The 47,246-nt window shown below is 42.5% G+C and carries 46 protein-coding genes, 1 other RNA gene and 2 pseudogenes; 23 read left to right on the top strand and 26 right to left on the bottom strand.

Features of this window, described 5'->3' with window-relative positions; genetic code table 11:
• Positions 1-115 (top strand): annotated as a pseudogene (locus E2K74_RS12195) (IS5/IS1182 family transposase); the annotation flags it as partial.
• A 107-nt stretch (positions 116-222) separates the two neighbouring features.
• Positions 223-319: signal recognition particle sRNA small type (gene ffs, locus E2K74_RS12190), an RNA gene on the top strand.
• A 238-nt stretch (positions 320-557) separates the two neighbouring features.
• Here ffs and E2K74_RS12185 read toward each other — a convergent pair.
• The 4 genes from E2K74_RS12185 to E2K74_RS12170 form a co-directional block, all read right to left on the bottom strand.
• Entirely contained in the window at positions 558-1,172 is a 615-nt protein-coding gene (locus E2K74_RS12185; RefSeq protein WP_151207897.1) for a regulatory protein RecX, read from the bottom strand.
• Between the two features lie 90 nt (positions 1,173-1,262).
• Positions 1,263-2,303: a recombinase RecA gene (recA, locus tag E2K74_RS12180; protein WP_151203792.1), complete on the bottom strand. Its 1,041-nt coding sequence runs from the start codon at positions 2,301-2,303 to the stop codon at positions 1,263-1,265.
• A gap of 145 nt (positions 2,304-2,448) precedes the next feature.
• Complete coding sequence (locus tag E2K74_RS12175) at positions 2,449-2,889, bottom strand: RNA-binding S4 domain-containing protein (RefSeq protein WP_151203790.1); 441 nt, start codon at positions 2,887-2,889, stop codon at positions 2,449-2,451.
• A complete protein-coding gene (locus E2K74_RS12170) occupies positions 2,882-3,568 on the bottom strand; it encodes an HAD-IA family hydrolase (protein ID WP_151207895.1) in 687 nt (228 codons plus the stop codon). Before E2K74_RS12170 ends, E2K74_RS12175 begins: the two co-directional genes overlap by 8 nt.
• A 13-nt stretch (positions 3,569-3,581) precedes the next feature.
• Here E2K74_RS12170 and E2K74_RS12165 point away from each other — a divergent pair, with 13 nt between their 5' ends.
• From E2K74_RS12165 to E2K74_RS12155, 3 genes are all read left to right on the top strand, one after another.
• Complete coding sequence (locus E2K74_RS12165) at positions 3,582-4,433, top strand: 3'(2'),5'-bisphosphate nucleotidase CysQ (RefSeq protein ID WP_151207893.1); 852 nt, start codon at positions 3,582-3,584, stop codon at positions 4,431-4,433.
• A gap of 60 nt (positions 4,434-4,493) precedes the next feature.
• On the top strand, positions 4,494-5,231 hold the full coding sequence (locus tag E2K74_RS12160; protein ID WP_151207891.1) for a histidine phosphatase family protein: 738 nt from the start codon (positions 4,494-4,496) through the stop codon (positions 5,229-5,231).
• A gap of 371 nt (positions 5,232-5,602) precedes the next feature.
• Positions 5,603-8,335: a M66 family metalloprotease gene (locus E2K74_RS12155; RefSeq protein ID WP_151207889.1), complete on the top strand. Its 2,733-nt coding sequence runs from the start codon at positions 5,603-5,605 to the stop codon at positions 8,333-8,335.
• Between the two features lie 499 nt (positions 8,336-8,834).
• Here E2K74_RS12155 and rpsT read toward each other — a convergent pair whose 3' ends face one another.
• The gene (gene rpsT, locus E2K74_RS12150; protein WP_151203782.1) at positions 8,835-9,104 is read right to left on the bottom strand and encodes a 30S ribosomal protein S20; all 270 of its coding nucleotides are present in this window, start codon (positions 9,102-9,104) and stop codon (positions 8,835-8,837) included.
• A 214-nt stretch (positions 9,105-9,318) separates the two neighbouring features.
• Between rpsT and E2K74_RS12145 the strand changes: the two genes are divergently transcribed.
• From E2K74_RS12145 to E2K74_RS12135, 3 genes are all read left to right on the top strand, one after another.
• Positions 9,319-9,990 (top strand): nucleoside-diphosphate sugar epimerase, encoded by a 672-nt coding sequence (locus E2K74_RS12145; protein ID WP_151207887.1) that lies wholly within the window; start codon positions 9,319-9,321, stop codon positions 9,988-9,990.
• 5 nt (positions 9,991-9,995) lie between these two features.
• Positions 9,996-10,505: a ribonuclease E activity regulator RraA gene (rraA, locus tag E2K74_RS12140; protein WP_151207885.1), complete on the top strand. Its 510-nt coding sequence runs from the start codon at positions 9,996-9,998 to the stop codon at positions 10,503-10,505.
• Positions 10,506-10,621: 116 nt separating this feature from the next.
• Positions 10,622-11,407, top strand: coding sequence for a glutathione S-transferase N-terminal domain-containing protein (locus E2K74_RS12135; protein ID WP_151207883.1), 786 nt, complete (start codon positions 10,622-10,624; stop codon positions 11,405-11,407).
• A 328-nt stretch (positions 11,408-11,735) separates the two neighbouring features.
• Here E2K74_RS12135 and E2K74_RS12130 read toward each other — a convergent pair whose 3' ends face one another.
• From E2K74_RS12130 to E2K74_RS12115, 4 genes are all read right to left on the bottom strand, one after another.
• A complete protein-coding gene (locus tag E2K74_RS12130) occupies positions 11,736-12,905 on the bottom strand; it encodes a cupin domain-containing protein (RefSeq protein ID WP_151207881.1) in 1,170 nt (389 codons plus the stop codon).
• 77 nt (positions 12,906-12,982) lie between these two features.
• On the bottom strand, positions 12,983-14,059 hold the full coding sequence (locus E2K74_RS12125) for an exodeoxyribonuclease VII large subunit (protein WP_151207879.1): 1,077 nt from the start codon (positions 14,057-14,059) through the stop codon (positions 12,983-12,985).
• Positions 14,060-14,136: 77 nt separating this feature from the next.
• Positions 14,137-14,730, bottom strand: coding sequence for a Maf family protein (locus E2K74_RS12120; RefSeq protein WP_151203771.1), 594 nt, complete (start codon positions 14,728-14,730; stop codon positions 14,137-14,139).
• A complete protein-coding gene (locus E2K74_RS12115; RefSeq protein WP_151203769.1) occupies positions 14,730-15,113 on the bottom strand; it encodes a DUF2237 family protein in 384 nt (127 codons plus the stop codon). The genes E2K74_RS12120 and E2K74_RS12115 overlap by 1 nt, the downstream gene beginning before the upstream one ends.
• A gap of 139 nt (positions 15,114-15,252) precedes the next feature.
• Between E2K74_RS12115 and E2K74_RS12110 the strand changes: the two genes are divergently transcribed.
• The 4 genes from E2K74_RS12110 to E2K74_RS12095 all read left to right on the top strand — a co-directional run bounded on the left by E2K74_RS12110 (position 15,253) and on the right by E2K74_RS12095 (position 18,971).
• The gene (locus tag E2K74_RS12110; RefSeq protein WP_151207877.1) at positions 15,253-16,440 is read left to right on the top strand and encodes a phosphoglycerate kinase; all 1,188 of its coding nucleotides are present in this window, start codon (positions 15,253-15,255) and stop codon (positions 16,438-16,440) included.
• Positions 16,441-16,591: 151 nt separating this feature from the next.
• Positions 16,592-16,873, top strand: a complete 282-nt coding sequence (locus E2K74_RS12105) for a hypothetical protein (protein ID WP_151207875.1) — start codon at positions 16,592-16,594, stop codon at positions 16,871-16,873.
• A 120-nt stretch (positions 16,874-16,993) separates the two neighbouring features.
• Positions 16,994-18,031: a class II fructose-bisphosphate aldolase gene (gene fba, locus E2K74_RS12100; protein ID WP_151203763.1), complete on the top strand. Its 1,038-nt coding sequence runs from the start codon at positions 16,994-16,996 to the stop codon at positions 18,029-18,031.
• Between the two features lie 85 nt (positions 18,032-18,116).
• The gene (locus E2K74_RS12095) at positions 18,117-18,971 is read left to right on the top strand and encodes a DMT family transporter (RefSeq protein ID WP_151207873.1); all 855 of its coding nucleotides are present in this window, start codon (positions 18,117-18,119) and stop codon (positions 18,969-18,971) included.
• On the opposite strand, the gene E2K74_RS12090 is transcribed toward E2K74_RS12095, so the two are convergent.
• Positions 18,934-19,161, bottom strand: coding sequence for a hypothetical protein (locus E2K74_RS12090; RefSeq protein WP_149494638.1), 228 nt, complete (start codon positions 19,159-19,161; stop codon positions 18,934-18,936). The two genes, E2K74_RS12095 and E2K74_RS12090, sit on opposite strands and share 38 nt — an antisense overlap.
• 102 nt (positions 19,162-19,263) lie before the next feature.
• Positions 19,264-19,917, bottom strand: coding sequence for an oxygen-insensitive NAD(P)H nitroreductase (gene nfsB, locus E2K74_RS12085; RefSeq protein WP_151203935.1), 654 nt, complete (start codon positions 19,915-19,917; stop codon positions 19,264-19,266).
• 663 nt (positions 19,918-20,580) lie between these two features.
• On the opposite strand from nfsB, the gene E2K74_RS12080 reads away from it, so the two are divergent.
• Entirely contained in the window at positions 20,581-20,799 is a 219-nt protein-coding gene (locus tag E2K74_RS12080; protein ID WP_151207871.1) for a transposase, read from the top strand.
• A gap of 33 nt (positions 20,800-20,832) precedes the next feature.
• Here E2K74_RS12080 and E2K74_RS12075 read toward each other — a convergent pair whose 3' ends face one another.
• Together E2K74_RS12075 and E2K74_RS12070 are read right to left on the bottom strand one after the other, a co-directional pair.
• Positions 20,833-21,552, bottom strand: coding sequence for a UDP-2,3-diacylglucosamine diphosphatase (locus tag E2K74_RS12075; RefSeq protein ID WP_151207868.1), 720 nt, complete (start codon positions 21,550-21,552; stop codon positions 20,833-20,835).
• A gap of 112 nt (positions 21,553-21,664) precedes the next feature.
• Positions 21,665-22,174, bottom strand: a complete 510-nt coding sequence (locus E2K74_RS12070) for a peptidylprolyl isomerase (RefSeq protein WP_151203938.1) — start codon at positions 22,172-22,174, stop codon at positions 21,665-21,667.
• A gap of 433 nt (positions 22,175-22,607) precedes the next feature.
• On the opposite strand from E2K74_RS12070, the gene E2K74_RS12065 reads away from it, so the two are divergent.
• The gene (locus tag E2K74_RS12065) at positions 22,608-24,332 is read left to right on the top strand and encodes a glutamine--tRNA ligase/YqeY domain fusion protein (protein ID WP_151207867.1); all 1,725 of its coding nucleotides are present in this window, start codon (positions 22,608-22,610) and stop codon (positions 24,330-24,332) included.
• Positions 24,333-24,398: 66 nt separating this feature from the next.
• A complete protein-coding gene (locus E2K74_RS12060) occupies positions 24,399-25,310 on the top strand; it encodes a bestrophin family protein (RefSeq protein WP_151207866.1) in 912 nt (303 codons plus the stop codon).
• Positions 25,311-25,448: 138 nt separating this feature from the next.
• Here E2K74_RS12060 and E2K74_RS12055 read toward each other — a convergent pair whose 3' ends face one another.
• From E2K74_RS12055 to E2K74_RS14900, 4 genes and pseudogenes are all read right to left on the bottom strand, one after another.
• Positions 25,449-26,009, bottom strand: coding sequence for a lecithin retinol acyltransferase family protein (locus E2K74_RS12055; RefSeq protein WP_151207865.1), 561 nt, complete (start codon positions 26,007-26,009; stop codon positions 25,449-25,451).
• Positions 26,010-27,205: 1,196 nt separating this feature from the next.
• Entirely contained in the window at positions 27,206-27,430 is a 225-nt protein-coding gene (locus tag E2K74_RS12045; RefSeq protein WP_151203942.1) for a hypothetical protein, read from the bottom strand.
• Between the two features lie 241 nt (positions 27,431-27,671).
• Positions 27,672-28,754: a tRNA (uridine(54)-C5)-methyltransferase TrmA gene (gene trmA / locus E2K74_RS12040; RefSeq protein ID WP_151207864.1), complete on the bottom strand. Its 1,083-nt coding sequence runs from the start codon at positions 28,752-28,754 to the stop codon at positions 27,672-27,674.
• 356 nt (positions 28,755-29,110) lie between these two features.
• Positions 29,111-29,275, bottom strand: a pseudogene (locus tag E2K74_RS14900) (sodium:proline symporter); the annotation flags it as partial.
• A 485-nt stretch (positions 29,276-29,760) separates the two neighbouring features.
• On the opposite strand from E2K74_RS14900, the gene aspA reads away from it, so the two are divergent.
• The 5 genes from aspA (at position 29,761) to E2K74_RS12015 (ending at position 37,460) form a co-directional block, all read left to right on the top strand.
• A complete protein-coding gene (gene aspA, locus E2K74_RS12035; RefSeq protein WP_151207863.1) occupies positions 29,761-31,212 on the top strand; it encodes an aspartate ammonia-lyase in 1,452 nt (483 codons plus the stop codon).
• 124 nt (positions 31,213-31,336) lie between these two features.
• Positions 31,337-31,696, top strand: a complete 360-nt coding sequence (locus E2K74_RS12030; RefSeq protein WP_151207861.1) for a hypothetical protein — start codon at positions 31,337-31,339, stop codon at positions 31,694-31,696.
• A gap of 124 nt (positions 31,697-31,820) precedes the next feature.
• Entirely contained in the window at positions 31,821-35,285 is a 3,465-nt protein-coding gene (gene mfd / locus E2K74_RS12025) for a transcription-repair coupling factor (RefSeq protein WP_151207859.1), read from the top strand.
• Between the two features lie 222 nt (positions 35,286-35,507).
• Positions 35,508-35,942 carry an HIT domain-containing protein gene (locus E2K74_RS12020; RefSeq protein WP_151203947.1) on the top strand — a complete coding sequence of 145 codons (435 nt, stop codon included), beginning with the start codon at positions 35,508-35,510 and terminating at the stop codon, positions 35,940-35,942.
• Positions 35,943-35,996: 54 nt separating this feature from the next.
• The gene (locus E2K74_RS12015) at positions 35,997-37,460 is read left to right on the top strand and encodes an adenylate/guanylate cyclase domain-containing protein (RefSeq protein ID WP_151207857.1); all 1,464 of its coding nucleotides are present in this window, start codon (positions 35,997-35,999) and stop codon (positions 37,458-37,460) included.
• A 298-nt stretch (positions 37,461-37,758) separates the two neighbouring features.
• On the opposite strand, the gene fdx is transcribed toward E2K74_RS12015, so the two are convergent.
• The 8 genes from fdx to E2K74_RS11975 all read right to left on the bottom strand — a co-directional run bounded on the left by fdx (position 37,759) and on the right by E2K74_RS11975 (position 43,931).
• Positions 37,759-38,097 (bottom strand): ISC system 2Fe-2S type ferredoxin, encoded by a 339-nt coding sequence (fdx, locus tag E2K74_RS12010; protein ID WP_151203949.1) that lies wholly within the window; start codon positions 38,095-38,097, stop codon positions 37,759-37,761.
• Positions 38,098-38,112: 15 nt separating this feature from the next.
• Positions 38,113-39,972, bottom strand: a complete 1,860-nt coding sequence (hscA, locus tag E2K74_RS12005; RefSeq protein ID WP_151203950.1) for a Fe-S protein assembly chaperone HscA — start codon at positions 39,970-39,972, stop codon at positions 38,113-38,115.
• A 39-nt stretch (positions 39,973-40,011) separates the two neighbouring features.
• Positions 40,012-40,524 carry a Fe-S protein assembly co-chaperone HscB gene (hscB, locus tag E2K74_RS12000; RefSeq protein ID WP_151207854.1) on the bottom strand — a complete coding sequence of 171 codons (513 nt, stop codon included), beginning with the start codon at positions 40,522-40,524 and terminating at the stop codon, positions 40,012-40,014.
• Positions 40,525-40,627: 103 nt separating this feature from the next.
• The gene (iscA, locus tag E2K74_RS11995) at positions 40,628-40,948 is read right to left on the bottom strand and encodes an iron-sulfur cluster assembly protein IscA (RefSeq protein WP_151207853.1); all 321 of its coding nucleotides are present in this window, start codon (positions 40,946-40,948) and stop codon (positions 40,628-40,630) included.
• 35 nt (positions 40,949-40,983) lie between these two features.
• On the bottom strand, positions 40,984-41,370 hold the full coding sequence (gene iscU / locus E2K74_RS11990; RefSeq protein ID WP_151203953.1) for a Fe-S cluster assembly scaffold IscU: 387 nt from the start codon (positions 41,368-41,370) through the stop codon (positions 40,984-40,986).
• A gap of 105 nt (positions 41,371-41,475) precedes the next feature.
• The gene (locus E2K74_RS11985; protein ID WP_151207851.1) at positions 41,476-42,693 is read right to left on the bottom strand and encodes an IscS subfamily cysteine desulfurase; all 1,218 of its coding nucleotides are present in this window, start codon (positions 42,691-42,693) and stop codon (positions 41,476-41,478) included.
• 1 nt (position 42,694) lies between these two features.
• Positions 42,695-43,168 carry an Rrf2 family transcriptional regulator gene (locus E2K74_RS11980; RefSeq protein ID WP_151203955.1) on the bottom strand — a complete coding sequence of 158 codons (474 nt, stop codon included), beginning with the start codon at positions 43,166-43,168 and terminating at the stop codon, positions 42,695-42,697.
• A gap of 112 nt (positions 43,169-43,280) precedes the next feature.
• Positions 43,281-43,931, bottom strand: a complete 651-nt coding sequence (locus E2K74_RS11975; RefSeq protein ID WP_151207849.1) for a hypothetical protein — start codon at positions 43,929-43,931, stop codon at positions 43,281-43,283.
• A 205-nt stretch (positions 43,932-44,136) separates the two neighbouring features.
• Here E2K74_RS11975 and E2K74_RS11970 point away from each other — a divergent pair, with 205 nt between their 5' ends.
• The 3 genes from E2K74_RS11970 to E2K74_RS11960 all read left to right on the top strand — a co-directional run bounded on the left by E2K74_RS11970 (position 44,137) and on the right by E2K74_RS11960 (position 47,040).
• Positions 44,137-44,616: a phasin family protein gene (locus E2K74_RS11970; protein WP_151207847.1), complete on the top strand. Its 480-nt coding sequence runs from the start codon at positions 44,137-44,139 to the stop codon at positions 44,614-44,616.
• Positions 44,617-44,773: 157 nt separating this feature from the next.
• A complete protein-coding gene (locus E2K74_RS11965; protein ID WP_004786051.1) occupies positions 44,774-45,046 on the top strand; it encodes an HU family DNA-binding protein in 273 nt (90 codons plus the stop codon).
• Positions 45,047-45,174: 128 nt separating this feature from the next.
• A complete protein-coding gene (locus E2K74_RS11960; RefSeq protein ID WP_151207845.1) occupies positions 45,175-47,040 on the top strand; it encodes a SurA N-terminal domain-containing protein in 1,866 nt (621 codons plus the stop codon).
• Between the two features lie 110 nt (positions 47,041-47,150).
• On the opposite strand, the gene E2K74_RS11955 is transcribed toward E2K74_RS11960, so the two are convergent.
• A partial coding sequence (locus tag E2K74_RS11955) for a transposase domain-containing protein (protein WP_143242124.1) occupies positions 47,151-47,246 on the bottom strand: 96 nt, incomplete at its 5' end.

Genomic DNA, 47,246 nt, shown 5'->3' with positions numbered 1-47,246 from the left:
ATTTGCGAGATTAAAACATTTCCGTGCTATTGCTACCCGATTTGATAAGCTTGCACGAAATTATCAGTCTATGATTTACATTGCTTGCATGTTTATTTGGTGTAAAGCCAAATGAGGACACGCCCTAAAGTAATCAAACGGATAGCTTGTGAGCTAATTTTAAATACAAGTACTTGCAACTTCCTTAAAAATCTTTATACTCTGTTCCTGCAATGGTAGCCCTGCCGGTTACTTCGCAATTGCACTCTATGAACCCCGCCAGGACCGGAAGGTAGCAACGGTAATAGAACTGTGATGTGCCGAAGCTTTGCTGGTAGGGTTGCCACCATATATTTAATTATAAAAATTATACATATTCGCAATCTCATTTATCCGATTAGATTTAAGCTCTTCTATGTAAAACCTACCTATCGCATTTTTTATTTAATTTTATTGCTCTATCAACACCTCAGTGTTTCGTCTGAAAGATGTATCATCATTGAATGAGTAGAAATTAGTAGGACTAAAGTTAAGAACTGGAAAGCTGAGTAAATCAATATATTGAAGAAAGAATAGGGTTAGTCTTCAGGCTTGCGGCTAATGGCTTTTATGATCGCATCCATTTCAAAACCACGATACATCAGAAAGCGGATCTGTTTAGCCTTAAGTTTGGGGTCTTTGCTGACTTCTGGCCCATATTTTTTAAGTTTAAGCTCATAAGCCTGTTGTACCCAGTCAGTTTCCTTGAGCTCTTCGGAAATCAAAGTAGTATCAATTTTCTTGCTTTTAAGCTTCATTTTAATTTGATTGGGGCCTTTGCCTTTGCGCTTTTGACTTGATAGCATGATTTCAGCGACACGCTGGTCGCTCTGGTAATTTTCTTTTGCAAGCTCATCGACCAAAGCGATGACCTCATTACGATCTTCTGCATAAAGCGCCAGTTTTTCGATCAGCTCAGCTTTGGAATATTCCTTGCGGGTTAAGACGGCAAAGGCATAAGAACGCAGACGAGAGCCGCTAAGGCCTGGTTTTTTCTCTTGCTTATCCGGCTGTCCAAATAAACTGTCTTCCGGATCAAATTCTGGCAAAACTTGAGACGGAACAGTTGAGGTGTGTACTGAATCTTCAGTATCACCAAACTGCTGCTTAATCGCTTCATAGTCCAAGAGCTTACTGAATTTTGCGTCCGACATGCTGATCTCGAATAAAGTAAACCAGTCCATCATAACAAAACGCCCCGTAGGGCGCTCTGGATGGTGTTTAAAGACTAAACAAATAATAGATTAGGCATCTAAAAGATCTGCTTCTTCTTTATCATCTTCTTCAGTGATTACGGCTTTGGTAAGCAGTTGCTCCCGAATCAGCTTTTCAATGGTTTTAGCCATTTCTTTATGTTCTTCCAGGTAGCGAATCGTGTTGTTCTTACCTTGACCAATCTTGTCGCCTTGATATGAATACCATGCACCGGCTTTTTGTACGATTTCTTGCTGTACGGCAAGGTCGATCAGTTCACCTAGATGGTTTACGCCTTTACCATACAGAATCTGGAACAGGGCTTCTTTGAACGGAGGCGCCATTTTGTTTTTCACAACTTTGACTTTGGTTTCAGAACCAATAATCTCGTCACCTTCTTTGACCTGACCGATACGACGAATATCCAGACGTACAGAAGCATAGAACTTCAGTGCGTTACCACCAGTCGTGGTTTCCGGGCTACCAAACATCACACCAATTTTCATACGGATCTGGTTAATGAAAATGACCATACAGTTTGAACGTTTGGCATTACCGGTAATTTTACGCAGTGCCTGGCTCATCAAACGTGCTTGCAGGCCCATGTGTGAGTCGCCCATTTCGCCTTCAATTTCGGCGCGAGGGGTTAGGGCAGCCACGGAGTCGACAACGATCATGTCAATTGCGCCAGAGCGTACCAGCATATCTGCAATCTCAAGTGCCTGTTCACCATGATCGGGTTGAGAGACCAATAGGTTATCAATATCTACACCAAGTTTACGGGCGTATTGAGGATCAAGCGCGTGCTCGGCATCGATAAATGCACATGTGCCGCCTGCTTTTTGACACTCAGCAATCGCTTGCAGGGTCATCGTGGTCTTACCTGAAGATTCAGGACCATAAATCTCGATAATACGGCCTTTCGGTAAACCACCAATACCGAGTGCAATATCAAGCGTTAATGAACCTGTAGATACAGCTTCAACTGCCTGCACGGTATTGTCACCAAGACGCATCACTGTGTTTTTACCAAACTGTTTTTCAATTTGGCTTAAGGCAGCATTAAGCGCCTTATTTTTATTCTCATCCATCTTATAACCTCAATACGATGTCACAAACTTAGTACTCAAGTGGATGTCTTAAATTAGAGCTTCGTTCCACAAGTGTATGGTGACAGAAAATGCCTTGCTATTCTATCAATGTCAGGTGTGTTGCGACACATTCTGACGCTTATATTTAATCATCATTATATGACCACTGCTGGTCAAAGTTCTGACTATTTTCATTTCTGAATTTACTGATGTCCCGACGGTCTTTTTTGCTCGGCCGATGATCGGGACGGGCTAGATTATGCAACTTTCTTTGTGATGCAATCAATTCCCGGCGTGCAATACTGACTTCAGTTTCTTCATAAAGTTTCTGTGCAACTGGCGCAGGACCGCGTACATCGGAAAGTTCTTTCACGACTACCGTTTTCTTGTCGATGCCTTGCTGAATCGTCAACTCCATTCCGACACGGACTTCGCGTGATACTTTAACCCGTTCGCCATTATGGTGGACTTTGCCTCCCTCAATAGCATTTTTGGCAATTGAACGGGTTTTAAAAAAACGTGCCGCCCACAGCCATTTGTCTATACGCATGCCTACCGCATCTTCAGGTAAAGACGATTTACGCATATTGCTTGCTTACCTCAGTCTGATTTAAATGGGTGATCAGTTCTGTTAATTGGTGCAGCATCGGATAATTGCAAGTCTCGCGTGCAACTTTGCCAGACGAGGGTTGCTGGATGCTAAACAGGTTCTGAATCCCGTAAGCACGGGCACCATTCAGGACTTTTTCGGTATCATCAATAAAATAAACCTGCTCTGGATTAAAAGGATGCAGGGCATTTAAACCTTGCCAGAATTCTACAAACTCTTTGGCATGTCCTATGCTTTCCGAGCTGACAATCACATCAAAATAATCTTTTAAATTCATTTGTTCGAGTTTAAACGCCAGACTGGCACAGTCGGCATTCGTGGTCAGCCAGATCGGATAATCGTTACTTTTCAGATAGTCGAGCAATTCAAGGCAATAAGGACGCAAAGCCACTTTATGTTTATATTCTATTTGCATGGCCAGGACGTCGACTCCAACTTTAGCCGTCCAGAAGCTTGAAGAGTACCAGTTTAGGGTATGATTGTGTTGTTGATAGAAGGCATACAGGGTAGCGCGGCTTTGTTCCAGGCTACAGCCATGTGTTTCAGCATAACGTACTGGTAATAATTCGTTCCAGATGAAATCATCATAGGCAAGATCAAGCAAGGTACCGTCCATATCAAAAAAAACGGCCGGTTTTTCTGAGCAATTCGACATATTAAGGTTTTCTATGTTTAAAACGACAATAACACCACAAGATCCCATGATTTTGCAGCTTGTGCCCATCTTGACACAGGCTTGTGAAATTTTGCGAGAAGAATATCAGCTTTATTGCTCGGGTGCTGCATTTGATATTGTCAAGAAAAGTGATGATTCTCCGGTGACACAAGCAGATTTTCGGGTGAATAAATATCTGACTCAAGCCTTGGCAGATATATCGGAGTTACCGTTATTGTCGGAAGAAGGTCATCAGGATCAGCGTCATGGATGGTCGGAATTCTGGTTGCTTGATCCTTTAGATGGAACCAAAGAGTTTTTGCACCAGCGGCCTGAATTTACCATTAACTTGAGTCTGGTGAGGGGGGGCTTAACTACCTTCGCCATATTGGCTGTTCCGGCTCAGCAGCTGATTTATTTCTGCCCCGAGCACGGCATGCCGTTGAAATATGATATTCACCATAATGTATGGTTCAGCTATGAAGCGGCGACGGATCATCAGGCTGTATATATTGGTTTGAGTCAGAGTAGCCAGCAGAAGCCGAAATATGTTGAATATCTGCAAAGCTTGGCTAAATTCACTTCATATAGCGAGTTTAAGGCAGGCAGTGCTTACAAGTTCTGTATGATGCTGGAAGATCAGGTGGATATTTATCCCCGATTTCACCCAACTGCTGAATGGGATACCAGTGCTGGCCAGTGCATGATCGAACGAATCGGTGGTGGCCTGATCGACCTGGAAGGGCGGCCATTCATTTATAACCAGCGTGAGACCTTGCTGAATGGCGGATTTATTGCTTATAAGAATCACAAGATGAAAATGCTTGCCTTAAAGGCATTGAGCGATATGCAGTCCAAGCATTGAGCAAAATCCTGAGCATGTTATAGTGAAGGATAATCCTTCACAAATGGAACTGGTCAAGACGTGTCCCTAAAGCTGCTTCCACCTAGCATGTTAAGTGCTATAGATTTATTACCTGATGGACAGACCCCGGTCACCTTGTTCACACGTCACTCGATCCGTGAAAATGTCCAGGGCCAAGGGCTGGCAGGCTATGATCTACAGTTGACTGAGCAGGGAAGAGAACTGGCACAGGAATGGGGGGCTTATCTGGCCGATCAGACAGATCGTATTATCCAGCATTGCATTTCCAGTCCGATCCAGCGCTGTATTGATACTGCCGCCTTAATGATTGAAGGCGCGGATGGAGTTACAGCTGAGCCGAATACTCATCGGATTGAAATTATTGAGCAAGGGCTGCTGGTCGAGCCGGGAAGCTTTGTATTGGATATTCAGCAAGCCGGCCCTTATTTTGCTAAACAGGGAGCGCTGGGTTTTATTAACAGCTTCGTCAATAATGCTTTGCCGGGAATGAAACATCCGATTCGTGGCGTAGTGGATGTATTGGAGTTAATTTATAACACTCATCCACAAAATAAGTATGCTGTGAGCCTTGCTGTGAGCCACGATACTATTCTGGCAGCCATGATTGCAGTGATGTCCGGTCGGCAGGAAGTAAGTCGCGAGGACTGGCCGGAAATGATGGAAGGGCTGTTTGTGTGGTTTGAGGGAGATGTATTTTTGGAGTCTAAGCTGAAATGGATCTGGCGTGGTAAGGTTTCAGAATTAAATATTCAGGATTTTAAAAACTTAAATCTCTAACTTTTTATTCTTTCTACGTTTTTCGTATTTTAAAAAGCTTGATACATGATGTTATCGGGCTTTTTGTATTTTGCTGTCTGGATTCCAGGCGATCAAAGTTTCCATTATTAAAAAATCTGGTTCGGTAACAGCGTAACTTAAAAACGCAATACTTTTAATCCGCTCACTGTCTGATAATAAAAAATGTTCCATGACACATTTTACTCATTTGGCTCCATCAATTTTCATTCATATTTTTTGTTTATCAGACAATAACCGATTGCAAATGAAGCTGCGTATAAATATGATTGTATCTTATATAAGTTGTTGATTTTATTTATTAAAATAAGTCTACCTTTTGGGGTTTTTTGTGCTTTTAGTGGGGGTTTAATATGAAAAATGTGATCAGGTGTTCACATAGTTATTTAAGTGTATGTGTATTATCGCTCATGTTGGTCGCATGTGGGGGCGGGGAAAATGATCAGAATGCAGATCAGGGAGGAAACCAGAATCCGAATGAACTTTATCCAGAACCGACTGTAGATGCGAGCTATGCCAATACATTGGGTTTTTATGATTATGATGCGGAATCCAAAACTCGAACGATACGTCATGATCTAAAGGGTGAGTTTCAAGCGATGGTGCAGTTTGGTCAGCAGCATGTTGTTGATCCGAATGGGAATGAAGCCAAACAGATGCCAAGATTAACCAGTGAAAAAGAAGCTTTGCTACTGGTTACGCCTGTGGCTGAAATGCAGGATATTACTTCACTTCAAGTTGATATTTATCAAGGTAATCAGCTGCTGCGTACTGTAAAGCTGGCAGATCCGACCAGAATTCCTGCATCAGATCAGAAAGGACAAGGTACCCGTCCATCTTTACAATATAGTAAGCGTGCCTGGTCAGTCCGATTAAACTGGAATGAAGTTAAGCCTGGTCTGAAATTACGTTTCAGTGACTCGAAAAACCGTAGCGGTGAACTCGCTGAAGAAGCGATTGATTTTGCTGCGCCAGGAGAACTGGTACTCAACAATATCCGTATCGGAATGTTAACCGATGCACCTGTTTCTGGTGGTCATAAAATGCTGCTAGAGCCGGAAAAATCGGGTACGGATTATTTTCAGACGATTCCTGCGGCACACATGACCGTGGCCAAATATGATGACATTAGTCTGGATAAAGTCATGATTGCGTCAGGTGTCATTTATGATAAGAATACGGGCAGTGCAGGAAGTGGGGATGTTTACAGTGGGGATATGCGTGAGAATGTCGGGAAATCTACATTTAGTGTAGGAATTAATCTGGCTAACTGGGGCATTACCAGTGCTTCAATGGCCAGTCAGGCACAGCCTCAGTTGACGCAAAGTGTCGTGGCCCATCACTCGCGGGGTAAATATACCAATGGTGAAAGTAGCCATGGCCTGAGTGGTGGGAATGGCATGCTGACTTTATATGATTCTATAGGAAATGAATTCAGTCATGAGATTGGACATCACTATGGTTTGGGGCATTATCCTGGGCGTGTGCAAATTGATCAGGATACGGTCAATGACTTTTTAACTGCCCATCATGCAGATAGCGGATGGGGATATATAAGCTATCGTAACAAGATGCGTGGTAATTTGAGCTGGAGCTCGTCAAGTTTGCGTGATGGTTCAAATGGTATTCCAAACTTTTTAAATCTGTTCCGCTATGGTACAGACTCTATGGCGGGAGGCTATCCGGACAGCACCATATCCAACTATACCCATTATACGGGCTATAGCACCTATTTAAGAATTCAGCCACATTTTGACCGTGCAGTCTGGGATGAAACATCACCGACAGGTTATAAGACCTGGAATAAACAAACCAGGACAATGGAGGCTTATCAACCTCAGATTCCTGCCAAGATGAACGCCGTCTGGTTTAATCGTCCAGATGGTTATTACTTAAAGCCACGTTTGTTCGGTGTGCCGGTATTTACGATTTTAGGGGGGTATGACCCGGTAAATCAGGTGGGCTTGCTTTACCCGGAAGCACGCGGGAACTGGGGAAATGTCTTTAATCTTCCAGAAGCAGATCTATCATCTGAAAATGCAGCCTGCTGGTTAAAGGTCCACTATCTATCGCATACAAAAACTGTAGCGCTGGCGCCTTCTCGTTTAGGCTCCAATGCAAATAAATTGCATGTGAATCTGGCTATCTCCGATCAGCCGAAAACGGTAGATTTATATTGCAAAAATGCGGGTGAAGAAGCCAAGCAGCTGTCACACCTTGAGATTAAAACTTATCCTGACGCCATTAAGCCAGCCGTTAAGATTGGTCGTCAGGCCGGCTATAGTGCGCTGCGGGCAATAGAACTGCCTGCCCTAGAGGAAGCCTTGGAAGCTCAGGCAGCCAGTACGGTCATCAATTTAAATGCACAGCAGCAGCTGATTGCTGACTCCTATACCGATCATATGGATAAACTGAGTCCTCTGGCCCGACAGCAGTTGATACGTTATCAGCACCAGCAGAATATTGTTCCGCGCTTTGATCGCTGGATTGCAGCTTATCAGCAAGATTTCTCTGCTGGAAAAGCACAGGCCATAACTTCATTTGAAAAACTCATGGTTAGGTTGGGGCTGAACAATGACAATATTCTTGCTGGGGCAATGCCAATTAAAAATAATGGCAAGAACTGTCTGAAAACTGAAACACTGACGGATGGTTCGCTTAATCTTTATATTAGTGGACCGAGTGCCTGTACGGGAGATTTAACAGAGCAATGGATGTTTGATGTATCGGGCCGAATTCACTCTGCGAAAGATCCGGGTCAGTGTGTCACCAGTACTGGCAGCTATGCAAAAGTGATTCTGGCGGTATGTGACGCTAATAATAGCAATCAAATCTGGACCATGAAGCCAGAGAACTCTACGATTATTCAAGCAGGGCAGTGTTTCGATCTTGGAAATGGTTATTTAACCAATAACCGGACTAACCTGTTACGCTATGCTTGTAATAATACCGCTGCCCAGGTATGGAGTACGCTAACACCAAGTTCCAGTTTGATTTTGGCGACAGCCAAGCCATTTAGCCTGGATTTATATGCAAAATATTTGCAGAATAAAGCCGCCTCTTTAGAACCGCCAGTAACCCACTAAGTTTTCGCTAGATTAAGAAAAAACAAGCTCTTTAAGGGCTTGTTTTTTTGATAACTTTTATTTAGGAAGTATAGTTACCAGTTAGAAACTAGCAGCGGGGTTGAAGCTGATTTATTTTGATTTCTGGCTCTTAAGTTTTAAATGATTGGATGAGTCATTTTTTGATTTTGTAAGAGTTGAGAGGAACAATCAATATTAATCTACATCATCACTTCAAGAGTGAAGATACTGAGTACAGTCAGTCGGATCATATCCAACTCACCTTGCTGCTTATGTATAAAAAAATAGAAAAAACGCGACACTACAGGGCAGCAAAAATATTTTCATAAAATTTAACAGTACTTTTATTTTGAATGAAGAAATAAGTGCTCGGCGATGTAAAATTAAACTATTCCAGGTTAAAAACTCGTTTTATTATTGTGTTTTTTTTAAGAGCTAATTGAGCTTAATTGAATTTTAGATACAAAAAAAGCCCTAATGGGCTTTTTTTGTATCGCGATTAGTTAGCAGCCAAAGCTTTAACTTGCGCATTTAAACGGCTCTTATGACGAGCTGCTTTATTTTTATGGATGATACCTTTATCAGCCATACGGTCGATTACTGGAACAGCTTTTTTGTAAGCTTCAGAAGCAACCGCATAGTCGCCAGCAGCAATAGCAGCTACTGTGCGTTTAAGATAGGTACGAACCATAGAACGCAAGCTTGCGTTGTGTTTGCGTGCTTTAACGTTTTGACGAGCACGTTTTTTAGCTTGAGCAGAGTTTGCCACTCGTGCACTCCTTGAAATAGATTGGTCTGGGCGGGCTGAAACTCAACTGAAAACCAACATCAGAAGAACTATCACCAGCCCGTAAACAAGTGCCATATTTTGATTAAACTAAGCACCGAAGTCAAGTCTTGACATGCTTTGGCAACATTTTAGATGCAGAAAAACTCTAAAGAAAACGTTAGATTAGTATTCCACTGAGGAGATCGTATAAAAAATGACTAAATCAATAACTCATCCTATGGTGATTGGCGCCAGTGGACTGGTCGGAAAACAACTCATACAGGACCTGCAAGTTGAGCCAAGTTGCGAGCAGATTACTGCTGTAGTCAGGCATTATCAGACAGACTGGGACAGCTTCAATAAAGTGCGCCAGCTGGTACTTGAAGACTTTCTGATGCTAAATGATCAGGATGTAAGCGGGCATACTCACGGCTTTAGTTGTCTGGGTACGACCATAAAAAAAGCCGGTTCCAGACAGAGTTTTTACGATATTGATTACACGATTAATGCCCATTTTGCAGAATTGCTTCAGCAGACCGAGGCTCATTATTTGTTGCTGAGTGCGATGGGTGCAAATCCGCAATCGCTATTTTATTACAATCGGGTCAAGGGTGAGCTGGAAGAATATGTTCAAAGTCTGTCTCTGGACAGAATTAGCCTGATTCGCCCCTCACTTTTACTTGGCGAGCGCGAAGAGCCGCGTTTTCTGGAAGATACAGCGCAACAGATCTATCATAAGATCTCAAATTTTATCCCCGATACTTTTCAATATAAGCCGGTGACAGCCGCCCAAGTGGCTCATACTATGGTCGAGGCAGCACGAACTCAAACGGTAAAGTTTGAAATTTATGATAATTTATATATTCAAAAAATGAAAAGAGGCTAAATATCGTGTCTACAGTACCATTTGTCACCTGTGATTTATTAGATGATCATCCGGATCTGGAGTTACAAGTCCTAACACCATGTCTGGATGGAAAGTTCTTCAAAAGCTATGGTGCTCGCAAGACCTTTGGTGGGCAGGTCGTTACAGTGAAATGCTTTGAAGATAACTCACGGGTCAAAGAACTCCTGGCAACGGATGGTACTGGCAAAGTGTTGGTGGTGGATGGTGGTGCTTCCATGCGCTGTGCATTAATGGGAGACCTGATTGCTGACTCAGCAGTTAAGAATCACTGGAATGGTGTCATTATCTATGGTTGCATCCGTGATGTGGATGCAATTGCTGAGCTGAACCTGGGGGTACAGGCATTGGCATCCATTCCACAAAAAAGTAACCGTAAAGGCCTTGGAGAGGTAGATGTGCCGCTGTATTTTGGCGGGGTAACTTTTAATCCAGGCGAATATGTTTATGCTGACAATAATGGTATTGTGCTGTCCAAAAGCTCTTTAGTGGCTTAAAAATAGCCTAGACAGACTGTAAAAGAATTACAAAACCAAGCTATAAGATAAAGATACAAGACAGAATCATGAGAGTCTGTCTTGTAGGATGATTAAAACAAAAACAGGAGAAAAATATGCTGGGTCATCAAATCAAGGTTGTTCAAGCATTGGCATCGGCCTTTACCCAAGGCGGACGAGGTACCACAGGTACACCTTTTCCAAATCAGCCGGACCAGCCTTTAAAACTATATGAATATGAAGGGTCGCCGTTTTGTCGGCGTGTACGTGAAGTGATGACTCTGCTGAATCTGGATTATGAGGTTTATCCTTGTCCACGCGGTGGTACCCATTTCCGGCCTGTCGTACAAGCACTCGGAGGAAAGCTCCAGTTTCCTTTTTTAGTGGATGAAAATACCGGCGACAAGTTGTATGAATCTCAAGACATTATTCATCATTTGTTTAAACACTATGGCAAAACTGGAAAAACACCAAAGAAATATGCGTATTATCCAAAAATTCCTGTAGCTGCTATTGCTGGCACAGTCATAAATGGATTAAGAGGGGGCATGGCCAATCCAAAGGCCAAAGGCAGGCCTGCGCCTGAGCAGTTATTGGAGTTATGGGGATTTGAAGCCAGTCCCTATACCCGAATCGTACGTGGCGTTTTGAGCGAACTGGAAATCCCTTTTATTTTTCATAATGTTGCTAAAGAGCGCTGGCAGGATCAGGGGCTTGCCAAGCTGCGCTTAAAACCGGGGAAATATGAACCTTTGGCGGGTGGTAAGCGCGAACAAGTGCTGAAAGTTATGGGCGATAATATTCAGGTGCCTTATCTGGTTGACCCAAATACTGGAGTTAGCCTGTTTGAATCAGCGGATATTGTGAAATATTTAAAACAGCAATATGGCGCTGCCGCTTAGCATTGCATGAGAAATGCTTTGAAAATTCCACTTTATACAGGTGTATGCCACTCAAGTAGAGGAGTGGCATTTTACCTTCGATAAAGCTTTACAATTACGGATAGCCAATAAAGACACTTTAAAAATGCTGGTTTGGATGATATAAATCACTTAAAAATAAATAAGCCTCAAGTGCTTATCTTAAAAATAGCCTAAGCATAAATAAACCTTAACTCGACGAATGGCTGTCTTTAAAGTATAGAATCTGCTTGGTGTTTGAAATTAAAAAGATTTCTGGTAATAAAAAAAGAGGACCAATTGATCCTCTTTAGAACGGGCAGCAATGAAACTATATTTCGTCAGCAGGCGGAACCAGCATTAAAATAGACTCATTCAATAAATCTGCCAGATCTTCCAGCATGTCCTCATCGGCAAAATCTAGATCTAATGCTACAGATTCGCCATTTGCCAGCTGTTTAAGCTTTTCGGTAAAAGCCTCAGAAATGCAGATTCCTTCACCATTGGCCCAGAAGAGAACTTCACTATCTTCCTCGGTATATAGCAGACGTGAAGCGGGCTCCAGTAGAATGCTATAACCCTGGTCGAGCGCCTCTTCCAGATCTCCAGTACCAATTTCTTCAGCTTCCGGAATGTTCTCTTCATACTTTGGTTCGGACATCAGGCTCATGATGGCATCTTCCAGCACATTTGAATTGTGCAGTTGCTCCATGATCTTGTCTTTTAAGTATTCCAGCTCAAGGGGGGTAACTTCCCCGGCAGCACTGATCTGGTCACGGACAATATCGACTAATGGATTACGCAAAACCTCATTTTCTGCAAACTTGTCACCGACACGATCCATCATGTCACTGACATTTGGCATACGAAAACCGAAGGAAAATGTTAAGCAGTCATCTTCTGCAACGCCGTAATGCGCAAGCCCGGGCGGAACATACAATAAATCACCCGGTGCCAAAACCTCATCAAAGTTAACCTCAATCTCAGGGAGTAATTTAAGTGGCTGGCCGGGAACCATCTCTGTTTCAGCATCACACATTTGGCCCAGTTGCCAGCGACGGTGGCCATAACCCTGTACCAGAAAAACATCATAAAAATCGAAATGTTTACCTACAGAACCACCTTTGGGAGCATACGACACCATAATGTCATCACGGCGCCATTGCGGAATAAAGGAAAATTTTTTCCACAGTCCAGAAAGGTCAAAAGAATAATGATCAACTGCTTGAATTAAAAGTGTCCAGAGCTTAGGCATCTTCTGGAAGTCTGCTTTTAAAAGTGGCGAAGATTTAACCGACCACTGGTTTGGATCACGGTCTTTTTGCTTGATAAGGCGGGCAGTGATATTTTCTTCTAAAGCCAGTTCCATCACATCGCTGGGTTCGAGTAAACCTACGATTTCAGGCATCGCATTACGGACCAGAAGGGGTTTTTTCTGCCAGTATTCGGCAAGGAATTGTTCAGCGGTGATACCGCCTAACACATCTAAGGAGTGGGACATAAAAAGCCTGAAGAAATTAATTTTTTAAATCATAGCATTTAGACGGGATAATTCTTTCATCTAAAGCCGCATTATTTTCACAAATAGTTATTTTGTAAAAACAGCAGCACGAGAATGAGTAGGGTAGAGAATAAAGTACACTGAATAATGAGCCTTTTTTGGGAGGAATTATCGGGTTGGGCTACCTGCTCCAGGCGACGATCAATTTGAGTAAGAGTGCTGTGTAGATGATCAAGTTTCTTAGTCAGGTCTTGAGCTTGCTCTTTTTCTGTTTGCAGTTGCTGCTGTAGAGAGAGGATTAATTCTTCATTTTCTTTTTCTTTTTTATGTTGGATAAATTTTTGATACAGCATTTTTTTTAAATAACTACCTGCATCGGTAGGGGTAATTGCGGTGTAGTCTGCAAAAAGATTAATTAAATTTCGATCTGAAGAATGTCCAATTCCTGTAATACGAAAAGTAGCACTTGAGGCAAGAGCACGAATAACATCAGGGTGATCAAAACTTTCTAATGCTTTAGTATCACCCCCTCCGCGAATAATCACCAAAATATCTGCTTTTGCTTCAGAAATGGTTTGGCTCAGTTCAGCTACATTGCTAAAGCTGATTTTCTTTTCTATTAACTCAATATAATTAATCTGATAGTTAAGGCCATGTAAGAAATCCTGATGTACTTGAGCGGAACTAGAGTTGGAGTAGATCAGACAAACTTTAGGATAGTTTTTTTTAGGAAAGGGTTGATGTACATAGGTTAAACTTTTAAGCAAAATGCTCGTCTGATCTACATATAGTCCTTCTTCTGGGCTTGCAGGTTCAATTTTTACAATATTTGCTTCTGTAACCAGACAGTCATGCATATTCAGAACGGGCTGACACTGGCAAATTGCACGTACTACAATACCATCACCAATATTATCTGGAATAACTTTGATACTTGCACGCGCTTTAAGTTGATGCGGTCCATCTTGTAATAAAAGTTGATACAGTACATTCTGCTTTTTTTCTTTAGCTCGCTGGCGTGAATCATTGAGTTGATTGATTTGGGCGACAATGACAAAGGACTCTAGTGCCTGACTACTTATAAATGCTTCTAAAGCTTGAAGTTTTCCCTGACTAAAGTTATGAAACTCTTTAACAGTTAATTTTTGATGCATAAGACTATAACAATCGGTTATTTTGGCTTGTTGCGATATGAAGAAAGTTATTCATATCGCAAATGGCGAGCTTTGATTTAAGGCACTAAAATATTAAGTTCACGCAAAATCTTGCAGAGCTGGATCATTGGCATACCCATTAAGGTGGTATGATCCTGACCGATCATTTCTTCAAACAGGCTAATGCCTAAACTTTCGCATTTAAAGCTACCGGCACAATGCAATGGTTGTTCAATTTCAATGTAGCGCTCAATTTCAGTTTGTGAAAGTTTACGGAATTTGACTTTATGATGTTCAATTAAGGTGTGTTCAAAACCGGTAGATTGTTGTTGTACACTCAGTGCGGTACTAAAATACACAATCTTGTCCGAGTTGGCTTGCAGCTGATGAATGGCTTTTTTAGGAGTGAGCGGTTTGCCAATAAAAATATCCGGTGCACCTTCGCGCCATGCGACCTGATCTGAGCCAATGACAATCGCTTCAGGGTGCTGTTCGGAAATATGTCTGGCTTTTTCATAGGCTAGGCGTTTGGCCAGATCATCTGCATGATTTTCACCGCGAGGTGTTTCATCAATGTCCGGTACCATGGCGATATAGTCAATATGTAAACGATCCATCAACTCTTTACGGGTTTGGCTGGAAGAGGCCAGGATAATCGGTGCAGCATTCATTAGACAGCATATTCCTCAAGGATATTTAAAGGTACATAGGCAAGTACGGCTTTGTGACAGGCTTGCAGTTTTACCGGGGGAGCTTTGCCTGCTTCATAGGCTTCTACCCAGCGTGTGACGCAGATACACCAGAAATCACCTGGCTGTAGTCCCGGGAAATCTACTTCAGGTAAAGGGGTAATTAGATCATTGCCAATTTTTTGGGAAAAATTTAAAAATTCTGAGGTCATTTGCGCGCAAACCGTGTGCTGCCCGAGATCGGTAGTGGCGGTATGGCAAAAACCATTACGGAAATAACCAGTAATCGGAGCATAACAACAACTGGCCAAAGGCTCGCCCAGGACATTTAAACGATTAAGATTAGGATCAGGATGTATCGACATAACTGCTGAATCTGCAAAAAGCTTTTTTCTATCATAACAAAACTTTGGTATTTATAATGTTTTCTGCAAAAGATGCTAACCTTTTTCTACATAATCATTTAAAATCGCCGGGTTTGAATATCTATAAAGTGAGCTCTACATGAACTTTCAGCGTATGACTGACCTGGATTTAGCGGGTAAGCGTGTTTTAATCCGTGAAGATTTAAACGTTCCTGTTAAAAATGGTGTGATCACCAGCGATGCGCGTCTTCGTGCGGCATTGCCAACAATTAAAGCAGCTGTTGAAAAAGGCGCTGCCGTAATGGTCTATTCTCACCTTGGTCGTCCAGTTGAAGGTGAGCCTAAAGCTGAACAGTCTCTCGCGCCTGTAGCTGCTTATCTGACAGATGCTTTGGGTCAGGAAGTCAAACTGTATAAGGATTATTTGGATGGTGTTGACGTTGCGCCAGGCCAAGTGGTTCTGCTGGAAAACTGCCGTTTTAATGTCGGTGAAAAGAAGAACAGTCCTGAGCTTGCAGCAAAATATGCCGCGCTTTGTGATGTATTCGTAATGGATGCGTTTGGTACCGCTCACCGTGCAGAAGCTTCGACTGAAGGCGTAGCGCGTCTAGCTAAAGTTACGGCTGCCGGTCCTTTATTGGCAGCTGAACTGGATGCTTTAGGCCGTGCTCTAAAAACGCCTGAAAAACCAATGGTGGCTATTGTTGCAGGTTCTAAAGTTTCAACCAAACTTGATGTACTGACATCCTTGTCTGACATTTGTGATCAACTGATTGTTGGCGGTGGTATTGCCAATACTTTCCTTGCAGCAGCAGGCTATAACGTAGGTAAATCATTGTGTGAAAATGACCTGATCGATACTGCAAAAGCCATTGCAGCAAAAGTTTCAGTTCCGCTTCCAACCGATGTAGTGGTTGCAGATGCCGCTGAAATCAATTTTGAGGATTTCCTGGGTTCATTGGCTGCGGCTGAAGCTACTGTGAAAAAGGTTGAAGATGTTGCAGATAACGACATGATTCTAGATGTAGGTCCAGAAACAGCCAAAGCCTTTGCAGACATCCTGAAAACCTCTAAAACAATACTTTGGAATGGCCCAGTAGGCGTATTTGAAGTAGATCAGTTCGGTGAAGGAACCAAAACCCTGTCTTTAGCAATTGCTGAATCTGAAGGTTTCTCAATTGCAGGTGGTGGTGATACTTTAGCTGCTATCGACAAGTACGAAGTTGCCGATAAAATTGGTTATATTTCTACAGGTGGCGGGGCTTTCCTGGAGTTTGTAGAAGGTAAAACCTTGCCTGCAGTTGCAGTGCTGCTAGAACGTGCCTAAGTGCATTTTATAGTGTAAAAAAGCTGGCTATCTGCCAGCTTTTTTTATGTCAACTTTTTGACAGGCTGGATCGCTATTCATACTGTAGTCATCAAAATGAAATAAATCTGTCATAAAATTTAGCCATTGGACAATAAATTGAGAGTAAAGAATGAAATCACAACTCACTTTGGCAGTATTCCTGGCAGCATCTTTAGGACTGACTGCCTGTGCAAAAAAGGAAAGTGCGCCTGTAGCTGAAGCTGAAAGTTCGGCAGCCGCTACGACAGAAGAGCAGGTCAGCGCGGAACAACAGGCTGCTATTGATGCCATTGACAAGCCAGTTCTGGATGAAAAAAATACCGATATTCCAGCCGATGTTGCCAATGCGCCAGCAGATGAAGCAACCGCAGATGAGTCAGTAGCAGCAAGTTCTGAAGCAGTAGCTCCATAAGCTCAGCCCTGATTCGAAAAATCCCTGCAAAAGCAGGGATTTTTTATAAAATAATGTATTTTGTGGCTGTATTGAAATACTTGAACATGTAGAATATGGGGCATTACCTGGGAGGATATTATGGCTCTTATTTCGATGCGCCAGCTCTTGGATCACGCCGGAGAACATGCTTACGGCGTACCAGCATTTAACGTAAATAACTTGGAACAAATGCGCGCAATCATGCTCGCAGCAGATGCAACGAACTCACCAGTGATCGTACAGGCATCTGCAGGTGCCCGTAAATATGCAGGTGCTCCATTCTTGCGTCACCTGATTTTGGCTGCGATTGAAGAATGGCCACATATTCCAGTTGTTATGCATCAGGATCACGGTACAAGTCCTGACATCTGTCAACGTTCTATCCAGTTGGGTTTTACCTCGGTAATGATGGACGGTTCACTGGGCGAAGACGGTAAAACACCAACCTCGTATGAATACAACGTTGATGTGACTCGCCGTACTGTACAGATGGCCCATGCATGTGGCGTTTCAGTAGAGGGTGAAATCGGTTGTTTGGGTAGCCTTGAAACAGGTATGGCTGGTGAAGAAGATGGAGTAGGCGCTGAAGGCGTACTTGACCACTCTCAGCTTCTGACTTCTGTGGAAGAAGCGCGTAGCTTCGTTGCTGATACCAATGTCGATGCACTGGCAATCGCAGTGGGTACTTCACACGGTGCATACAAGTTTACCCGTCCACCTACAGGTGACATCCTGGCAATTGACCGTATTAAAGAAATTCATGCAGCATTGCCAAATACACATCTTGTAATGCACGGTTCAAGCTCTGTGCCACAAGAATGGCTGGCTGTAATTAACCAGTATGGTGGTGATATCAAGGAAACTTATGGTGTTCCTGTTGAGCAGCTGGTTGAAGCGATCAAGCACGGTGTTCGTAAAATTAACATCGACACGGATCTGCGTTTAGCATCAACTGGTGCGATGCGCCGTATGATGGCTGAAAAACCAAGCGAATTCGATCCGCGTAAATTCTTCAGTGCAACTGTGGATGCGATGAAACAAATCTGTATCGACCGTTACGAAGCTTTTGGTACTGCGGGTAATGCAGACAAAATTCGTCCAATCTCTTTAGAGAAAATGGTTGAGCGTTATAAATAATTCCGAGTGGATCATTTATAAAAAAAGGCCCACAGCATATGTGGGCTTTTTTGTATTCTAATTAAAACTATCCGAAGAGTCGCAGATGGAATTGATTTTTATTGCAGCTCTATGCAGCGTTGCAGTCTCTATATTATTGAAAGTGGCCAAGCGCCGGCAGCTCAGTCCGATACATATGATTAGCTGGAATTATGTTACAGCCAGCTTATTATGTTTTTTCTGGTTTAAACCGGATATTCAGCATATATCTATCCGTCAGACACCGTGGTGGCTTATTCTGGCGCTGGGTATTTTATTGCCGAGCGTCTTTTTGTTTTTGGCCAAGTCCTTGCAGACTGCCGGTATTTTAAAAACAGAAATCGCCCAGCGTCTATCGGTGGTTTTATCGCTTGCCGCTGCTTATTTTATTTTTCAGGAGCAGTTTAACCAGCTAAAAATACTGGGAATTATATTAGGCATAGTTTCAGTGCTGTGTATTTTGTTGTCCCATCGTCAAGGGACAGAAAGCTCAAGGCAGGGAATACTCTATCTGGCTTTGGTCTGGTTTGGTTATGCCCTGATTGATGTATTGCTGAAATATACCACCAGCTTGGGTTTGCAGTTTGCCGTAGCCTTAAACCTGATGTTTATCTGCGCTCTGATGGTGTCGATGGCTTATCTGGTGGTGAAACATCAGAGCATAGGCTCAGCTCAGGAAATCGGAGTAGGCTTATTTCTTGGACTGCTCAACTTTGCCAATATTGCCTTTTATGTCAAGGCTCACATATTGCTCAAGGATACGCCGGCTATTGTCTTTGCTGGCATGAATATTCTGGTGGTTGTTTTTGGCGTACTTGCAGGCTTGGTCTTCTTTAAAGAACGTTTAAAATCTGCAAGCACAATTGGTCTCATATTGGGTATGATTAGTGTGATTTGCCTGGCTTATGCAATGTCTGCTTAATATATGAAGTGACAAACTCAACCGGATGCCGCAGCAGATCTTCGGCTTCTATGGTGCCCAGTAGTGAACCGGCCTGTTTACAGCTTGGACAGTGCGGATATTGGCGCTGTTTCGGCTTGTAATAATGAAGATAAACCTTATTGCAAGGCTGGCATTTAAATTTCAGTGGCTTGGATTGAAGGAGCGACATGCATGGCCTCTATTCTTATTCTAGATTCTGGTGAGTGATCATTAAAATAGGCCCGGATTGATATAAAAAGGGGCACTAGACCCCTTTTATACCATAAAATGCTTACAGTTTGGTGAAAATGTAGTCAGCTGGCAGGCGTGATTTCGGTAATTTGGCATTGAAGTCATTTTCACTGCGATAGCCTAAAGTCAACAGTACGGAAGGAATCAGGCCTTGTTCAGCCAGCTGCAATTCGTCACTAATAATATTTTCATCAAAGCCACCGATTGGGGTAGCATCAATGCCTTCAATTCCTGCAGCCAGTAATATTTGACCCAGTGCAATAAAAGTCTGGTTTTCTGCCCAACGCTGAATATCGCCTTTTTCATTGCGATAATAATCTACATAACCGCTACGGGTATTTTTCTGACCTTCTTTGGCATGTTCATCTTTAAAACGACCATTAAGATCATCCCGTTTTAACAGGTTTTTCAGATGTAGCTCGTCAATATCAGCTTTGGTACAGAATAAAATGGTATGGGACGAATCCAGTACTTTTGGGGCATTGTAGGCATACGTACCCACCAGAGCCTTGGCAATACGTTGCTTGGCCGCTGCATCATCCGCAATAAAGAAATGCCAGGGCTGAATGTTAATAGAAGATGGGGTCAGGCGTAATACCTCTAAAAGACGCTCAAACTGCTCGGCAGGAACCTTTTTGTTCGGATCATAGGCTTTGGTGGTATAACGGGTTTGCGCAATTTTAAGTAAATCCATGAATGGACTCCAATTTCTTGAGACCTGGAAAATAGAATGAAAGCTTCTATCTTTTTCTGATTACAGGATTATTACAACAAAACAGCCAGAGGCAAAGTTTTTAACACCCTAATTTTGCATAAAGACTAACGTAAAACTTAGCAAGAGAAAAAAGCAAATAGTTTATTGATCTAATCCACAGGGATTTAATATTATTGGCAGCCTTAGGACCAAGGCATTGCACGAGACATGGATACTATATTTTAATCCATGCCTTGCTGAGTGGTTGCTAAATTTAGGCCTGATAGATGGATAGTTCCATCCACGGCTAGATCTTAAACTGGCTCTATATAAGCAGATTGTTATAAAAATTTGGTTTCAGGTTAAGCGTGCGAATGCGATTTCAAAGATTTTCTCTCTTCCAAGAATAACATGAAATATATGATATGCATTTGTCATTACAATGTAATTTTACTTTTGATTGAAAATAGCTTATAGTAGTTTCACTTCAGGCAAGGAATATTCTTGCTTTTATTATTATTTTTAGCCGATTGTGATTCACTTTTTAGTTCAAGTATTTGAATTAAAATAAGATCTATTAACCATAGAATATAGACTAGGTTGTTACTACTCTCTCGATAAAGTATAAAGTCACAAAAAGCTCATCTGATGTGAGTAAATATTTTGAAAAAGATCAATGAATGGCATATTGCCACTGCCGCTGATGGCAATGAAATTAACGTAAAGCTAATCCCTTTAAAGCGTAAGCAAAATACGATGGAAGGGTTTATCTGGGTAGAAGTGGGTCAGATGATCCAGTTGCCAAACGGTAAGGAAATCCAGTTTAATCAGGATGGTCGAAGTTTCTATACCGGTGTGAACCAGCTTTACCGTTTAAGTTGAATTGAGGCAGTGCAGAAATAGAAAAGTGGCTGATTAATATCGCCACTTTTTTAGTTTCAGGCTTTCAATATTTTGTTCAGGCTGGATTTCCAGAATTTCAGCATGGTCCAGCTTCCAGTCTCCTAGAACAATCCGTTTTTTATGTCCCAGCCGATGAATAGCCGCACGGTGCGTATGGCCATGAATCAGCACCTCTACTTCTTGAAGCGCAGAGTCTACTGCAGATGCGTTCACATCCATAACTTCATAGGTTTTGAACTGCTGAGATTCTTGGCTTTTCTTGCGAAAGCCATGGGCCAGTTTCATTCTAAAGCTGAGCGGAGTTTTCCTGAGTAAAGCTAAGAGCAGTGGATTGCGGATAATTTTACGAAAACGCTGATAGCCAATATCATCGGTACACAGGGTATCGCCATGTTCAATCCGATAGTGGATGCTACCAATCTCAAGGTTGTGAACATCGGCCAAGAGCTGTCCGGAAAACTGATGCAGGAAGTTCTGGCCTAATACAAAATCACGATTTCCAGCCAGAAAAAAGATCTGATTACCTGCGGCTGTAAATTGTTTTAATCGGTCGACTATTTCATCTAGCCATGGTGCAGTATAGTCATCGCCGATCCAGGCATTGAACCAGTCTCCCAGAATATAGAGTTGAGTCTGTTGGTTCTGATAGGCCGTCAATAAATCTAAAAACCCCCGAACAAGTCGAGGGTGATCAGGTGACAAATGTAAATCCGAGATAAACAGATAGGTCACGAATCTTTTCCTTTTAATCCTCTCTAAATCCTTCATCATTTTGAGAAACTTTCTCTTATACCGTTTTAAAGCGATGCTTTAAAACTCATAAAGAACGGAGAGGACTGTTTTTTTATTCGGAAATGATTTTTGCAGATTCGATTACAACATTTTCTAAAGGAACGTCAGCGTGGTAGCCGCGGTTACCCGTGCGAACGCCTTTAATATCGTTCACAACATCCATGCCTTCAACAACTTTACCAAATACGGCATAACCCCAACCCTGAGCAGTCTTGCCAGTGTGGTTCAGGAAAGAGTTGTTTTTCACGTTAATGAAGAACTGAGCTGAAGCAGAGTGAGGTGCTTGAGTACGAGCCATTGCAATCGTACCTTCCTCATTGCTCAAACCGTTATCCGCTTCATTTTCAATCGCATCACGTGTTGCTTTTTCTTTGAAGTTTTCATCCATGCCACCGCCCTGGATCATGAAACCATCAATAACACGGTGGAAAATTACGCCATCATAAAAACCGTCACGTACATATTGCAAGAAGTTTGCCACTGTTTTAGGTGCTTTTTCAGCGTTTAATTCAAGAACAATACGACCTTTATTGGTGTTTAATTCGACTTGAGGAAAACTCATTGGGTAATCTCCTAATCATGGACAGATGCCATGTTTTATTTCAATGTGAGAAGCATAAGCAAACTCTAAACGACAAGGCAAGCAAAAACCTTATTTTCTTTGTTAAAACATCTAAATCGTATTTTATTTAGGCTTTGCTTTGTCAAGTCATTCTGTTGAAGTGATCAAGGCCAGTTTTGCTTACAATCACAGGTTTGGCATAAATAATATTCAGAAGGGCATATAAAAAACCATACGCCCTAAGTATTAACTTGGCTAAACTCCGCTTTAACTTTGAAAATGCCCGCTTTGAAATCAAATACAAGAGTTAACAGTTGAGAGATTACCCACCTCTAGTTAAACTAAGGAATACTTATCTAATGAATACAGGCAGACTGAGTGTGCTACTGGATTTCATTAATCCTTTTTTAATTTTAGAAGTGAATGATTGATCATGAAGCCAAATGATGTTGTTGCATCTCTGCCCGAGAACCCGACCCAAAACAAGAATGCAGTCGATTCAGCGCAGCAGGAACAACAGCCGGGCTTGGATTTTGTGCGCCAGATTATCACAGATGACCTGGAAGCCGGCCGTACCCAACAGGTAGTGACACGTTTTCCACCTGAGCCAAATGGCTATCTGCATATTGGTCATGTGAAAGCGATTTGCTTGAACTTCGGTATTGCACAAGAATTTAATGGTGTATGTAATCTGCGTTTTGATGACACCAACCCGGATGCAGAAGAGCAGGAATATGTAGACGGGATTGCCAATGACGTAAAATGGCTGGGTTTCCAGTGGGAGGGCGAGCCTCGCTATGCATCGAGCTATTTTGAACAGCTTTATACCTGGGCCATTCAGTTAATTGAACAGGGTGATGCATATGTGGATCTGCAAACACCTGAAGAAATCCGCTTAAACCGTGGTAATTTTGTTGAGCTTGGCAAAAACTCGCCATACCGTGACGCCAGTGTGGCAGAAAACCTGGAACGTTTTGAAAAAATGCGCAATGGTGAATATGCAGAAGGTCAGGCAGTACTGCGTGCCAAAATTGATATGGCCTCTCCAAACGTGCATATGCGTGACCCAATCCTGTATCGTATTTTACATTCAGCGCATCATCAGACAGGCGATAAATGGAAAATTTATCCAATGTATGATTATGCGCATCCATTATCAGATGCGATTGAAGGCATTACCCATTCACTGTGTACTCTGGAGTTCCAGGATCACCGTCCGTTCTATGACTGGGTGGTAGAAAAAGTTAAGTCTCCATCTGTACCGCATCAGTACGAATCCAGCCGTTTGAATGTCGACTATACGATTACGTCTAAACGTAAGCTGCGTAAGCTGGTTGAGGGCGGTCATGTGAATGGCTGGGATGACCCTCGTATGCCAACGGTGGTGGGTATGCGCCGTCGCGGTTTCACGCCTGAAGGCCTGCGTGATTTCTGTAAGCGTGTGGGTGTGTCTAAGATTGATGGCAGTATTGTCGATGTGGCAATGCTTGAGTACTGCATCCGCCAGTCTTTGGAAAATACGGCTGCGCGTGGTATGGCGGTACTGAATCCACTAAAAGTGACTTTAACCAATCTGCCAGCGGATATGGATTTGACCCATTCCCGTCATCCGAACGTGGATATGGGTGAGCGTGTCATTCCTTTGACTGCAGAAATCTACATTGACCGTAAGGACTTTGAAGAAGAGCCGCCAAAAGGCTTTAAACGCCTGATCCCGGGTGGTGAAGTGCGTTTACGCCATGCGTATGTGATCAAGTGTGATGAAGTCATTAAAGATGATAGCGGTAAAGTGGTCGAGCTGAAATGTTCAATTGACCCGGAAACTCTGGGTAAAAATCCTGAAGGCCGTAAGGTGAAAGGGGTGATTCACTGGGTATCGGCGACTAAAGGTGTTCCTGCAGAAGTGCGTATTTATGACCGTCTGTTTAGTGTCGCTGATCCAGATGTCGGTGATGACTTCTTGGAAAATTTAAATCCTGATTCATTAAAAGTGGTTCAGGCTGTGATTGAACCAGCACTGGCACAGGCAAAGCCGGAAGATCGCTTCCAGTTTGAACGTGAAGGCTATTTTGTAGCAGATCAATATGATCACTCAAGCGAAAAACCGGTATTTAACCGTATTCTGGACTTGAGAGACAGCTTTAAGCCTGGCAAATAATTTGCTCTGAATTTTTTAAAAAGCCCAACTCCGGTTGGGCTTTTTCGATGCAGCAGGAAAGACTCAATGATTGTTCGTGATAAAAGTAATAGCTTTGGTTTGTTATTTGCATGGCATGGCACGATTTTGCCTAAAGTTCTGCCGGCTTTGGTTCTGGTGGTTTTTCTATCAGGTACATTGGTCTATCTGCGGCAGGCACACTTTCTCACTTTACCGGCAGTTCCAGCCATTGGCTTTACTATTTTCGGGGTCATTCTGTCGATATTTTTAAGCTTTAGAAATAATGCCAGTTACGACCGCTGGTGGGAAGGGCGCAAGTTATGGGGCGCCTTAATTGCCACAACCCGCCATTTATGCCGTGATAGTTATGTCCTCGATGATCAAACACGTGAAGTTTTATTATATCGGATGATGTTATTTACCCATCTTCTGCGTGACCGCTTAAGGCAGCAGCAGCAAAGTATTCAGCATTATCAGTCCAGTACACAGTTTGAGTCTAATTCATTTGAACAGTTACCCACCCATATGAATGCTTCGCAATGGGTTCTGGAGCAGATCCAGAAAGATTTAGTTCAGCAATATCGGCAGGGCAAGATCACGGATATCATTTATAATAGTCTGAATCAGCATACAGTGGCCTTAGGCAATGTTCAGGCAGGATGTGACCGTATTCTGTCGACACCGCTGCCATTTTCCTATTCGGTGTTGTTGCACCGGGCTGTCTATTCTTTCTGCTTCATCTTGCCATTTAGTCTGGAAGCCAGTCTGGGCCTGTGGACGCCGATTCTGGTTGCGCTGATTGCTTATCTGTTCTTGGGGCTGGATGAGCTGAGTTCTGAACTGGAAGAGCCTTTCGGGCTTCAGGATAATGACCTGCCTTTGGATTCGATAGTCCGGCTGGTTGAGCGCGAAACATTAAGCTCATTAGGACAGGCCCTACCTGAGGCGATTCAGTCTAAGAAAGTCTATTTAACCTAAGAAAATGCGGGCTTGATTCAAGTGATTCTTTTGGATTGAGTGATCGGTCAGAGCTAAATGCCTTGCTGTCATTTAATCAGTATTGTATTGAGCCAGCTTGATGCGGAAAATATTCACTGTATATTTTAACGCCAAGCTTTAGCGATGTTTCATATTGCCCAGATCCGGGCGTTTGCTCTTGATCTGCTCCTGTAAGTCACGATATTGCTGCACACGCATTTTAGCTTTGTCATGGAGCTTCTTTTTAATATAGAGCGCAAGCGCGAAGCTGGTGGTGGTAAGGGTCAGGAACATGCTGTTCATAAAGCTCACCATGGAGCTGATATAACCGATGGTGGTTAGACGATTCATCATGCGAATAACCTGTGGGCTGCTTTCCATGCCAGTAATGGCCCAAGTACATAAGTGTTCGCAATTATTGATAATCAGGTGATAGTTATTTTCATGCATTCTAGAACGCATGCGGCGGACTGCTTTACGGCCTGTATATTTAGCTGATTTATAATACTGGATTTGAATCGGCTTGCCGTGGCTGAATTTTTCAATAGACGTTATTTCAATCGGATGTTTCTTAAATAAATGCGCAAATCCGGAATAGTGGATTACACGACCACGCCCGGCATAAATCCCGTGATGAGTATAACCGAAATGTTTCACCATAAGATGCGCTCCTATGGGAAACCGTTTAGTCTGCTGCATGTAAAGATTAAACCATTTAATAACAAGTGTATTTTAAAGCTTAAGTGTACTGTTTTTTTGTGAATTAATCGACATTTTAACTAGTAAATCTGATGATAATTGATGAGCTGTGGAAGGATCTAAACCACTTTAAAGTCTGGACATGCAATATTGTCCTCTAAATAAAAAGAGCTGGGATGAAATAAGTAAATAGCCTAAGCAAGGTAGAATGCATAAATGGATTTGGCTACATGAGCAGGAGTAAAGCATTGCTTTGGTCACAGCATAAGGGGACAAGCATATTTTTTAGCTTATATAAAGCAGCGAAAAGTCTGGCGAGATAGAACTCTCACCTTGTAAGTATAGAAGAAGTGTCAACCGGCCTTGGTGTTTACTTCAAGTTTTTCTGAACGTTAAACAGCAGTACCTGCCGTGGGAAATGACCTAAGGTATCTAGGGAGAGATTGCTCAAACCAGATAAATTGCTGCTGGAGGTTTTGAGCCAATTTATCATAAGGTGTCGCAATACTCCGCTTTTTGAGCTTGGCAAAAAAAACGATCAGATGTCTTGCTTTATAAAGATGTCGATCATAATCAGGTGGATTAATCGCGTTATTTTTAGATGGTATCAACCTAACCATTGATTTTATAAATTGGATCAAGCACCCGTGCTCTGGAATTGTAAGCCTCGTCCATGTGCCAAGTCTGGCTTAATAAGTTCAGTAGCCCATCAGCAGCATTTAAATCATGAGTCTGTCCATCAGCCAGAAGAAATCCTGTTAGGTTGCCTCAAATATCGGTATGGGGATGAATTTCAGTGTGTAAGCCATTTTTACTGCGTGTTATCGCCTGCTCGTTTTTTCTAGCTCTGTGTTGATGAGCACGTACAGTCGTTGAGTCTAACATGGCATATTCATTGTCACTATTTATATGACAACACTTCAAACATCCTCTGCCATAGGCCTGCTTTAAATAAGTAGTTGTCGTTGGCGCTTGCTCCAACAGTACCCAGTGATTCAGGGAACAGATCTTTAATCTATTGGCACTGATTATCTCTCAATGCATAGCTTTTAGTCACACCAGAATAATGGGGAAGTAAGCCAGATTTTCTCAAGATAGTTGGGAGACAGCTCCTAAAAGTACATCAGAAAATTAAAGTTCAGTGATAAAAAAAGCATTTGCTGGCGCAAATGCTTTTTTTAAGTGACCTAAGCTGCTTATTGCAGCGGCAGGTGCTGAAGTTCATTAAGTTCTTTACGGCTATAGCCGCGAGAAGCGAGAACCTTTTTGATTCCGATAATAACATCTTCCTCAGTTGCTTTAGATAGTGCTTCAAGAAGCTGTTCATTTGTCTTGCAAGAGCAATCATTTTCAACACAAGCAATTTGATTCTTGTGATCATTCTGTTGTTCATCAGAAAACAACTTTTGCCAAAAACTCATAGAGCCTTCATACACAACCTAACATAGAATGAAATATAGCCAATATAATAAATAAAGCAAGCCAAGCTGTGCGATAAAAGCAGCAAACAGTCGTTTGAATTTCCGATAGAGAAGCTAGTTCTCAACGATATTTCTTGATTGAAAACCCTTTTAACTCATGTAAGTATCTAATTTTTAAAATAAAAAATGGAGCCTCCTTAGGCTCCATTTGTGTAACTAAAAAATAAATTGAAACAAAGTATTAACGCTTTTCTAGCAGTACACCTGACTCGATATGATGGGTATAAGGAAACTGATCGAACAGGGCGAATTTGCTAATTTTATGGGTCTGGGTCAATTGTTTTAAATTGTCATGTAATGTGTCCGGATTACATGAAATATAGATAATTCGTTCAAAGTGCTGCAACAGTTTAAGTGTTTCAGCATCTATACCGGCACGTGGCGGATCGACAAAAATGGTACTGAAGTCATAGCTTGAAATATCAATTTGGGCTTCCTGCAAGCGGCGGAAAGTACGCTCACCTTTATAGGCCTGGGTAAACTCCTCAGCAGACAGGCGAGCCACCTGAATATTATCAATATGGTTCTGCTCGATATTCCATTCAGCGGCATACACAGAAGATTTGGCCAGTTCGGTGGCTAACACGCGGCGGAATCTGGTGGAGAGTGGCAGGGTGAAATTGCCATTTCCACAATACAGTTCCAGTAAATCTTTATCAGATTGCTCTGCAGCCTCACATGCCCATTCCAGCATTTTTTGACAAACTTGCGCATTAGGCTGCGTAAAGCTGCTTTCAATCTGCTTATATTGATAACGGCGATCAAATACAGCCAGTTCTTCAATCACGAATTCGTCAGAGAGCACAAATTTTTGTCCACGGCTACGACCGATCAGTTTGATATTGAGTTTTTCAGCCAGTGCTTTTGCCGCAGGTTCCCAGCTTTCATCGAGTTTGCGATGATAAATCAGAGACACCAGAACTTCGCCCTTTAAGGTCGCCAGAAAATGCACTTCAAACAGGCGTGTCCCCAGAATTGGATCTGCCTTAAATGCTTGGAGGAGCTGGGGCATTAACTCATTAATGCGCCGATCGGCAATTGGGAACGTGTCAATACGGATGACTTTTTTATTATTATTTTCATCTCGTTCAAACATGGCATAAAACAGGTCATCTTCAGTATGCCAGATACGGAATTCAGCACGCATGCGATAGTATTGTTCTGGAGATTCAAATACTTCTAAAGCAGGTGGTTGATACTCGGCAAATTGCGTCCGAATACGTTCAACTTTGGCATCCAGTTGTTGCTGATAAGATGAGGTCATATGCACTAAAACATCGCAAATACTTGAAAGTCGAGATGGTAGCAAAAATTTGCTGATCTGCCTAAGATTATTCAGGCAAACACGGGGAAGGCTGTATAAAAAGACCGAATCTTCTAAGGGGAGAAACTTGGCCATCAAGAGCAAAAGAAAGACTTGCTTAAAAGGGCTGATTAATCCGACATGGTCATCAGGCTGGCATTACCCATGCATCTACAGCTTCGCTGGACATGGCTAAGAAAATAAAAATAACATCTGGTCAGAAAGCCCCCCAATGCAAATATATAGAAGGATTGTAGTTGCAGCCAGCGATAACGCCATGGTTCCGATATTTTGTATGCGCGCCTACTAACTCTATGTCCGGCGAGCAGCAACCAGTTCAACCATGCTCCAACAATCAAATCTACCGCAATCCAGACTGCGGATAAACCAGACAGATCAATCGCTCTGGCCAAAAGTGTGGTGACTAGACTGCCCAGACTCCCTTGGCTCAGAATATATTCAGCAAAACTGGAGCTTGCACGCTAGGCATGTAAACTGATTGATCCTGGCAATCATCTAAAGTATGAAAGTCATCAGGCTGAAACTTAGAGAAGTTATAGGCAAGCATCCTTAAAAAAATAAAAGCAACATCTGGATGATTTATGTACCAAAATCATGAGCCAGTGCCGTAAATAAGGTTGGATATTTACATTTCGCAACATTTTAGCGGTTTTTGTGTATATTTATTGTAAATATTTTGTTTTTGAAAATATATTTTAAATGCCGAAAAGATGCTTTCCAAGACTAATTTTGTCTATATTCTGGCTAATGACGGGTATTTTTGAATGGTATGAAAAAGTTACTGGCTTTTAAGTTTTTTGTTACATAAAATTACAAAGTTAACAAGAAGCTTAAATTAGATATAATTTGTAGCAAATTTTGTTGAAAAAGCCTGCTTTATTCCAGGCCCAGCTACGCATAGTAAATCCGCACCGTAGGGGTGCATCATCGCCAAGAGTAATATTACATGGACAATATGCTTCAACTAGAATCTACCCGGATTGAACAGGATTTATTGGGGAAGAAACACATACCACAGCACAGTTATTATGGAATTCACACTTTACGTGCGCTTGAAAACTTTCAGATTTCAGGATTGGTAGTGGGCCAGGAGTCTCATTTTATTCGTGCTCTGGCACAGGTTAAAAAAGCTGCGGCCCAAAGTAACTTGCATTTTCAGAAAATTTCAAAACAGCAAAGTATTGCTATTCAGCAAGCTTGTGATGAGCTGATTCAGCGGCCGCAAGACTGGAAGGCTTCATTTCCACTTGATCCTTATCAGGGCGGTGCGGGTACTTCCGTGAATATGAATGCCAATGAGGTTATTGCTAATCGGGCGCTGGAGCTGATGGGGCATAGTAAAGGAGAGTACCAGCTTCTTCATCCGAATGATCATGTGAATACTTCCCAGTCTACCAATGATGTCTATCCTACGGCTTTGCGTCTGGCCACATATACTCGAATAGATGAGCTCTTAACTGCGCTTAAATCCTTAACTGAGAGCCTATATAGCAAAGCGCTTGAATTTCAGCATGTGATCAAGATGGGGCGTACCCAGTTGCAGGATGCAGTGCCAATGACCATGGAGCAGGAATTCCGGGCTTTTGCAACTTTATTAAAGGAAGATTTTAAGCTGATTGAGCAACTGCGCCAGTTATTGCTTGAGGTGAATCTGGGAGCTACTGCAATTGGAACCGGTGTCAACACGCCTTCAGGTTATGCCAAGCATGTGATCGAAAATTTAGCGAAAATTACAGGCCTGCCTTTAAAACAAGCTGAAGATTATGTAGAAGCCACCAGCGACTGTGGGGCATTTATTATTCTGTCTAGCAGTTTAAAACGTCTGGCGGTGAAACTCTCTAAAATCTGTAATGACTTGCGTCTCTTAAGCTCTGGACCGCGTACAGGTCTGGCGGAAATCCGTTTACCAGAATTACAGGCGGGTTCATCTATTATGCCCGCCAAGGTCAATCCGGTTATTCCAGAAGTCGTTAACCAGATTGCCTTCCGTGTCATTGGGAATGACTTGACCATTACCATGGCAGCAGAAGCAGGCCAATTACAACTCAATGTCATGGAACCTGTGATCGCCATTTCTCTGAATGAATCAATTCAATTGCTCACTCAAGGGATGCAGACCTTACAGCAAAAATGTATTGAAGGCATTGAAGTTAATGAACAGAACTGTCTGGATGCTGTAATGCGCAGTATTGGAATTATCACTCTGCTTGATCCGCTATTGGGACATGCAGCCTGTGATGAAATCGGAAAACAGTGTATCCGTGAAAATAAAACTGTTCCACAAGTTGTATTGGAGCTGGGCCTGTTGACTGAACAGCAGCTGGATGAAATCTTCGCTTTTGAAAATCTGGTTTCAGAAGTACCCAATGAAGTGAGCCCACTAGAACAGGTGTCTTAAAATTTCTGGGTTTTAATCAAAAAGTACTGATTTTAACCATTTGCCTCAAATCCTCATGTGGGTTTGGGGCTTTTTCATCTAGACTATATACCGACCTTTAGATGAACTGGAATTGCTGCAAAACATGTTTGATAAAATCACTAAACTCTTTCAATCCAATAAACCTTCTCCAGCACAGCTTTATCTGGAAGAACAGAATATCCAATATGTAGAAGGTACAGGATATATCGTTGATGGAATTCAGCTCAATCAGGAATTGGGAGCGCGTCTGGAGTATTTATCCAATCGCCGCATGAAAAGTTTTGATGATCTGGCGCAACTTTATTCTAGCGCGATGATCATTAATGAAAAGATTGATCTGGAAATTGCGCATCAGCGCTTTAATCAGCCTCTGGCGAATACCGAAGAAAACCTGCTGCAATTTAAAACAATTGTAAAGAAATTGAATGACTATTATCGTCAGTTTTTACGCGACCAAAAATAGGCCAGCGACACACAAGTTTTATACACTATAGCGGAATGATCAGGACTGCATAAAAATAACGAAAGCGCACTGGATCATCGTGATAATATAAGCGCCATGTTGTTTAGACTTTAAAGCTATATACATGTTCCAACAAGAAATTTCCCAACTTAATTTACCTAGGCTCAAAGCAGGCGAGAAACGCTGGTTAGGTAATCTGCAAGGCTCGTCTACTGCATTATTACTAAAAGAAATAATCAGGCAGCAGCAGTCGCGTCTGTTTGTGATCATCGCGCGCAATAATCAGCACTTGGGGCAACTGGAAAGTGAGCTGGAATTTTATGGGATTAAGCCCATCATTTTTCCGGATTGGGAGATTTTGCCTTACGACCGTTTGTCGCCGCACCAAGATATTGTCTCGGAACGTCTGGCCATTCTATCAAATATGCCACAAAGCGGCGTGTTGCTGTTGTCTGCCTCAACTTTGGCGCAGCGCGTTGCACCGACGTCCTGGATTCTGGGTGAGCATTTTGATATTCGTGTCGGTCAAAAACTTGATCTGGAACAACAGAAGAAAAAATTGATTCAAGCTGGCTATCATCTGGTTGATACGGTGTATGACCATGGAGAATTTGCGGTACGCGGCAGTATTATTGATATTTATGCCTCAGGTCAGGATGCACCGATTCGTATTGACCTGTTCGATGATGAAATTGAAACGCTGAAATTTTTTGATCCGGAAACCCAGCGTACGACCCAGATGCTGGAGCAGTTTACCGTATTACCCGCACAGGAGTTTCCACTCAAAGAAGGCCGTGCTACTTTCCGCGACCGTTATGCTGAATTTTTCCCTACTGCCAATCCAAAGAAGAATCCACTCTATCAGGATGTAATGGATGGCATTGCTTCCCCCGGGATTGAATTCTATTTGCCTTTATTTTTCAGTGCTGAGGCAATGCAAGCTGGTCAAAGCACCCTGATTTCGTACTTACCAAAGAATGGCATTGTCATTACAGACAAGGCTTTGGAACAAAGTCTGGAACAATTCTGGCAAGATGTCGTGCGCCGTTATGAAGATCGTCGCCACAATATGGATCAGCCGATTTTACCGCCTGACACTTTATTTAGTCCGACCAATCAGCTATTGGAACAGCTAAATCAGTTTAGTCGTATTATTGCCGCGCAAGAGCCATTTGAGGAAAAAGCTGGCGTAATTAATCTGGATACTCAGGTCCCGCCACGACTGCCTGTTGATCCGAAACGCGAAAAACCTTTTACTGAAGTCAAAAAATATATTGATGCTGCCAATCATCCGGTCTTGCTGGTGGCTGAAAGTGCGGGTCGCCGTGAAACTTTAAAAGATGCTTTGCGTCCAAGCCTCGGGGATATTCCCACTGTAGACAGTTTTAATGCCTTTGTTGAATCTCTGCATGCAATTGCCATTACCAGTGCACCTCTAGAGCGTGGCCTAGTACTGACCGATCATCTGAGTGTGATTTCTGAAAACCAGTTGTATGAGCATCGTGTGGTGCAACGCCGCCGCAAGCGCCAGCAGGAGGTGTCAGAAGAGTTCCTGATCCGTAGCCTGACCGAACTCAGTATTGGTGCACCAGTTGTACATATTGATTATGGCGTCGGGCGTTATGCTGGCCTGATTACCCTTAGTATCGATGATCAGGATCATGAATTTCTGCAGCTGGACTATGCCGAGGGCGCCAAAGTTTATGTGCCGGTGACGAATTTGCATCTGATCAGCCGTTATAGTGGCGGTGATCCTGATTTGGCACCTTTGCACAAGCTTGGAACCGATGCCTGGAATAAAGCCAAGCGTAAAGCTTTAGAGCAGATTCATGATGTTGCAGCCGAATTGCTGCATATTCAGGCACGCCGTTTTTCTAAGCCGGGCATCAGTTTTGAACTGGATCAAAGCCTGTATATGCAATTTGCCAGTGGCTTTGCCTATGAGGAAACGCCAGATCAGGCCAATGCCATTGAAGCAACTTTATATGATATGCAGCAGGCCAAACCAATGGATCGACTGGTCTGTGGTGATGTGGGTTTTGGTAAAACCGAAGTCGCCATGCGTGCCGCATTTATTGCTGTGCAAAATAACCGGCAGGTAGCGGTTTTGGTGCCGACTACCTTGCTCGCCCAGCAACATTATGAGTCCTTCAAGGACCGTTTTGCGGACTGGCCGGTACGTATTGAAGTCCTGTCCCGTTTTGGCTCGTCCAAGACCCATAATAAAACCCTAGAAGATCTGGCCGAGGGTAAAGTCGATATTGTCATCGGTACGCACAAGCTTTTGCAGGAAAATGTCCAGTTCCATAATCTTGGGCTGATGATTGTCGATGAAGAGCATCGTTTCGGCGTGCGTGATAAAGAACGGATTAAAGCCATGCGTGCCGATGTAGATATGCTGACTTTAACTGCAACGCCAATTCCACGCACCCTGAATATGGCTTTTAGTGGCATGCGCGATTTGTCGATTATTGCCACGCCACCAGCACGCCGTCTGGCAGTAAAAACCTTTGTACAGGAACATACCAACGACACAATTAAAGAGGCGATTCTGCGCGAACTGCTGCGCGGCGGTCAGGTTTATTTCCTGCATAATGAAGTTAATACCATTGAACGTGCCGCAGAAAATATCCGCAATCTGGTGCCGGAAGCACGGGTGGTGGTGGCCCATGGCCAGATGCGTGAACGTGAACTTGAGCAGGTCATGCAGCGTTTTTATCATAAAGAATATAATGTGCTGGTGTGTTCGACCATTATTGAAACCGGGATTGATGTGCCGAATGCCAATACCATCATTATTGAACGGGCAGACAAGCTAGGTCTGGCACAGTTACACCAGCTGCGAGGCCGTGTCGGTCGTTCCCATCATCAAGCTTATGCCTATCTGTTGGTGCCTTCGCTTAAAGGCTTAAAGGGAGATGCCGAAAAACGTCTGGAAGCGATTCAACGTGCAGCCACCTTGGGTGCCGGTTTTATGCTGGCCACAGAAGATCTGGAAATTCGCGGTGCTGGGGAACTCTTGGGTGAACAGCAAAGTGGTTCGATGCAGGCGATTGGTTATAGCCTGTATATGGAAATGCTGGAAAAAGCCACCAAAGCCATCCAAAAAGGCAAGACGCCGAATTTTGATGCACCCCTGACGCTCACTGCGGAAATCAACCTGCATATGCCAGCTTTGATTCCAGATGAGTATCTCGGTGATGTGCATCAGCGCTTATTGTTCTATAAACGCATCAGTAATACCGATACTCAGGAAAAGCTCGACAATATCCGTATGGAACTGATCGACCGTTTTGGTATTCCTCCACAACCCGTCAAACAGTTATTTGCTGTCCATCAGCTGCGTCTTAAAGCTGAACAGCTTGGCATTACCAAGATTGATGTCAGCGCTCATGGCGGACATATCGAGTTTGCGCCAGATACGCCGGTGCAAGCAATGAGTATTATCCAGATGATGCAGAAACATCCAACCTACTTTAGGATGGATGGAGGGCAGCGCCTGAAAATCATGGTCATGCTGGAAGATTATCTAAAACGGATCCAGTTCATCAGTGATTTGCTGGAGAGTTTATTAATACAGCTGCATTGAAATTTGCAGTCTCAGACAGGAGACAGATTCACACGCTGTTCCATCTGAATACGCGTGTGAATACTGCGCTGTTTTTTCAGGCAATTATTGAAAGAGATGATTGGTATTTTGTACTGAATAAATCATACAAAATTGCCCCGAATGTGACTGAGGATAATACTCAGTCCTAATTGGATATGATAGTATTGGTCATCATTCTAATTTTGCATCATTTATAAAGATATGTTTAGTTTGCATCCACAACTTGCTCAAGATACGTTTTTTGTAGGCGACTTTCCTTTGTCAACATGTCGTTTGATGAATGATATGCAATTTCCGTGGCTCATTCTGGTACCACGTGTACCGGGCGTTACCGAATTATATGAATTAAGCCAAGCTGACCAGGAACAGTTCCTGCGTGAGTCAAGCTGGTTATCTAGTCAGCTTTCCCGCGTATTTCGTGCTGATAAAATGAATGTGGCTGCGCTGGGTAATATGGTGCCGCAATTGCATTTTCATCATGTGGTTCGTTATCAGAACGATGTGGCATGGCCTAAACCGGTATGGGGTACACCGGCGGTGCCTTATAATAATGAAGTATTGGCACATATGCGCCAGACCCTGATGCTGGCGTTACGTGGTCAGGGCGATATGCCATTCGATTGGCGTATGGACTGATTCATGCAGGCTACTATAGTCCATTCATGGATATAGACCTAAGAGAGTGATTGAGTGCAATTAGACGACTGGATGCATCAAGAGCCAAGACGCTTTGAATATTTTCATCGCTTGATGGGATATATCATGTTGTCTTTGGTACTGGTCGTCTATCACCAAACTGTTCCAGATACCAGTTACCAGATTTTTATCCCTTTTCTGCTGGTTCTACTGCTACTGCTTAGTCCTAAGCTGTCGCAGTGGCTGACCTATCGCTATAACTCCAACATCAAGCGTAATGTGTTTTTTATTATTGATGTGGCTGTGGTGTCGGTGGTGCTCGCAGCAGTACATCTGGATCTGGTTCTTTCTTTCCTGGGCCTTTCCGCACTGTTATATACGGCAATCAGTAACAAAATCTCATTTTTAATGACGACACTGGCCAGTCTTATTGGAACGATAGTATTTTACCTGTCTGCTATTCTGGTTTTTGGGTTGGGTAATTATTTTGAACAGAGTAGTAGTGAGCTGACTATTCTGGGCTTTATCTGCCTAATGATGTATTTTGGGGTGGGAAGTTTTTATCAAAGTGGTCGTGTGCAATACATGACCAAAAAGAAAAATCACTATTTTGACCAGATGAACCGTTATATGGAGTTCGCCAACCAGCTGAGCCGCTATGCGCCAGTCCAGCTGTGGCAATCGATCATGAAAGGTGAATCTGAGGCAAAAATCGAATACAAGCGTAAAAAACTGACTATTTTCTTTTCGGATATTCAAGGCTTTACTGAACTTTCTGAAACCCTGATTCCGGATGACCTGGCTTTCCTGCTCAATGACTATTTAAGTCATATGACTGAAATTGCCAAAAAATATGAGGCAACTGTCGATAAATTCATGGGGGATGCCATTCTGATTTTCTTTGGTGATCCAAACTCGGAAGGAGTCGAGCAGGATGCCAAAAACTGTCTGGAAATGGCACTAGCTATGCGTCAACAAATGAAATTGCTGCGCGAACGCTGGGTTAAAATGGGTTATCCACCTTTGCATATCCGTATGGGGATTTCAACCGGTTATTGTCACGTAGGCAATTATGGGGCTAATCACCGCATGGCTTATACCATTGTAGGACGAGATGCCAATCTTGCGGCCCGATTGCAAAGTGCGGCAGAAGTAGATGAAATTCTGATTTCAGATGATACGCATAACTTGATCAAAAATGATTATCTGTGTGCACCGAAAAAACCGATTTTCCTGAAGGGGATCAAAGCACCCGTAAGAACCTGGCAAGTGATGGAAAGATATGCTTTTCAAAAGGTGGAGTATCAGCGCTGGTTTGATTATGAATATAAAGGCTTTCATTTACTGCTTAATCTGGATGAAGTGCAAAACTTTGATTATCCGAACCTGATTGAAGTTCTGGAGAGAATGATCAAGCGGATTGAAACCCAGCAGAAACTGACAAATTCACAGGGTATTGTGAAGTTAAAACTTGAAGATGAAGTAATTGAAACTGTGCCGCCTGAAACAATCAGATAGCAAGCTAAATATCATAAAGCTCAGATTGTTCCACTTTTTAAAATCATGTGATCAATCTTAGACTTCAAAGGAAGTGCAACAGAGATTAAATTATTGGAAGGAAGTAAGATGAACGGGCATTCTACTTCTGACTGATCACAGTCAAAGTTGTATCATGCATTATATTTATTTGCTCAAGAAAAATACTCGCCTTTAAGAGTCCGAGTCAGGTAGTATGACAGCCACATAGTGTTTTACTTCAGATGCTAATCTAAGAATGAAAAAACCACGCCGAAGCGTGGTTTTTTATTTGGATATTTTAATGGTTTTCAGAAGCGTGGTTAATCGTGTATTTTGGAATTTCAACTTCCAGATCTTCATCGACTATTTTAACCTGACAAGACAAGCGAGAATCAGGTTCAAGACCCCAGGCACGATCCAGCAGGTCAGCTTCCACATCATTCATTTCTTCAAGGCTGTCAAAGCCGCGACGTACGATCACATGACAGGTGGTACATGCACATGACATATCACAGGCATGTTCAATCTTGATTCCATTTTTTAACAGGCTTTCGCACAAATTTGCATCTTGTTCAACGTCAAACTCCGCACCTTCTGGACAAATTTGCGCATGAGGAAGAACTTTAATACGTGGCATAGTCTTTACCTTAAATTAGTTTGAGTTTGACCAGTCGTCGAGTTTGGTGCCTTTCAGGGCAGCATCAATATGTTGATTCATACGCAGTGCAGCAAAGGCATCACTATGTATTTTAAGCTGTTCAACCGCAGATTCAATGGTTCTGACATCATCGCCTTGCAGCTCTGCTTCAAGCCGAGTCTGCGCAGCAGTCAGCTCCGCAAGTTGCTGTTCAGACATTAAATGTGCATCTACTTTCAAGGCCTGAACCAGTGCTTCAAGTTCACGCTGTGCTTCTACCTTGGTTTCCTGCAAATGACGAAGATTTTTATCTTCCTCTGCAAACTGATAACCTTCTAAAAGCAGACGCTCGGTATCTTCGCTTGATAAACCATAAGAGGGTTTGATGTCAATTTGTGCGCTTACACCCGAAGTCATTTCCTTGGCAGAAACGGTTAACAGACCATCGGCATCGACCTGAAAGGTGACTTCAATACGTGCCTGACCCGCGGTCATCGGAGGAATACCATGCAGTACAAAGCGGCCTAAACTGCGGCAATGTTCTACCAGATCGCGCTCACCTTGCACCACGTGAATTAACATGGCCGTCTGGCCATCCTGATAGGTGGTAAACTCCTGACGGCGTGCAACCGGAATTGCAGTATTGCGTGAAATTAAACGCTCAACCAGTCCGCCCATGGTTTCAAGACCTAAGGACAAAGGTGTTACATCTAATAATAAAGAACCGTCTTTACTGTTGCCAATCAGCTGATTCGCTGTAATCGAGGCACCAATTGCAACCACTTCATCCGGGTTGATAGTACATAAGGGTTCTTGGTTAAAGACCTCACGCACTGCTTTCTGAACGGCATAGGAGCGGGTAGACCCCCCTACAAGAACAACGTTTTGAATATCATCCAGTTCTAGCTTGGCATCACGCAGTACACGTTTACAAACGCTAATGGTTTTGTCCAGCGCAACTTTGATAATGCCTTCAAAAGTAGGGCGGTCAAGCGTTAAGGCCTGATCCAGTAGCTTTAACTCAACAGAATCAGCATTTGATAGGGCTTCTTTGGCTTTACGAGCTGCAACCACGAAGTGAGCATGTTCTGCATCACTTAGCGTTTCAATATGAAGTTCTTTCTTTGCCCATTTGACAATTAGCCGATCCAGGTCATCACCACCAAGTGCTGTATGACCACCCGTGGCCAGAACTTCAAATACACCTTGAGCAAAACGCAAAATTGAAACGTCGAATGTACCGCCACCCAGATCATAAATGACATAGTTGCGGTCGGTACTGAGGTTGCTTTCCTGGTCCAGACCATAGGCAACCGCTGCAGCAGTTGGCTCGTTTAACAAGCGTAAAACATTCAAACCGGCAAGCTGGGCAGCATCACGTGTTGCCTGGCGTTGTGCTTCATCAAAATAGGCAGGAACGGTAATGACTGCACCATTGATAGGATTTTGCAGGCTCGATTCAGCACGGTTTAATAGTTGCTTTAAAATTTCAGCTGAAATTTCGACTGGCGTTTTACGGCCTTGTGCAGTTTCAAAGGCGGGCATTTCATTGGCTTCGCCGACCAAGGTATACGGATGCTGAAATTTAATATCTACTTTTGAGCGACCCATAAAACGTTTTATGGAGACAATCGTATTTTGAGGATCAGTGGTAATAAAAGGTACAGCGTCATTGCCGTACTGAGTGCTTTGCTCTGAATAATGAACGATAGAAGGAAGTAATACACGACCTTGTTCATCATTAAGTACTTTGGCTTTACCTGAAAGAACCGTGGCAACCAAAGAGTGGGTGGTGCCTAAATCGATACCAATCGCAATGCGGTGTTCATGTGGTGCATTTGATTGACCTGGTTCTGCGATCTGCAAGAGAGCCATCGTATTACATCCTTTGCACGTTAAAATTAAAGAGGAAAATCAAAAATCATCAAGGTCAAAGCTGTCATCATCCAGAAGGTGGTCTTCTGCCTTGTCGATGTCGGCCATGACTTTAACAAAGAAGCGTAATTTGCGCACTGTATCACGAGCTTCAGCCCAGTCTTCATCTGTGTAGTCAATCTTGAATTCACGGACCAGACCGTCAATCCATTGCTGGACTTCAACTTTTAGAGAAGCCAGCTCTTCTGCAGATATTGCATCATCGAGTTGTTCACGAATATCCAGTGCATCCTGCAAGAATTCAAAATCACTGATCGACTGATCGAGATGATAATCTTGTTTCTTTAACGAGAGCAGATAGGCGGCACGGCTATCAACAGCAGACAGGATTTTGAAGGCCTGATTGATTTCACTTGATTTAATCAATGCTTGATCTTTGTCTTCAGCTTTATCCGGGTGATATTGTTGCTGTAACTTTAAAAACGCTGTTTTTAAAGAAGCCAAATCAATATCGAGTGCTACGGGAAGATTGAACAGCTCAAAATGATTCATGGGAGGTGAAATCCGCAATTAATGGGCAAAAAAATAATGTATAAATACAATTAAAACAGTGTGAACTACACTGTTTTAATTGTATAAGGGAGAGCGGCTATGATTAGACTGTGAAAGACTCACCACACCCACATTCACCTTTTTTGTTCGGGTTGTTAAACTCAAAACCTTCATTAAGGCCATTCTTGACATAGTCCATTTCCAGACCATCAAGATAAACCAGACTTTTCGGGTCAATGAATACTTTAACGCCAAACTGTTCAAAGACCTGATCATGTGTATCGATTTCATCGACGAATTCGAGTACATAAGCCAAGCCAGAACAGCCTGAAGTTTTCACACCAACGCGAATGCCTTCACCCTTACCGCGATTTTTGAGGTAATTGCTGATATGAGTTGCAGCATTTTCAGTTAAATTGATCATGAAAACTCCATAAATCTTTCTTTAAAAACGAAGGATCAAGCCTTAGACTGTTTATTGCGATAATCTTCGACAGCTGCCTTAATCGCATCTTCAGCCAGTACAGAGCAGTGAACTTTAACCGGTGGAAGGGCCAGTTCAGTGGCGATATCAATGTTTTTGATCGCTTGTGCTTGGTCTAGAGTTTTACCTTTCAACCACTCAGTCACCAAAGAGCTGGAAGCAATTGCAGAACCACAACCATACGTTTTAAAACGTGCTTCCTCAATGACGCCTTCATTGTTTACTTGAATCTGTAAACGCATTACGTCGCCACACGCGGGTGCACCGACCATACCTGTACCAACGTTTTCAGCATTTTTATCTAAAATACCAACATTACGAGGGTTTTCGTAATGATCAATTACTTTTTCGCTATAAGCCATGTTGCTTCTCCAAAACTCGGGGTCAGCCTTAATATTAAATATGGGGATTAAAAATTTTTTATCAATGAGATAGCAATACTTAGATGGCTATCTCAAGCTCAAAAATTAGTGTTCAGCCCATTCAACAGTAGAAAGGTCGATACCTTCTTTGTACATATCCCAAAGCGGAGAAAGTTCACGTAATTTCTCAACAGCAGCTTTAGTGATAGTTAAAACATGATCGATATCTTCTTCAGTGGTGTATTTACCAAAGCTGAAGCGGATCGAACTATGTGCAAGCTCGTCAGATAGACCTAATGCACGTAATACATAAGACGGTTCTAGCGTCGCAGAAGTACATGCTGAACCTGAAGATACTGCTGCATCTTTCAGAGCCATCATTAAAGATTCACCTTCAACGAAGTTAAAGCTTACGTTTAGATAGTTGGCGACGTTTTGAGTCGGATGGCCGTTCAGGAATACCTGCTCAAGGTCTTGCAGGCCATTCCAAAGCTTGTCACGTAATATACGTAAACGTGCTTGCTCAGATTCCAGGTTTTTACCTGCCAGTTCAAACGCTTCACCCATACCAACGATCTGGTGAGTTGCAAGCGTACCAGAACGCATACCTCGTTCATGACCACCACCGTGCATTTCCGCTTTTAAGCGTACACGTGGGCTACGACGTACAAACAGGGCGCCTATACCTTTAGGACCATAGATTTTGTGAGCCGAGAAACTCATTAAATCTACTTTTAAGGTAGATAGGTCAATTTCAACCTTGCCCGCAGCCTGAGCTGCATCCACGTGGAAGAATACTTTGTTAGCGCGAGTGATTTCACCAATTGCGGCAACATCAGTCACAGTACCAATCTCGTTATTTACCATCATCAGGGAAACAAGAATAGTATCTGGGCGAAGAGCTTCCTGAACCATTTCCGGTGTGATTAAACCTGTTTTTGGTTGTGGCTCAAGATAGGTGATTTCGAAACCTTCAGATTCTAGCTCACGACATGTATCTAAAATAGCTTTATGCTCAATTTTAGAAGTAATGATGTGCTTGCCTTTCGATGCATAGAAATGTGCAACACCTTTAAGTGCAAGGTTATCCGATTCGGTTGCGCCTGAAGTCCAAACGATTTCACGCGGGTCTGCTTTAATTAAATTCGCCACCTGTTCACGTGCGTATTCAACTTTTTCTTCCGCTTGCCAGCCATAAGCATGTGAACGGGATGCCGCATTACCGAAGGTGCCTTCGAAAGTTAAGCATTCCATCATACGTTCTGCAACTTGAGGATCTACCGGAGTTGTTGCTGCATAGTCAAGATAAATCGGACGTTTCATGTCAAATACCTGTAACCGATAAAAGGTCTGAATCAAAATTTGGTGAGTTTTGGCGTAGTGACACGGTTTGTACGTTGTCACGTGCGACCAGATCAGCCAGTGAGATTTTCGCGAGATAATCGGCTATGTGATGGGAGAGTTCTTGCCATAAATCATGAGTCAGGCACATCGCTCCATTCTGGCAGTTGCCTTTATGGTCACAGCGAGTAGCATCAACTGTTTCATTTACAGCCTCAATAATTGCTAATACAGTGATTTCATCTGCATTACGCGCTAAATGGTAACCACCATTCGCTCCGCGAACACTTGAAACTAAGCCATGGCGCTTAAGTTTTGCAAATAACTGCTCAAGATAAGCAACAGAAATGGTTTGACGTGCTGCAATTTCAGCGAGCGTAATCGTTTTTTCAGATGGCTGCAAAGCTAGATCAAGTAAAGCAGTCACTGCGTAGCGACCGCGAGTGGTTAGGCGCATGATTCGATACACATAGTTAGACTAGATGTATCGATTTTATGAATCCCGACTAAATTAGTCAAGTTATTTTTATGCTGGATATGTGTATTTAATTTACTGAAAAAAGAAACAATTACATATTCAGCCAATTATATACTAATAACGCAATTAAAACTAAGGTAATCGATGCAAAAACAAGATTAATATGCTTCTGGCGGCGCTCTATACGTTTAATACGATTGCGGTACTGTTTTACTTCGACCTGAAGCGTATTAATCTTGGAGCGCTGCTCTTCAATTTTTTTTAAAAGTGGTGCAATCCGTTTTTTCGAGCTAATAATGTCTGCTTCATTGGAAGGCGGTTCAGATAACCAGTGTTTCCAGTCTGAGAGCACTTTGGGCAAACTAAATAAAGTTATTAAATCACGAAATTCGTCTTTTAATATTTGGTCGCCATCAATGCGCATTCTGTGAATGCTTTTACGATTACCAAAAATAAAAATTTTAATCAGGTCAAGGAGAGTGGTGCGTACATCCAGATCGATCACACGGCCTGAGGCTTTATAATCGAACAGCAAACCATTGGCAGTGAATTGTACATAAAAATCAAAATAGGGAACATAACTATTGATTTTAATCGTGATCTTTTCCTCTACAAACTTTTTTGCCTGCAATGCAACAACGCGGTCATGTTGGAGGATAAACGTAAATATTGTCTCTAAAACGATCAAAGTCATCTTGAGCAACAAATGCGGTTGAGTTTGACTTTGTTGCGATTCGCTCATAAATACGACCAATCCTTACCTGAAAAATAAAATGAAAAAGCTTCCTGCTCGTGGAAAGGTTTTAGGGTTAAATCAAATTAGAGTTGAAATAAATTGCTTTGTAGAACAGTTTAGCAAATCTATCAAGCCCTAAATTTGCTATTATGCAGTGATTTTGTAGATAATTTTATAATATTTACACAGAAAATAAGCAGGAGTCGTGTTCATGGATAAAATAAAAACGACACAAGATACAGTTACAGAGCTGAGCGATAAAACAGCGAAGAATAAGTCCAGATCGTCAGTAGAGCGCAGGTCGATGCTGGATTTTCGCAAATATACCAAGCAAATCTGGCTGGCAGGATTAGGTGCATTTTCACGGGCAGAAGAAGAAGGCAATAAGCTGTTTGATTCCTTGGTCAAGGTTGGAGAGGAGCTGGAATCCAAAACTGCTGACATTGCTGATCAGACTGTTGAAAGGGTATCAGAGAAGGCTAAAGAGTCGGTAACCGAGACTAAAGATAAAGTCGATAAATTGATCGACAACTCTGTTCATCATTCATTGAATCGGATAGGATTGGTGACATTGAAGGATGTACAGCATCTGGAACGTCTAATCCTTCAATTGCATGCCAAAGTTGATCAACTGACAGCAGAGCAGGAAAAATTACAGAAGGAAATAACGAAAAAAACCTCAATGAAATGACTTTCTTTATTATTCATTGTTTTTTTCGCATGTTTTTTGAAAAAAAAGAGGCTCATAAGTATTGCGTTTATACCTAAAGCATTGCTATAAAGGCGTTATGGCAATTTAAACAAATTCTTGAACCTTATATAAACGATATTAAGAGGACGTAATTTTCATGAATAAATCGGAATTAATTGATGCAATTGCAGAAAAAGGGGGATTATCTAAGGCTGACGCAGGTAAAGCTTTAGATGCTACAATTGCTTCTGTTACTGAGGCTTTAAAAGCTGGTGATACTGTAACTCTAGTGGGTTTTGGTACTTTCGGTGTAAAAGAGCGTGCTGCACGTACTGGTCGTAACCCGCAAACTGGTGCGACTCTTGAAATTAAAGCAAGCAAAGTGCCTAGCTTTAAAGCAGGTAAAGGCTTGAAAGACGCTGTAGCTTAAGTCTACCTAGCGATAAAACGCGCCTTCTCGGCGCGTTTTTTATTGATAGATGTAATTTCATGATTAACACGTTCATTCAATGGGTATTTTCGGTTAAAATCCCTTGCAAATAAAATATTGGAATACTTATGGAAGCTTTTCGTAAAGTTATTAAGGGTTGGTTGGGCAAAGTCTTGCTCGTTCTATTCTTGACCCCTTTAGCACTTGTAGGTATTGAAGGATATTTTAGCGGCGGGAGTTCTGATGCTGTAAGCTCAGTCAATGGGACTGACATCTCTCAAAAAGAATTAGAGTCACTAACAAAATCATTCAAACAACAATATTTAAGCTATACCAATGGCGATGAAACCCTGTTAAATCAAAGTTTCATCGAGCAGAAAGCCAAAGATACTTTAATAGCACGTACTCTGCTTTTGCAGCAGGCTGAAAAACTGGGTATTAGTCTGAGCAAAGAGCAAATTGAACAGATGATTGCCCAGCAGCAAACTTTTCAGCAAAATGGTCAGTTCTCACAGGCTTTATATGAAAACTACCTGAAATCGATTGGAATGACCAACAATGCTTTGATCGAAAGCCTGCGTACAGATCATGCATTGAAAATGCTGTCCTCAACTTTTGTGGATTATCCGCTGGTTAGTCGTGTTGATGTTCAGCAGATTGCTGATTTGCAAACGGAACAGCGCCAGATTCACATTGCCAGTATCAGTCTGGAAAGTTATAAAAAAGATGTCAAAGTTACTGAGCCTGAAGTTGCTGCTTATTATGAAAAGCATAAAGCTATTTTTACACAGCCAACTACGGTAGATGTCGACTATGTGGTGCTGAAGCCTGAGAATATGGCGGCTGAAAGTCTGGCAGTTACAGACGTTGAGTTAAAGCAGGCATATGATGCATTTGTCGCAGCACAAAAGCAGAATATTAAACCTGAGGTGAAACATATCTTGATCACCACGGATAATCGTAGCGATGCGGACGCTAAAAAGCTTGCTGCTGAGGTTGCTGCCAAAATCAAGGCAGGAACCAGTTTTGCACAAGCAGCGGCACAATATTCTGAAGATACAGAGTCTAAGTCGAAGGGTGGTGAAATTGCTGTTTATGAAGCAGGTGTATTTGGGGCGACATTTGATCAGGCTGTAGCTTCTTTGAAATCTGGACAAGTGTCTGCTCCAGTAAAAACAGAGAACGGGTATCATCTGATTTCTGTCACTCTTCCAGAGATTGCGGTACCATCTTTTGAGTCTCAGAAAGCACGTTTGTCTGAAGAGGTTCTGGCAACTAAAAAATCCAACGCGTTCTCGGATACTGTGAATAGCTTAAACGATATGATTGTTAGCTCGGATTCTTTAGAAGTGGTGGCGCAGGAAGTAAAAGGAGTGCAGGTTCAAAGTGCCAAAGGTGTGACGCTGGCGACACGTGATCCACTTCTGAGCGATGCTGCTGTTAAAGTGAAGCTGTTTAATGATGATGTCAAAAATGGCGATCGCAATGCTTCTTCCAGTATCCAGTTAAACAATGGCGATGTGGTCTGGATTAAGGTGCGTGATTATCATGCAGCAGGCGAGCAAACGTTGGCAGAAGCTAAACCTCATGTAACTGCAAAATTGATTGAAAAAAAAGCACTGAATGCGGCAAAAGCAAAAATTCAGAAGACTTTGGATGAGTTTAGAACCAAGCCAGCAGCGGCTGTGACAAAAGGCAATCTGGTCTTTGAAGATGTAGGTATCTATACCCGTGCTGAAGGTTTGCTAAAACGTGATGTTCAGCGTGCAGCCTTCAGTGTAACACCACCAAAGGCCGGACATTGGTCGGTTACTACGGCACATATGCCAAATGAACTGGTAGTGGTTGCAGTTTCTGAAGTGAAGAAAAATCCAATTGATGTGTTAAGTGCCGAACAGCGTAATGAGCTGGTAGAACTGTATCGTCAATTACGTGGTCAGCAGGAATTTGATGACTATACACGTTACTTAAAGTCTCATGCGAAAATTAAATAAAAATTTTCCTCTAAAAAACCAGCCTAAGGGCTGGTTTTTTATTGTCCTAGATTTAGGGCGTCTGCTAATTAGAAAAATCGTAAGCGTCCGCTGAACCCCATGCCTATTTTTTAATTTGAGTTGGATTTCCAGCGATGTGGCAGTAATTCTTCTATTTGGGTCGCTTTATGTGTCGGCAGCCTTTTCAGCACATCACTGAGATAGGC

The sequence above is a fragment of the Acinetobacter sp. RF15B genome (assembly GCF_007558235.1).
GTDB lineage: Bacteria > Pseudomonadota > Gammaproteobacteria > Pseudomonadales > Moraxellaceae > Acinetobacter > Acinetobacter lwoffii_C.
The sequence above is the reverse complement of the archived record's forward strand: the minus strand, read 5'-3'. Positions and strand labels throughout refer to the sequence as shown.

Excerpts from the sequence above, each read along its gene's own strand:
- E2K74_RS12185 (WP_151207897.1), bottom strand. The coding sequence starts at position 1,172 with ATGTCGGACGCAAAATTCAGTAAGCTCTTGGACTATGAAGCGATTAAG.
- recA (WP_151203792.1), bottom strand. The coding sequence starts at position 2,303 with ATGGATGAGAATAAAAATAAGGCGCTTAATGCTGCCTTAAGCCAAATT.
- E2K74_RS12175 (WP_151203790.1), bottom strand. The coding sequence starts at position 2,889 with ATGCGTAAATCGTCTTTACCTGAAGATGCGGTAGGCATGCGTATAGAC.
- E2K74_RS12170 (WP_151207895.1), bottom strand. The coding sequence starts at position 3,568 with ATGTCGAATTGCTCAGAAAAACCGGCCGTTTTTTTTGATATGGACGGT.
- E2K74_RS12165 (WP_151207893.1), top strand. The coding sequence starts at position 3,582 with ATGTTTAAAACGACAATAACACCACAAGATCCCATGATTTTGCAGCTT.
- E2K74_RS12155 (WP_151207889.1), top strand. The coding sequence starts at position 5,603 with ATGAAAAATGTGATCAGGTGTTCACATAGTTATTTAAGTGTATGTGTA.
- E2K74_RS12145 (WP_151207887.1), top strand. The coding sequence starts at position 9,319 with ATGACTAAATCAATAACTCATCCTATGGTGATTGGCGCCAGTGGACTG.
- E2K74_RS12135 (WP_151207883.1), top strand. The coding sequence starts at position 10,622 with ATGCTGGGTCATCAAATCAAGGTTGTTCAAGCATTGGCATCGGCCTTT.
- E2K74_RS12130 (WP_151207881.1), bottom strand. The coding sequence starts at position 12,905 with ATGTCCCACTCCTTAGATGTGTTAGGCGGTATCACCGCTGAACAATTC.
- E2K74_RS12125 (WP_151207879.1), bottom strand. The coding sequence starts at position 14,059 with ATGCATCAAAAATTAACTGTTAAAGAGTTTCATAACTTTAGTCAGGGA.
- E2K74_RS12120 (WP_151203771.1), bottom strand. The coding sequence starts at position 14,730 with ATGAATGCTGCACCGATTATCCTGGCCTCTTCCAGCCAAACCCGTAAA.
- E2K74_RS12115 (WP_151203769.1), bottom strand. The coding sequence starts at position 15,113 with ATGTCGATACATCCTGATCCTAATCTTAATCGTTTAAATGTCCTGGGC.
- E2K74_RS12110 (WP_151207877.1), top strand. The coding sequence starts at position 15,253 with ATGAACTTTCAGCGTATGACTGACCTGGATTTAGCGGGTAAGCGTGTT.
- E2K74_RS12105 (WP_151207875.1), top strand. The coding sequence starts at position 16,592 with ATGAAATCACAACTCACTTTGGCAGTATTCCTGGCAGCATCTTTAGGA.
- fba (WP_151203763.1), top strand. The coding sequence starts at position 16,994 with ATGGCTCTTATTTCGATGCGCCAGCTCTTGGATCACGCCGGAGAACAT.
- E2K74_RS12095 (WP_151207873.1), top strand. The coding sequence starts at position 18,117 with ATGGAATTGATTTTTATTGCAGCTCTATGCAGCGTTGCAGTCTCTATA.
- E2K74_RS12090 (WP_149494638.1), bottom strand. The coding sequence starts at position 19,161 with ATGTCGCTCCTTCAATCCAAGCCACTGAAATTTAAATGCCAGCCTTGC.
- nfsB (WP_151203935.1), bottom strand. The coding sequence starts at position 19,917 with ATGGATTTACTTAAAATTGCGCAAACCCGTTATACCACCAAAGCCTAT.
- E2K74_RS12070 (WP_151203938.1), bottom strand. The coding sequence starts at position 22,174 with ATGAGTTTTCCTCAAGTCGAATTAAACACCAATAAAGGTCGTATTGTT.
- E2K74_RS12065 (WP_151207867.1), top strand. The coding sequence starts at position 22,608 with ATGAAGCCAAATGATGTTGTTGCATCTCTGCCCGAGAACCCGACCCAA.
- E2K74_RS12060 (WP_151207866.1), top strand. The coding sequence starts at position 24,399 with ATGATTGTTCGTGATAAAAGTAATAGCTTTGGTTTGTTATTTGCATGG.
- E2K74_RS12055 (WP_151207865.1), bottom strand. The coding sequence starts at position 26,009 with ATGCAGCAGACTAAACGGTTTCCCATAGGAGCGCATCTTATGGTGAAA.
- E2K74_RS12045 (WP_151203942.1), bottom strand. The coding sequence starts at position 27,430 with ATGAGTTTTTGGCAAAAGTTGTTTTCTGATGAACAACAGAATGATCAC.
- trmA (WP_151207864.1), bottom strand. The coding sequence starts at position 28,754 with ATGACCTCATCTTATCAGCAACAACTGGATGCCAAAGTTGAACGTATT.
- aspA (WP_151207863.1), top strand. The coding sequence starts at position 29,761 with ATGGACAATATGCTTCAACTAGAATCTACCCGGATTGAACAGGATTTA.
- E2K74_RS12030 (WP_151207861.1), top strand. The coding sequence starts at position 31,337 with ATGTTTGATAAAATCACTAAACTCTTTCAATCCAATAAACCTTCTCCA.
- mfd (WP_151207859.1), top strand. The coding sequence starts at position 31,821 with ATGTTCCAACAAGAAATTTCCCAACTTAATTTACCTAGGCTCAAAGCA.
- E2K74_RS12020 (WP_151203947.1), top strand. The coding sequence starts at position 35,508 with ATGTTTAGTTTGCATCCACAACTTGCTCAAGATACGTTTTTTGTAGGC.
- fdx (WP_151203949.1), bottom strand. The coding sequence starts at position 38,097 with ATGCCACGTATTAAAGTTCTTCCTCATGCGCAAATTTGTCCAGAAGGT.
- hscA (WP_151203950.1), bottom strand. The coding sequence starts at position 39,972 with ATGGCTCTCTTGCAGATCGCAGAACCAGGTCAATCAAATGCACCACAT.
- hscB (WP_151207854.1), bottom strand. The coding sequence starts at position 40,524 with ATGAATCATTTTGAGCTGTTCAATCTTCCCGTAGCACTCGATATTGAT.
- iscA (WP_151207853.1), bottom strand. The coding sequence starts at position 40,948 with ATGATCAATTTAACTGAAAATGCTGCAACTCATATCAGCAATTACCTC.
- iscU (WP_151203953.1), bottom strand. The coding sequence starts at position 41,370 with ATGGCTTATAGCGAAAAAGTAATTGATCATTACGAAAACCCTCGTAAT.
- E2K74_RS11985 (WP_151207851.1), bottom strand. The coding sequence starts at position 42,693 with ATGAAACGTCCGATTTATCTTGACTATGCAGCAACAACTCCGGTAGAT.
- E2K74_RS11980 (WP_151203955.1), bottom strand. The coding sequence starts at position 43,168 with ATGCGCCTAACCACTCGCGGTCGCTACGCAGTGACTGCTTTACTTGAT.
- E2K74_RS11975 (WP_151207849.1), bottom strand. The coding sequence starts at position 43,931 with ATGAGCGAATCGCAACAAAGTCAAACTCAACCGCATTTGTTGCTCAAG.
- E2K74_RS11970 (WP_151207847.1), top strand. The coding sequence starts at position 44,137 with ATGGATAAAATAAAAACGACACAAGATACAGTTACAGAGCTGAGCGAT.
- E2K74_RS11965 (WP_004786051.1), top strand. The coding sequence starts at position 44,774 with ATGAATAAATCGGAATTAATTGATGCAATTGCAGAAAAAGGGGGATTA.
- E2K74_RS11960 (WP_151207845.1), top strand. The coding sequence starts at position 45,175 with ATGGAAGCTTTTCGTAAAGTTATTAAGGGTTGGTTGGGCAAAGTCTTG.